This window comes from Deinococcus sp. HSC-46F16 (genome assembly GCF_024171495.1).
Classification (GTDB): domain Bacteria; phylum Deinococcota; class Deinococci; order Deinococcales; family Deinococcaceae; genus Deinococcus.
This window is the reverse complement of the sequence record NZ_JALJZW010000008.1, coordinates 1-55994: the sequence shown is the minus strand read 5'-3', so window position 1 is coordinate 55994 and position 55994 is coordinate 1. Positions and strand designations below refer to the sequence as shown.

56 protein-coding genes and 1 tRNA gene (1 of these 57 running past the window's edge) are annotated in these 55994 nt (G+C 70.5%); 19 read left to right on the top strand and 38 right to left on the bottom strand.

All coding sequences use genetic code 11. The features are described 5' to 3' along the window. From L1280_RS14450 to L1280_RS14410, 9 genes are all read right to left on the bottom strand, one after another. Positions 1–439, bottom strand: partial view of a carbohydrate ABC transporter permease gene (locus L1280_RS14450; RefSeq protein WP_253583001.1) — the 5' portion only. It extends 431 nt beyond the left edge of the window; 439 of the gene's 870 nt are visible here — the first part of the coding sequence; its start codon is at positions 437–439; its stop codon lies off the left edge, out of view. Next, positions 436–1560 (bottom strand): carbohydrate ABC transporter permease, encoded by a 1125-nt coding sequence (locus L1280_RS14445; RefSeq protein ID WP_253583000.1) that lies wholly within the window; start codon positions 1558–1560, stop codon positions 436–438. Before L1280_RS14445 ends, L1280_RS14450 begins: the two co-directional genes overlap by 4 nt. A gap of 195 nt (positions 1561–1755) precedes the next feature. After that, a complete protein-coding gene (locus L1280_RS14440) occupies positions 1756–3006 on the bottom strand; it encodes an ABC transporter substrate-binding protein (RefSeq protein ID WP_253582999.1) in 1251 nt (416 codons plus the stop codon). After that, complete coding sequence (locus L1280_RS14435; protein ID WP_371922922.1) at positions 3003–4307, bottom strand: ROK family transcriptional regulator; 1305 nt, start codon at positions 4305–4307, stop codon at positions 3003–3005. The genes L1280_RS14440 and L1280_RS14435 overlap by 4 nt, the downstream gene beginning before the upstream one ends. 182 nt (positions 4308–4489) lie before the next feature. After that, complete coding sequence (gene lysS, locus L1280_RS14430; protein ID WP_253582998.1) at positions 4490–6046, bottom strand: lysine--tRNA ligase; 1557 nt, start codon at positions 6044–6046, stop codon at positions 4490–4492. A gap of 97 nt (positions 6047–6143) precedes the next feature. Beyond that, the gene (locus L1280_RS14425) at positions 6144–6632 is read right to left on the bottom strand and encodes a GreA/GreB family elongation factor (RefSeq protein WP_253582997.1); all 489 of its coding nucleotides are present in this window, start codon (positions 6630–6632) and stop codon (positions 6144–6146) included. Between the two features lie 115 nt (positions 6633–6747). Continuing rightward, on the bottom strand, positions 6748–7875 hold the full coding sequence (locus tag L1280_RS14420; RefSeq protein ID WP_253582995.1) for a sugar MFS transporter: 1128 nt from the start codon (positions 7873–7875) through the stop codon (positions 6748–6750). A 39-nt stretch (positions 7876–7914) separates the two neighbouring features. Beyond that, positions 7915–8862, bottom strand: coding sequence for a hypothetical protein (locus L1280_RS14415; protein WP_253582994.1), 948 nt, complete (start codon positions 8860–8862; stop codon positions 7915–7917). A gap of 51 nt (positions 8863–8913) precedes the next feature. Next, positions 8914–11202 (bottom strand): endonuclease MutS2, encoded by a 2289-nt coding sequence (locus L1280_RS14410; RefSeq protein ID WP_253582991.1) that lies wholly within the window; start codon positions 11200–11202, stop codon positions 8914–8916. Between the two features lie 104 nt (positions 11203–11306). On the opposite strand from L1280_RS14410, the gene L1280_RS14405 reads away from it, so the two are divergent. After that, positions 11307–11747, top strand: a complete 441-nt coding sequence (locus L1280_RS14405) for a thioredoxin family protein (protein WP_253582990.1) — start codon at positions 11307–11309, stop codon at positions 11745–11747. Here L1280_RS14405 and L1280_RS14400 read toward each other — a convergent pair. Continuing rightward, positions 11744–12703, bottom strand: coding sequence for a hypothetical protein (locus L1280_RS14400; RefSeq protein ID WP_253582989.1), 960 nt, complete (start codon positions 12701–12703; stop codon positions 11744–11746). The genes L1280_RS14405 and L1280_RS14400 overlap by 4 nt on opposite strands. A gap of 76 nt (positions 12704–12779) precedes the next feature. On the opposite strand from L1280_RS14400, the gene L1280_RS14395 reads away from it, so the two are divergent. Together L1280_RS14395 and L1280_RS14390 are read left to right on the top strand one after the other, a co-directional pair. Then, positions 12780–13358 (top strand): NAD(P)H-dependent oxidoreductase, encoded by a 579-nt coding sequence (locus tag L1280_RS14395; RefSeq protein ID WP_253582988.1) that lies wholly within the window; start codon positions 12780–12782, stop codon positions 13356–13358. A 2-nt stretch (positions 13359–13360) separates the two neighbouring features. Then, complete coding sequence (locus L1280_RS14390; protein ID WP_253582987.1) at positions 13361–14113, top strand: pseudouridine synthase; 753 nt, start codon at positions 13361–13363, stop codon at positions 14111–14113. 9 nt (positions 14114–14122) lie between these two features. On the opposite strand, the gene L1280_RS14385 is transcribed toward L1280_RS14390, so the two are convergent. The 4 genes from L1280_RS14385 to L1280_RS14370 are packed head-to-tail and all read right to left on the bottom strand — an operon-like array spanning position 14123 to position 18557. Next, a complete protein-coding gene (locus L1280_RS14385; RefSeq protein ID WP_253582986.1) occupies positions 14123–15820 on the bottom strand; it encodes a VanW family protein in 1698 nt (565 codons plus the stop codon). A 53-nt stretch (positions 15821–15873) separates the two neighbouring features. Next, on the bottom strand, positions 15874–16959 hold the full coding sequence (locus tag L1280_RS14380; RefSeq protein ID WP_253583059.1) for a phosphohydrolase: 1086 nt from the start codon (positions 16957–16959) through the stop codon (positions 15874–15876). A gap of 43 nt (positions 16960–17002) precedes the next feature. After that, the gene (locus L1280_RS14375) at positions 17003–17800 is read right to left on the bottom strand and encodes an enoyl-CoA hydratase-related protein (RefSeq protein WP_253582984.1); all 798 of its coding nucleotides are present in this window, start codon (positions 17798–17800) and stop codon (positions 17003–17005) included. 31 nt (positions 17801–17831) lie between these two features. Then, positions 17832–18557: a purine-nucleoside phosphorylase gene (locus tag L1280_RS14370; protein ID WP_253582983.1), complete on the bottom strand. Its 726-nt coding sequence runs from the start codon at positions 18555–18557 to the stop codon at positions 17832–17834. 285 nt (positions 18558–18842) lie between these two features. Between L1280_RS14370 and L1280_RS14365 the strand changes: the two genes are divergently transcribed. From L1280_RS14365 to L1280_RS14355, 3 genes are all read left to right on the top strand, one after another. Continuing rightward, positions 18843–20120, top strand: coding sequence for an S-layer homology domain-containing protein (locus L1280_RS14365; RefSeq protein WP_253582981.1), 1278 nt, complete (start codon positions 18843–18845; stop codon positions 20118–20120). Positions 20121–20206: 86 nt separating this feature from the next. After that, positions 20207–20536: a hypothetical protein gene (locus L1280_RS14360; protein WP_253582980.1), complete on the top strand. Its 330-nt coding sequence runs from the start codon at positions 20207–20209 to the stop codon at positions 20534–20536. Between the two features lie 77 nt (positions 20537–20613). Then, positions 20614–22650, top strand: a complete 2037-nt coding sequence (locus L1280_RS14355) for a DHH family phosphoesterase (protein WP_256488378.1) — start codon at positions 20614–20616, stop codon at positions 22648–22650. A 50-nt stretch (positions 22651–22700) separates the two neighbouring features. Here L1280_RS14355 and L1280_RS14350 read toward each other — a convergent pair whose 3' ends face one another. Continuing rightward, a complete protein-coding gene (locus tag L1280_RS14350; RefSeq protein WP_253582978.1) occupies positions 22701–23693 on the bottom strand; it encodes an SIS domain-containing protein in 993 nt (330 codons plus the stop codon). A gap of 212 nt (positions 23694–23905) precedes the next feature. Beyond that, a tRNA-Arg gene (locus L1280_RS14345) sits at positions 23906–23982 on the bottom strand. Between the two features lie 40 nt (positions 23983–24022). Between L1280_RS14345 and L1280_RS14340 the strand changes: the two genes are divergently transcribed. From L1280_RS14340 to L1280_RS14330, 3 genes are all read left to right on the top strand, one after another. Next, complete coding sequence (locus L1280_RS14340) at positions 24023–25978, top strand: peptidyl-prolyl cis-trans isomerase (protein WP_253582977.1); 1956 nt, start codon at positions 24023–24025, stop codon at positions 25976–25978. A 116-nt stretch (positions 25979–26094) separates the two neighbouring features. Further along, positions 26095–27096: a tryptophan--tRNA ligase gene (gene trpS / locus L1280_RS14335; RefSeq protein WP_253582976.1), complete on the top strand. Its 1002-nt coding sequence runs from the start codon at positions 26095–26097 to the stop codon at positions 27094–27096. Between the two features lie 4 nt (positions 27097–27100). After that, positions 27101–27832, top strand: coding sequence for a segregation/condensation protein A (locus L1280_RS14330; protein WP_253582975.1), 732 nt, complete (start codon positions 27101–27103; stop codon positions 27830–27832). 3 nt (positions 27833–27835) lie between these two features. On the opposite strand, the gene argC is transcribed toward L1280_RS14330, so the two are convergent. The 3 genes from argC to argF are packed head-to-tail and all read right to left on the bottom strand — an operon-like array spanning position 27836 to position 30298. Next, on the bottom strand, positions 27836–28798 hold the full coding sequence (argC, locus tag L1280_RS14325) for an N-acetyl-gamma-glutamyl-phosphate reductase (RefSeq protein ID WP_253582974.1): 963 nt from the start codon (positions 28796–28798) through the stop codon (positions 27836–27838). Beyond that, positions 28795–29307 carry an NUDIX domain-containing protein gene (locus tag L1280_RS14320; RefSeq protein ID WP_256488367.1) on the bottom strand — a complete coding sequence of 171 codons (513 nt, stop codon included), beginning with the start codon at positions 29305–29307 and terminating at the stop codon, positions 28795–28797. Before L1280_RS14320 ends, argC begins: the two co-directional genes overlap by 4 nt. A 13-nt stretch (positions 29308–29320) precedes the next feature. Beyond that, positions 29321–30298, bottom strand: a complete 978-nt coding sequence (gene argF, locus L1280_RS14315; protein ID WP_253582973.1) for an ornithine carbamoyltransferase — start codon at positions 30296–30298, stop codon at positions 29321–29323. 102 nt (positions 30299–30400) lie between these two features. On the opposite strand from argF, the gene L1280_RS14310 reads away from it, so the two are divergent. Genes L1280_RS14310 through L1280_RS14300 form a run of 3 tightly spaced genes read left to right on the top strand, consistent with a single transcriptional unit; the run spans position 30401 to position 33828 of the window. After that, the gene (locus tag L1280_RS14310) at positions 30401–31309 is read left to right on the top strand and encodes an EamA family transporter (protein WP_253582970.1); all 909 of its coding nucleotides are present in this window, start codon (positions 30401–30403) and stop codon (positions 31307–31309) included. Between the two features lie 34 nt (positions 31310–31343). Beyond that, a complete protein-coding gene (locus L1280_RS14305) occupies positions 31344–32135 on the top strand; it encodes a histidinol-phosphatase HisJ family protein (protein WP_253582969.1) in 792 nt (263 codons plus the stop codon). After that, a complete protein-coding gene (locus L1280_RS14300) occupies positions 32128–33828 on the top strand; it encodes a helix-hairpin-helix domain-containing protein (RefSeq protein ID WP_253582968.1) in 1701 nt (566 codons plus the stop codon). Before L1280_RS14305 ends, L1280_RS14300 begins: the two co-directional genes overlap by 8 nt. A 56-nt stretch (positions 33829–33884) precedes the next feature. Here the strand turns inward: L1280_RS14300 and L1280_RS14295 are convergent, their stop codons facing one another. From L1280_RS14295 to L1280_RS14285, 3 genes are read right to left on the bottom strand one after another with little or no spacing between them, the layout of a single operon-like run. Further along, positions 33885–34733 carry a cytochrome c oxidase assembly protein gene (locus tag L1280_RS14295; RefSeq protein WP_253582967.1) on the bottom strand — a complete coding sequence of 283 codons (849 nt, stop codon included), beginning with the start codon at positions 34731–34733 and terminating at the stop codon, positions 33885–33887. Beyond that, positions 34730–35392, bottom strand: a complete 663-nt coding sequence (locus L1280_RS14290; protein WP_253582966.1) for an SCO family protein — start codon at positions 35390–35392, stop codon at positions 34730–34732. The genes L1280_RS14295 and L1280_RS14290 overlap by 4 nt, the downstream gene beginning before the upstream one ends. Before the next feature lie 19 nt (positions 35393–35411). Continuing rightward, entirely contained in the window at positions 35412–35936 is a 525-nt protein-coding gene (locus L1280_RS14285; protein WP_253582964.1) for a copper chaperone PCu(A)C, read from the bottom strand. A gap of 132 nt (positions 35937–36068) precedes the next feature. On the opposite strand from L1280_RS14285, the gene L1280_RS14280 reads away from it, so the two are divergent. Then, positions 36069–37079 carry a LacI family DNA-binding transcriptional regulator gene (locus L1280_RS14280; protein WP_253582962.1) on the top strand — a complete coding sequence of 337 codons (1011 nt, stop codon included), beginning with the start codon at positions 36069–36071 and terminating at the stop codon, positions 37077–37079. Positions 37080–37106: 27 nt separating this feature from the next. Here the strand turns inward: L1280_RS14280 and L1280_RS14275 are convergent, their stop codons facing one another. Continuing rightward, a complete protein-coding gene (locus L1280_RS14275; RefSeq protein WP_253582961.1) occupies positions 37107–38201 on the bottom strand; it encodes a GGDEF domain-containing protein in 1095 nt (364 codons plus the stop codon). Between the two features lie 144 nt (positions 38202–38345). Then, positions 38346–38999 (bottom strand): thymidine kinase, encoded by a 654-nt coding sequence (locus tag L1280_RS14270; protein WP_253582960.1) that lies wholly within the window; start codon positions 38997–38999, stop codon positions 38346–38348. Between the two features lie 80 nt (positions 39000–39079). On the opposite strand from L1280_RS14270, the gene L1280_RS14265 reads away from it, so the two are divergent. Then, on the top strand, positions 39080–39925 hold the full coding sequence (locus tag L1280_RS14265) for a hypothetical protein (RefSeq protein ID WP_253582959.1): 846 nt from the start codon (positions 39080–39082) through the stop codon (positions 39923–39925). Between the two features lie 123 nt (positions 39926–40048). Here L1280_RS14265 and rpmE read toward each other — a convergent pair whose 3' ends face one another. The 11 genes from rpmE to L1280_RS14210 all read right to left on the bottom strand — a co-directional run bounded on the left by rpmE (position 40049) and on the right by L1280_RS14210 (position 48616). Further along, the gene (gene rpmE, locus L1280_RS14260) at positions 40049–40267 is read right to left on the bottom strand and encodes a 50S ribosomal protein L31 (RefSeq protein ID WP_253582958.1); all 219 of its coding nucleotides are present in this window, start codon (positions 40265–40267) and stop codon (positions 40049–40051) included. 58 nt (positions 40268–40325) lie between these two features. Further along, positions 40326–41495 (bottom strand): amidohydrolase family protein, encoded by a 1170-nt coding sequence (locus L1280_RS14255; RefSeq protein WP_253582957.1) that lies wholly within the window; start codon positions 41493–41495, stop codon positions 40326–40328. Positions 41496–41515: 20 nt separating this feature from the next. Beyond that, entirely contained in the window at positions 41516–42253 is a 738-nt protein-coding gene (locus L1280_RS14250) for a sporulation protein (RefSeq protein WP_253582956.1), read from the bottom strand. 24 nt (positions 42254–42277) lie between these two features. Continuing rightward, complete coding sequence (gene ppgK / locus L1280_RS14245; RefSeq protein ID WP_253582955.1) at positions 42278–43051, bottom strand: polyphosphate--glucose phosphotransferase; 774 nt, start codon at positions 43049–43051, stop codon at positions 42278–42280. Between the two features lie 38 nt (positions 43052–43089). After that, a complete protein-coding gene (locus tag L1280_RS14240) occupies positions 43090–43923 on the bottom strand; it encodes a GNAT family N-acetyltransferase (protein ID WP_253582953.1) in 834 nt (277 codons plus the stop codon). 117 nt (positions 43924–44040) lie between these two features. Next, positions 44041–44400: a 50S ribosomal protein L20 gene (rplT, locus tag L1280_RS14235; RefSeq protein WP_253582951.1), complete on the bottom strand. Its 360-nt coding sequence runs from the start codon at positions 44398–44400 to the stop codon at positions 44041–44043. Between the two features lie 5 nt (positions 44401–44405). Continuing rightward, positions 44406–44609, bottom strand: coding sequence for a 50S ribosomal protein L35 (gene rpmI, locus L1280_RS14230; RefSeq protein ID WP_253582950.1), 204 nt, complete (start codon positions 44607–44609; stop codon positions 44406–44408). A 144-nt stretch (positions 44610–44753) separates the two neighbouring features. Next, a complete protein-coding gene (locus tag L1280_RS14225) occupies positions 44754–45554 on the bottom strand; it encodes a GNAT family N-acetyltransferase (protein ID WP_253582948.1) in 801 nt (266 codons plus the stop codon). A 560-nt stretch (positions 45555–46114) separates the two neighbouring features. Continuing rightward, complete coding sequence (locus L1280_RS14220; protein ID WP_253582947.1) at positions 46115–46306, bottom strand: hypothetical protein; 192 nt, start codon at positions 46304–46306, stop codon at positions 46115–46117. 25 nt (positions 46307–46331) lie between these two features. Further along, positions 46332–48251 (bottom strand): alpha-amylase family glycosyl hydrolase, encoded by a 1920-nt coding sequence (locus L1280_RS14215; protein ID WP_253582946.1) that lies wholly within the window; start codon positions 48249–48251, stop codon positions 46332–46334. A 101-nt stretch (positions 48252–48352) separates the two neighbouring features. Then, on the bottom strand, positions 48353–48616 hold the full coding sequence (locus tag L1280_RS14210; protein ID WP_253582944.1) for a DUF2171 domain-containing protein: 264 nt from the start codon (positions 48614–48616) through the stop codon (positions 48353–48355). A gap of 108 nt (positions 48617–48724) precedes the next feature. Between L1280_RS14210 and L1280_RS14205 the strand changes: the two genes are divergently transcribed. The 5 genes from L1280_RS14205 to L1280_RS14185 all read left to right on the top strand — a co-directional run bounded on the left by L1280_RS14205 (position 48725) and on the right by L1280_RS14185 (position 54166). Further along, positions 48725–49180, top strand: a complete 456-nt coding sequence (locus L1280_RS14205; protein ID WP_253582943.1) for an NUDIX hydrolase — start codon at positions 48725–48727, stop codon at positions 49178–49180. A 50-nt stretch (positions 49181–49230) separates the two neighbouring features. Beyond that, positions 49231–50715: a proline--tRNA ligase gene (gene proS, locus L1280_RS14200; protein WP_253582942.1), complete on the top strand. Its 1485-nt coding sequence runs from the start codon at positions 49231–49233 to the stop codon at positions 50713–50715. A gap of 87 nt (positions 50716–50802) precedes the next feature. Beyond that, complete coding sequence (locus tag L1280_RS14195) at positions 50803–51273, top strand: GNAT family N-acetyltransferase (protein WP_253582941.1); 471 nt, start codon at positions 50803–50805, stop codon at positions 51271–51273. 126 nt (positions 51274–51399) lie between these two features. Further along, entirely contained in the window at positions 51400–53874 is a 2475-nt protein-coding gene (gene leuS, locus L1280_RS14190) for a leucine--tRNA ligase (protein ID WP_253582940.1), read from the top strand. 124 nt (positions 53875–53998) lie between these two features. After that, positions 53999–54166 (top strand): hypothetical protein, encoded by a 168-nt coding sequence (locus L1280_RS14185; protein ID WP_253582939.1) that lies wholly within the window; start codon positions 53999–54001, stop codon positions 54164–54166. Positions 54167–54233: 67 nt separating this feature from the next. Here L1280_RS14185 and L1280_RS14180 read toward each other — a convergent pair whose 3' ends face one another. The 3 genes from L1280_RS14180 to L1280_RS14170 all read right to left on the bottom strand — a co-directional run bounded on the left by L1280_RS14180 (position 54234) and on the right by L1280_RS14170 (position 55751). After that, a complete protein-coding gene (locus tag L1280_RS14180) occupies positions 54234–54479 on the bottom strand; it encodes a hypothetical protein (protein WP_253582938.1) in 246 nt (81 codons plus the stop codon). 77 nt (positions 54480–54556) lie between these two features. After that, positions 54557–54712, bottom strand: a complete 156-nt coding sequence (locus L1280_RS14175) for a hypothetical protein (protein WP_253582937.1) — start codon at positions 54710–54712, stop codon at positions 54557–54559. A 49-nt stretch (positions 54713–54761) separates the two neighbouring features. Beyond that, positions 54762–55751: an alpha/beta fold hydrolase gene (locus tag L1280_RS14170; protein WP_253582936.1), complete on the bottom strand. Its 990-nt coding sequence runs from the start codon at positions 55749–55751 to the stop codon at positions 54762–54764. Between the last annotated feature and the right edge of the window lie 243 nt (positions 55752–55994).

The window sequence follows — 55994 nt, the reverse complement described above, 5'->3', positions numbered from 1 at the left end:
CCAGCCCCTTGATGAACTGGAAGAGGGGAATCAGGATCGCCTGATAGGGAATGAACATCCCGAAGAGCATCAGCGCGAAGAGGGTATTCGCTCCCCGGAAGCTCCATTTGGACAGCGCGTACCCGTTCAGCGACCCCAGCACCGCCGACAGCGCAGTCGCGCTGACGGCGAGCAGCAGGCTGTTGCCGACGTTGCCGCCCACCTTGGCCCAGGCCTCGCGGAAGCTGGCCCAGTTCAGCTCACGCGGCCACTGCCAGGTGGTCGCCAGCGAGATCGCCTCGGGCGTCTTGAAGGCCGTGGCGAGCAGCAGGTAGACGGGCAGCAGGAAAAAGAGGGTCGCCAGCGCCAGGAGCAGGTACAGCGCGGCGCGGCCGAGGCGCGGACGGGGCGGCACGGCGGCAGGCGGCGCCGTCGTCACGGGAGGCGCGGTGGTGGTCATGCGTGGCCCTCCTCGCGGCGAAAGGCACTCGCCAGATACGGCACGATCACGAACGCCACCAGAATCAGGAGGATGGTCCCGATGGCCGCCCCCAGCGCGAACTGGTTTTGCCGGAAGGACGTGAGGTACATGTTCAGCGCGGGCACCGAGGTGTAGGTGTTGTCGGGTCCCGTCATCGCGTACACGAGGTCGAAGATCTTGAGGCTGATGTGCCCCAGGATGATCATCGCGCTGAGCGTGATGGGCGAGAGCAGCGGAAAGACGACGTGGCGGTAGAGGCCGACCTCGTTTGCGCCGTCCACCCGCGCGGCCTCGCGCAGTTCTTCGGGAATGCCGCGCAGCCCGGCGAGGTAGAGGGCCATCGTGTACCCGCTCATCTGCCACACGGCGGCGAGGATGATGCCGATCAGGGCGAGGTTGAAGCCGTGGATTTCCGGCGCGGGCAAGAGCTGCACGTTCGGCCCCACGAAGACGGCCCAGCCCAGCAGCACGAGGGCACAGGCCCCCGCGACCAACGCCCGCGTGCGGTTGCCCGCGCGGGCGGCCCGCCACGCCACCACGCCCAGCGCGAGCGCGACGACCGCCGCCGTGAGCAGCGGCACCCGGTTCCAGTCCAGCCCCCAGAGCGACGCGGTGCTGCTCAGCCACTCGAAGCGGCCCGGTGGCAGCCCCAACACGGCCGGAAACTGGTTGAGGCCCCCCTGCGGCTGAAGCATCCAGCGCCAGATGGTGCCCGTCACGATGAAGCTCAGGCTCATGGGAAAGAGGAAGATGGTGCGCCACAGCCCCTCGCCGCGCGGGTTGCGGTCGAGCAGCAGCGCGAGGGCGAGCCCCAGCCCCAGCGTCCCCGCGATGAAGAACACCGTGAAAAACAGCGTGTTGACGAGTTCCTGCCGGAAGCGGACCTGCAGGAAGCCGGTAAAGAGGTCCTGATAGTTCGCCAGCCCCACCGGGCGGATCACCGGGTTCAGGGCCAGCGCCTGCGCGGGGTCGTTGCCCCAGTCGGTCAGGCTCACGGCGACAGTGCGCCCGATAAAGCCGTACACGAACACCGCCAGCAGCAGCACGCTGGGCAGCAGCACGAGGACCGACCACAACCGGTCACGGGAGAGGCCTTTCAAGGGATGGTCACCTCCAGATGGGACGGTGCCCAGCAAGGTGACGGACACCTTCCTGGGCCGAACGAAGTGAGAACCCGAGATAAGGGCGGCGCGGAGTGAAGTTGACGCCCAGGACACGCGGCAACGTCATGGAGCGCCGCCCCAGGGGGCAGGCCGGGGACGAGTGGCCCAGACCTGCGCCCCGCGCCCTGCGGGTCAGCGCCCGATGCCCGAGCGGGTGGCGAGCTGCTGCGCGGCGTTGGCAGCGGCCTGCGCGTTGCGGCTGGCGACGAACTGGTCCACGACGGCCCCGAACGCGCTGGTAAAGCTCTCGGGCGCGACGGCCCCATGCACCATGCTGCCCACGATGCGGTTCTTGCGCCAGTCGGCGGCTGCGCTCTTGGAGTAGGTGCTGTACTTGCTCAGGTCGCTGTCGGTGCGGGCGGCGATGGACCCCTTGAGGGGGTTAAAGGCGTCCTGGCCGGCCTTGGAGCCCAGCACCCGCAGCCAGTTCAGGGCCTCGGCGCGGTTCTTGGCCCCCTTGGGCAGCCCGAAGGAGTCGGCCAGCATCACGAAGGTGCCCGAGGTGCCGGGGCTGGCGGTCCAACCGAAGCCGGTGCTGGGGCGCAGCTTCTTGGTGGTGGTGAAGTATCCGGCGGCCCAGTCGCCCATAATGTTAAAGGCGCTCGTGCCGTCCACGATGCGGTCGGAGGCCTGCTGCCAGGAGAGGCCGCTGGCGTCCTTGTTGGCGCAGTCGAGGACCTTGCCGAAGGTGGTGAAGGCCTGCACGACCTTGGGGTCGGTGAACTTCGTCTTGCCCGACCACAGGTCCTGCCAGCCCTGGGCGCCCAGGCTGCCCACCATCACGCTCTCCCAGAGGTGCTGCTGGGTCCAGTTCTCGCCCATCACCAGCGGCGCGGCCACGCCCTTGCGCTTGAGGGCCGCGCAGGTCGTCAGGAACTCGTTCCAGGTCTTGGGCGGGGTGACCCCCCAGGCCTTGAGCTTGGCGGGGTTGTACCACATCACGTTGGAGCGGTGGACATTGACAGGCACGCTCCAGATTCCGCCCTTGGACGAGAGCAGCGTCACGAGGTCCTTGGGGTAGACCTTGCTCCAGCCCTCGGTGCGGAACAGGCCGCTGAGGTCCTCCATGCGGTTGGCGACCACCCAGGTGCCGATCAGTTCCTGCCCGGCGTGCACCTGGAAGGAGTCGGGGGGCGTGCCGCCCAGCATGCGGGTCTTGAGCACCGCCTTGGCGTTGGTGCCCGCGCCGCCCGAGACGGTCGCGTTGTCCACCGTCACCGAGGGGTACTTCTGGCGGTAGAGCTTGATCAGGGCCTCGAGGGCGGGGCCTTCGTCGCCCGACCACCACGAGAAGATTTCGAGCTTTCCGGCGGCGGAGGCACTGGACGTGACGGCGAGGGCGGCGGCGAGCAGCGCGGTTTTCTTGGCAAGGGACAGATTCATGGGAAGCCTCCAGGGGCAGGGAATGCGAGGGACGAGGGCAGCAGCGGCGCGGCGGGCGGTCCCCGGCCCCACGCGGCGACCCGGTAGAGGTGACGCAGCCCCGCCGGGGTCAGGAGCTGGTCGAGCAGCATCGCCCCGGCGCCCAGCACTCCGGTGCGGTCTCCCAGGGTGCCCAGGTCGATGCAGGTGGGGTCGGCATTGACGGGCATGGTGCGGCGCAGGGCACTCTCGCGCACGGCCCGCAGCAGCACGTCGCCCGCCTGCGAGAGCCGCCCGCCCAGCACGACCGCCGCCGGGTTGAAGAGGTTCAGCGCCGTGCTGATCGCCACCCCGAGGTGGTGCCCCGCCCCGGTCCAGACCTCGCGGGCGAGGGGGTCGCCGTTCGCCGCCGCGATCAGGGCGGCCAGGGTGAGGGGCTGGGGCAGGGTGGTCACGGCCCCCGCCGCCCGGCGGGCCTCGGCGGTGTCCAGCAGCACCCGCGCCGCCGCGTAGCTTTCCAGGCTGCCGGGGTTGCCGCTGCGGCCCACCGGTCCCTGCTCGTTGATGCTGATGTGGCCGATCTCGCCCGCGCCGCCGCGCACGCCCCGGTGCAGCCGCCCGCCCAGCAGCACCCCCGCCCCGATGCCGGTCGCCACCTTGACGTAGATCAGGTCGCGGGCTCCCCGGTGCCGCCCGAAGCGCGTCTCGGCCAGGGCGCCGAGGTTGGCGTCGTTGTCCACCCAGGCGGGCAGGCCCAGCGCCCGCTCCAGTCCGGCGCGAACGTCCTCGCCGTCCCAGCCGGGCATGTTGGGCGGGGCCACCACCCGCCCGGTCGCGTGGTCGACCGGTCCCGGCACCCCTGCGCCCACCCCGGCCACCCGCTCGCGCGGCATCCCGGCCTCGCGCAGCACCTCGGCGGCGAGGTCAGCCAGCCGCGCGTAGGTCGCTCCTGGCCCCGCCAGCACGTCGTGGGCGACCTCGCGGCCCGCCAGCGGCTCGCAGCGCAGGTCCAGCAGCTCCACCCGCAGGTGGCTGGCGCCAAGGTCCACCGCGAGCAGCCCCGCCGCCCGCGCCCGCAGCGCGAGCAGGGTGGCCCGGCGGCCCACCTGCCCGCCCCCGCGCTGCCCGGCTTCCTCGACCAGCCCGGCCTCGATCAGTTCCGCCACGATGGAGCTGATTGCGCTGCGCGACAGCCCCAGCTCCCGCGCGAGGTCCACCCGCGCCCGGTCCCCCTCCCACAGCCTTCCCAGCAGCAGCAGCGTGTGCCGCGCCCGGATGGCCGCCAGATCGAGAGGCGTGAAGGAATGACTGGACAACGGCACGGCGCCTCCCGGCGAGGATGAGGGGGAACGGTGCCCCACGCATGGGCACCCCAAGCGGACTGTCTGAGAAGCACATGGTGCGCGTGGGCAATTTTGTTTGTCAAATGAACCAATTAACTCGGGAGGGCACTCAGCAGAAAGGAAACTGGGCCGGGGGGCCACAGTTCCCTCCAAAACTGGGTTCAGGTCGCTGAGCCCTGCGGGGCCGTGTCCTCCCCGTCCACCTTCGCTCCCCCGGTGCCCTCCGGCCGCAGCAGCGGAAACAGCAGCACGTCGCGGATGGAGTCCGAGTCGGTGAGCAGCATGGCGAGGCGGTCCATGCCCATCCCCATTCCGGCGGCGGGGGGCATCCCGTATTCCAGCGCGAGCAGGAAATCCTCGTCCTGCTCGTGGGCTTCGTCGTCCCCGGCATCCCGCCTCTGCGACTGCGCCTCGAAGCGGGCACGCTGCTCGAGGGGATCGTTGAGTTCGGAGTAGATCGGCGCGAGTTCGAAGCCCGCCACGAACAGGTCCGCCCGTTCCGCGAGGCCGGGGCGCGAGCGGTGCGCCTTGACGAGCGGGCTGATCGCCAGCGGCACGTCGGTCACGAAGGTGGGGTTGGTCAGCGTGTGCTCGACGTATTCCCCGAACAGCTTGTCGAGCAGCTTGTAGTCGGGGACCTTGCGCAGCTCGGGATGCCGGGCGTCGGTCCACTCGCGCAGGCGGGCGAGGTCGGTGGGGTCGAAGTCCATCCCGGCCGCCTGCCGAAGCGCCGTCACGAAATCCAGCCGCCGGAAGGGCAGGCTGAAGTCGATCTCTTGGCCCCCGTAGGTCAGGCGGGGTTCGCCCCTGACCTCGGTGACGAGGGCATGCAGCATCTCCTCGACCAGCCGCATCATGTCCGTGTAGTCCCCGTAGGCGAAATACGCCTCCAGCATGGTGAATTCGGGGTTGTGGGTGCGGTCGATGCCCTCGTTGCGGTAGTTGCGCCCGATCTCGTAGACCCGCTCGAACCCGCCGACCAGCAGCCGCTTGAGGTACAGCTCCAGGCTGATGCGCAGGCTGAAATCGTGCGAGAGCGCGTTGTGGTGGGTGCGGAAGGGCCGGGCCTCGGTGCCGCCGGGGACGACCTGAAGGGTGGGGCCTTCGACCTCCATGAAGTCCCGCGCGTCCAGAAACTGCCGGATGAAACGGATCGCCCGCGAGCGCACCCGGAAGGCCTCCCGCCGCTCGGGGTTCACGATCAGGTCGAGGTAGCGCCGCCGCGCCCGCAGTTCCTCGTCTTGCAGGCCGTGGAACTTGCTGGGGAGGGGGTGCAGGCTCTTGACGAGGGGCTGCCAGGAGGTCACGCGCAGGGTGAGCTGCCCGGTCTTCGTGACGAAGGGAAAGCCCGTGACGCCGATGATGTCCCCGAGGTCAATCTTCTTCGTCGCGTCGAAGGTCCCGGTGTCGGCCTTGGAAAAATGCAGTTGCAAGCGCCCGAACTCGTCTTGCAGGTCCGCGAAGGCCGCCTTGCCCATATGGCGCAGCAGGGTCACGCGGCCTGCCAGCACGTACGTCTCCTCCGGCCACTCCTGCCCCGGTTCCAGCGCCTGGGCAGGGTGCGCGGCCAGCACGTCGCGGGTGTGGTGGGTGCGGGGGTAGCTGTAGGGGTGGGCCTCGAAGCCCGCCTCTTGCAGGGCCTGGAGGTTGTTCAGGCGGCTGACGGTCTGTTCGTGCAGGCCCTGGCGGGGGTCCGGGGTGGGGGCGGGGTCCGACATGGGGGCGAGAGTAGCAGAGGGCCGCTGGGCGCGGGGCGGGGCAACAAGGGAGGCCGGGGACCTGCCCCAGCCTCCGACGTTCCGGGTCTGACTGCCCTCAGTATTCGATGTTCTGCACCCGGTACTTGACCTGCTTGCCGTTTTCGAGGTTGACCACAAAGGCTTCCCCCTTCTTGCGGCCCATCAGCTCCTTGCCGACCGGGCTGTCTTCCGAGATGCGGGGCAGGCCGCCCCCCAGCACGGTGGCCTCGGGAGCGCTGACGACCTGCACGCGCATGTCCTTTTTGGTCGTCTCGTTGGCGAGGGTCACGACCGCGCCGAGTTCGACCCGGCCGTCATTTTCGTGGTCCTCGATGATGGACGCGCGGGCGAGGGTTTCCTCGAGTTCCTCGATGCGGGCCTCGATGCCCATCTTCTCGCGCTTGGCGTCCTCGAGGCCGGTGTCCTCGGTGTCGGCGCTCGTCTCCATCTGTTCTTGCAGGATGCGGGTGGCCTCGGCGAGCCGGGCCTGTTCCTGGGCGAGGGTGCGCTGAAGGCGCTCGTAGCCTTCGCGGGTGAGTTTGACCTGCCGGGGTGCCTGAACCACTGGGGACCTCCGCTGTGTGGGGGTGGGTGATGTCGGGGACGGGATTTTCCGAGAATCGCCCGGCATTGTGTCACAGGCCCGCCGGAGCGGCAACGCGGAACGCTGGGGGTGCCCGTCAGGCCGGGAGCAACCGCGCCGACACCCGCGCCGTGAGGGCCACCACCCCGGTGAGGCCCACCCCCAGCGCGGCGAGCGCGAGCGGCACAGCCTCCGCACCGAAGGCGGCGACGAGCGCCCCCAGGCCCGCCGGGGCCAGCACCCCGCCCGCCGACCCCGCCACCAGCAGGTAGGGCACCTGCCGGGCGGGCAGGCGCGAGGCCGTCCACGCCAGCGTGGTGCCGAACACCGGCCCCAGGCTGAGGCCCGCGAGCACGTAGGCGGCGGGGGCCAGGGCCGGAATGGTGGCCGCCAACGCTGCCAGGGTCGCCAGCGCGGCCGCCGCCAGCACCAGCCTCGCCGGAGCGACCCGCCCCCCCACCAGCCCGGTCAGCACCCGCCCCAGCGTCAGCCCCCCCCAGTACCCGCTGAGGATAAGCGCGGGGGCGGCAAAGCCCACGCTGCCCAGATGCCGCGCCAGCCACGCCCCGAAGCCCACCTCCAGCCCCACGTACAGCCCCAGCACCAGCGCGAAGAGGACCAGCAGCGGCCCCGGCCGGGCGGCCTGGGTTCCGGCAGCAGGGGGCCGCAGCCCCGGCACGCCCCAGATCCGGGTCGCCAGGATGGTGAGCAGGCTCAGCCCCGCCACCACCACGAAGGGCCACGCCAGCGAAACGCCGCCCAGCCCCAGCACCAGCAGCGGCGCGAGGATGCTCCCCACCCCGAAGACCGCGTTGACGAGGTTCGCCGCGCGGGTGCCGATACTCGCGTAGGCGGCATTGATCGCCGCACTGACGGTGCCCAGCCCCAGTCCCCCCACCAGCGCCGCCGCGACGACCAGCGACCAGGTGGGCGCCACCGCCACCCCCAGGACCCCCAGGGCCAGGATCAGCGCCCCCGCCACCGTCACCGCCCGCACGCTCACGCGGCCCAGTGCCAGCCCGACCAGCGGCGGGGCGGTCGCCGACCCCAGGAAGTGGGCGCTCGCCACCCAGCCCACCACCCCTGCGCCCACCCCGTAGCGTTCCTGAAAGAGCGGGAAAGCCGCCCCGTACATCGCCTGAAGCACACCCAGGGTCAGAAAGGCGACCGCCCCCGGCGCGAGCAGGGAGGCGGTCAGGCGGGGCGGGACGGGCGCGGCGCTCATCGGTGGGGGAGCGTAGCACGTGCCCCGCCCCCGCAGGGGTCACTTCGGCAACGTCACCAGGCTGACCAGCCAGCGCCCCTGCCCGTCCGGCGTCCACTGGTAGCCCACCGAGGGACCGACCAGGCTGGGCAGCACGCTCAGGCGCAGCAGCAGGTCACCCCGCAGGGTGGTCACGTCGCTCTGCCAGACGTGCGAGAGGCGGGTGCGCACGGCGCCGACGCCAAAGGCCCCTCCGCCAAGGGCAGAGTCCCCCGGCAGGCGGTAGGTCACCCCCGCGTTCGTCTCGTTGTAGCGGCCCAGGCCGAAGGCGGGCACGGCGACCTCGCCGGTCACGAAGCGTTCGAAGTGGGTCGCGTCCAGGGTCAGGCCCGGCAGCGGCGTGGTGTTCAGAACGACCACCGCGTCCACACTCCCCTGCGCCTCCTGCTGCACCGGGAAGGCGAAGAGCCGCGCCGTGCTGCCCACATAGGTGTTGAGTTTGCCGAAGCTGCGGCCATACCCCGCCGACGCCTCCGTCTGGGCATAGGGCACGCCGTCCCCCCCCACAAAGGCCACGCCCACATTGCCCAGCAGCCGCGCCCGGTTTTCCCACAGCAGGTGCGCGTACCCGGCCGAGAACTTGGTCAGGTTGCCCCCACCCTGAAGCAGCCCGCCGTATTGCAGCCCCTTCGAGGGGTCGTGCGTGACCTCCAGCCGGGGCACGTTGTAAAAGACGCCCGCCGCGAGCGTGGTGTCGTTCACGCGGGTGCTGACGTTGTAATCCCAGTAGGTCGGGGCCTTGACCACCGAGACGCGGATGTCCTGCGACATCAGCAGCGGAAAGGCCCGCACCCCGTACCCCGCCTCGGTGGAGATCACGAGTTCGGTGCTGGCGAAGCGCGAGAGGTAATTGGGCGGAATCTGAAAGCCCATGAAGGAGGACTGCGCACCCGCCATTCCAGCGGCAAGGAGGCAGAGGGCGGCGAGGCGGGAGCGGAGTGACTTCACCCCGCCATTCTGCCCGGTCCCGGCTGGCGGAAGTCTGACTGCTCCCGTCCCTCAGCGCTTGATGTTCACGACCGTGACCCCGTGCCCGCCCTGGTTGGCCTCCGCGTCGTGAAAGGATTCGACCCGTTTGTCGGTCTTGAGGTAGTCGCGCAGGAGCCTGCGCAGCACGCCCTGCCCCTTGCCGTGAACGACCCGCAGCGGGCTTTCCTTGAGCGCGTGGGCTTCCCCGATGGCGGCCCGCAGCTCCTCCACCGCCTCCTCGACCCCCAGGCCGCGCAGTTGCAGCTCGTTCTCGAAGCGGCTGGGGGCGGTTCCGGCGAAGGTGGGGCGCGGGGCCTTGACCTGGGGCTCGGCCTTGAGGCGCACGTCGCGGCGTTTCACCCCCACCTTCATCACGCCGAGCTGCACCACGAGGTCGTCGCCGCGCATCTCCAGCACCTGCCCCTGCGCCCCGTAGGCGGGCACGTCTACCCGGCTGCCCACCCGGATCGGGTCGCCCCGGTCCTCGCGGGGGGCGGGCGGGGCCGGGCGGGCCTTTTGCGCCGCCGTGCGCAGTTCGCGCAGCTCCTGCATCACGCGGGGGCGGGCGCTGTCCTCCTGGGCACGGGCACGCAGGCTGCGGACGCGCTCGATGGCGTCGGCGTAGAGCGTCTCGGCCTTCTGGGCGGCCTCCGCGATCATCTCGTTCCGCCGCTGCTCCAGCGTCTCGCGTTCCTGCCGCACGCGGCCGAGTTCGGCCTCCGCCTCGCGGCGGGCGCTCGTGGCCCGCTCCAGCTCGCCCGCGAGGTCCGCGCGTTCGCGCTCCAGCCCCTCCAGCATCCGCTCCATCAGCCCCGCGTCCGGCCCCAGCAGGTCCTCGGCCCGCGCCAGCACGTCTCCCGGCAGGCCCATCCGCCGCGCGATGGCGAGGGCGTAGGAGCGGCCCGGCTGGCCCACCTGAAGCTGATAGGTCGGGGCCAGCGCTTCCAGATCGAAGCCCATCGAGGCGTTTTTCAGGCCCGGCGTCTCCAGCGCGAACAGCTTGAGGGGCGAGAGGTGCGAGGTGATGATGCCCCGCGCGTCCTGGGCGAGCAGCGTCTCGATCAGCGACTGCGCCAGCGCCGCGCCCTCGGCGGGGTCAGTGCCGCTGCCGAGCTCGTCGATCAGGACCAGCGTGTCGGGGGCCGCGTGCCGCAGCACGAATCGGAGGTGCTTGAGGTGCGAGGCGAAGGTGGACAGGCTGGCCTCGATGCTCTGCTCGTCCCCGATGTCGACGAGCACGTCACGCACCACGGGCAGCCGCGCCGAGGCCGCCGCCACGTACAGGCCGCACTGGTGCATCAGCACGGCGAGGCCCAGCGTCTTGAGGGTGGCCGTCTTGCCGCCCATGTTCGGCCCGGTGATCAGCAGCATCTTGGTGTCGCCCAGGCTGATGTCGTTGGGGACCGGGTTCTCGATCAGGGGATGTCGTGCTTCCCGCAGATCGTAGGTATGGTCGACCACCTGCTCGGGGCGGTTGAGGTGCCAGTCGCGGGCCAGCCGCGCCTTGGCCGCGATCAGGTCGAGTTCGCCCACCGTGGCGAGGGTCATGGGGACGTCGTCATCGTTCGCCAGCAGGCCCGACAGCTCGGTGAGGATGCGGCGGACCTCGGCTTCCTCGTCCAGAATCAGGCGGGCGAGTTCGTTGTTCAGCGGCGTGATGGTGGCGGGTTCGACGAAATAGGTCTGCCCCGAGGCCGAGGCGTCCACGATGATGCCCTGCACCTGCCCCACCCGGCTGGCCTGCACGGGCAGCACGTAGCGGTCGCGGCGGATGGTGACGATGTGCTCCTGCAAGACCTCCGCCCACTTCTCCAGGGTGGCGGTCACCCGCTCGCGGATGCGGCCACGCAGCGGCTCGATGCGGCTGCGCAGGTCGCGCAGCCGGGGCGAGGCGTCGTCGCGCACGCCGCCGTCGCGGTCGAGGGACGAGAGGAACCGGCGCACGAGTTCGGAGTGTTCGCCCAGCCCCAGCGCCACGTCGCGCAGGGGACCACGCGAGTTCGTATTGATCGCCCGCTTGACCGTCATCGCGCCGTCGAGCGAGTAGGCGGCGCTCAGCAGCTCCTGTCCCGCCAGCACGCGCCCCTCCCCCGCCCGCGCGTGCAGCTCGCGGATGTCCTGAATCCCGCCCAGGCTGAGGCTCACGCCGAAGAGGGCATCTTCCACCTCGTCGAGTTCGCGGGCGATGCGCTCCGCGTCGTCCGAGGGCATCATGGCCCGCGCCCGCTCCACCCCCAGCGACGTGGCGCTGCGCTCCGAGAGGGCGTCGCGGATACGCGGGAAATCGAGGGCAGTCAGGGCGCGGGAGTCGAACGGCATGTCGGGGAGGAGCATAACAACGCTCGCCCGGCCCGAACGTGGGCCTTGTGGCTTAGGAAGGGTTGGGGAACCCCGGCCCCGCCCGGCCCGTACTCCCCGGCACCATGTCCACTCCCCCCCGGCAGATTCGGCTGCGGCTTCCCCCGTTCCTGGGCCGCGCCCTCGGCCACCTGCTGACCCGCTCCACCGCGAAGGCCGGGCAGACGGTCCCGCCGCCGCCCGCGCTGGGGCTGACCCGGCGATCGCTGCTGTACTTCAAGAGCGAGGGGTGCGCCCCGTGCGACGGCATCGACCTCTTTATCGGTCGGCTGGCGGCGGCAAGCGGCCTCGACCTGCGGGTGGTGGACGCCCGGCGGGGCGAGGTGCCCGAACAGGTCTACGGCGGCTCGCTGCTGCTCGACCGGGAGGGATCGCTGCGCCGGGCCTACGGGGTGCGGGTCTTCCCCACCCTGCTGGTGACGGATCCCGGTGGGCAGGTCGAGCGCGTGCTGGTCGGGGCCGACGCGAACGAGGAGCAGGTTCGGGCGGGGCTGGGGCTGGCCTAACGGTTCAGCGCCCTCAGGAACGCGGCTGGGTCGTCCAGATGCAGGGTTACTTGCCGCACCTCGCGCTCGGTGAGGTAAACGCCGTAGAGCCGCACGGGTTCCGTGAAGCGGAGGGTCACGTTCGGCCGCACGTCGATGGCGATGCAGAGCGCGTCCGCATCCTCTCCGGCACCGTAGGGCGCGGCCTCCTCCAGATTTGCCAACGCCGTGCTTCCCGTCCAGTGCAGGCCGGAGCGAAGGTAGAGGCGTCGCCGTCCCACCGTGACAGGCCGGGTCGCCAGCGCACGCCCGTAGGCGAGCAGCCACAGCAAGCCCGCCACGTTCAGTCCAGTCCAGACCCACGCGGCCGTGGGATTCCACCGCTCCAGCAGGACGTGCGCGAGTAACCCCTCTACCGCGCTCCCAAAGACCAGCAGGGTCAAGGTGGCCCCGGTCGTCGCCCCGCGCCGGGTGCCGAAGTGCTGGCCTTCCGGCAGACGCGGGCGCACGAACAGGTGCCGGAACAGCAGCAGGTCGTAGAGGGGAAGGCGGGTGAGTCTGGGGGTGCGGCTCAGCCGACCACACAAGGCGTAGAGGCGCTCTAAGTCATCGAGTTCGCTGTACCCCTCCGGCAACGGCAGCCGCCACCCGCGCCCCACCAGCACGCCCCCCACTGCGAGGCCCATCAGGTCCAGCCACAGGTACGCCCGCACTTCTGGAAAGACGAGCGCCGTGAGCGCGACGCCCCGCAGGCCCACGCCGAGGAAAGCATGCCAGTTCCGCTGAGCGACGGGCGTGAGCAAAAGGACGACCAGCGCCGTGCTGAGCGTGGCGTCCACGAGGGCAAGGTGCGCGAAGCGGGCGCGTGGTTCGTCCGGTGACGTAACGGCCAGGGCCAGCGCGGCCAGCACAAAGGCCAGCGGCAACAGCCACGACAGGCGGACGTGAACGGGCACGGCGCGAAGACGGGACACCATCAGGGGGACCTCCAGCCCGCAGCGTACCCGACCCGCTTCCCCGCGAGGCTCCCGCCCCTCTGCTAGCCTGCCGGGCGTGAAGTTCGCGGTCCTCTCCACCAGCCTCGACCCCCAGAGCCGCAGCCGCTGGATGGCGGGGCTGGCGGCGGAGCAGCTCCGGGCGGAGGGGCACGAGGTGACCCTGCTCGACCTGCGCGAGACGCCGCTGCCCCCCTTCGACAACGACACCTGCTACGCCCACCCCCATGCCGAGGTCTACCACCGCGCCATTCGGGAGGCGGACGGTGTTTTCCTGGCCGTCCCCGTCTACAACTGGGGGCTGGGGTCGGGCGCCAAGGCATTGGTCGAACTGACGGGCAGCACCGACCCCGAGCGGGGGCTGCACGGGGCGTGGTTCGACCAACCCGTGACCTTTCTGGTGTCGGGCGGCCTCGCGCATGGATACCTCAGCCACGGGGCCTTCGCGTTCGGGCTGATGACCGATTTTCGCTGCGTGGTCAATCCGCACTTCGTGTACACGACTGGGGCCGACTGGGCAGAGGACGGCGTACCGGGCGAGTGGCTCGTGGAGCGGCTGACCCGCACGGTGGAGCGGGCGGTGGACCTGTCTCAGCGGCTGCGCGGGCGGCCCTACCGCTCGGTGTGGGAGGTCTGACCGTGAACGGCCCGGCGGTCCGCGCCCCCCTCCTCCCCCCCACCGAGAAGCCGCGCGTGTTGGTCGAGCACCCCGACTTCTACGTCATCCATAAGCCCGCGCTGTGGCTGACCCATCCGGTGCGGGCGCGGGTGGATGTGCCCGACGTGCTGGGCTTCATGCGGGCCGAGACGGGCGAGCCGGACCTCGCGCCCCCGCACCGCCTCGACCGCGAGACCAGCGGCACCCAACTGCTCTCGCGGGACGCGGACGCGGCGCGGCGCTTTTTCACCCTGTTCAAGGAACATCTGGTCGGCAAGACGTACCAGACCATCGTCCACGGCACGCCGGAGTGGGAGCGGACCACGCTCGATGCCCCGCTGGGGGACCTGGGGCTGGGGGGCGCCAACCGCATCGTGATCCGGCAGGCGGTCGTGCCCGGTGGCAAGCCCGCCATGACCGATTTCCGGGTGATGGAGCGCCGGGGCGGCTTTACGCTGCTGGAGGCATACCCGCGCTCCGGGCGGCTACACCAGATTCGTGCCCACCTCGCGCACCTCGGGCTGCCAATGGTGGGCGACAAGATCTATGGGCGCGACCCGCAGGCGTTCCTCGACTTCATGGAGCAGGGACAGACGCCCGAGCTGACCGGGCGGCTGCTGCTGCCTCGGCAGGCGCTGCACGCGGCCCGCATCGCCTTTCCTTGGGGCGGCACGCAGTTCGCGGCAGAGGCGCCACTCGCGCCGGACCTGCGAGCGTTCTGGGAAGGGCTGTAGGGGCCTCCCCTACCTCGGCCCCACCTCGTACACCGCCCGCCACGGCTTGTAGCTCGTCTTGGTCTGGTCGGTGCGGGTGCCCTTTTTCTCCTTGATGGTCCGGGTGATGGAGAGGTCGTAGCCGTCCTTGGCCCAGTCCACCTGCCGCACGGCACCGGGGCCGAGGGCAGGGTTGACCACGTACTGCGCGGGCGGGTGCGGCGTGTAGCGGTGGATGACGGCGGGGCGGACCGTGACCGTGCGCTCCGGCTTGATGCCCCACACCTGCACCTCCAGGCGGCTCTTGGCGTCGTCGTTGACCGTCTTGATGAAGAGGGGACCGCCCGTGTCGTTTTTCAGCCGCAGGTCGAGGCCGGGGTCGTACACGGCGGCCTCGAAGCCCACCTCCGGCTCGTAGTAACCCACCCGGTAGGAGTGCTGGTGCCGCTCCAAGACGGGCAGGCCCGCCTGATACAGCGCCCGGAAGGCGGTCGTGGACACCTGGCACACGCCCCCGCCCAGGCCCTCCACCGTGCGGCCCCCGCTGATGATCAGGCCGCCGACAAAGCCGTTGTCCGGCGTGATGCTGCCCAGCGCCGACAGGAAGCTGAACTCGCCCCCCTTCGGGACCACGTACCCGTGGATGTTCGCGGCGGCCACCGCCACATTGGTCCGGCGCTCGGCGCTGCTGCCGTGGTAGGTGCTGGTCCCCGAGGCGATCAGTTCGAGCTGATCGGGAATGGGCAGCTCGGCCAGCTTCAGGCTGGGGCGGCTGGCCTTGGACGCGAACACCACCGACGCCTGAGCCGGGTCGAGCACAGCCTTTCGGAAGGCAGCGAGCGCGGCCTGCCGGTCGGTGACGCGGCCCGCTTCCTCCTTCACCTTCACCAGCTTGCCGCCCTCCAGCCGGAAACGGGCGTTCTGCGCGGGGCGGTCCACCGCGTCCGTCAGGCGGTCGAAGGCGGCGCGAATGGTCTTCTCGTCGGGTTCGATGCCGCTGACGCGCACCCAGTAGAGGTCCGCGACCTGGAGGGCCGTCAGCACCCCGGTGCGGTCGGTCCCCTGCAACTTCACGGTCAGCGGCCGCATCAGGCGGTTGCCGCGCTCGACGTGGGGGCGCAATTCGGCGGCCGTGTGCTCGGCGGGCCACTCGGTGACCGGCAGCGAGAGGCGCGTCTGGGAGGGCTCGGCGGCAAACGAGCGGGCCGCCGCCGCCGCGTTGGGACGGCGCCCCGACTGGTCGGGCCTCAGGGCGTAGCGGCGGGTGGTTTTGTCAAAGAAGATCGCCGCGTTCTTCGGAGTGGTGGCGAGGTCGCGGGTCAGGGCTTCCAGGGCCGCCCGCGCCCTGGCCTCGTCCACCCGCGTCACCAGAGGAAGCGTCTGGGTGGCCGCCTGGCCGACCATCCCGCGCACCTTCTGCCACAGGTCGCGGTCCTGGGACGCCCGCACCGCCGCCGCCACGCTCGCCGCCGGGTCCGCCTGCCAGCCCAGGCGGGTGGCGGGAACGGTCCAGGTCTTCTTCCCGGCCTGCACGGTCACCTGCGGGACGGCCAGCGGCTGCCCGGTCAGCCGGGCGCGCGCCTCGGCGGGGGTCAGGCCACCGACGGGCACACTGCCCACGACCAGCCCCGGCGCGAGGCGGCCGGTGTCCCCGGCGGCGAGGCCCACAGCGAGTGCGCCGCCCAGCAAGGCGGCGGCAGAAACGGCGATGGCGTAACCCCTCGTCACGCGGTCAGTGTAGCGGCGGGGACCGGGCCGGGAATGTGGGGGCGGGGAAACGGTTAAGGTCCCCGCGTGCCCGCGTCCAGCACCTCGGCCACCGCCTGCGCCACCTGTCCCCGGCGGTCCACCACCGGGGTGACCACCTGCTCACCGCCCTCCAGGTCCATCACGAAGTGGTCGCCGTCGAGCCGTACCCGGCGCAGAATCTGCTCGTCGCCCTCCGCGCGGGTGGTCGCCCGCAGCTCCACGTAACGGCTCATGGGGGTGCGGATCACCTTGGGCGCCAGCACCTCCTCGACCTGAAAGATGCCGCCGGAGTTGTTCATGGTCACGTTGATGAGCACCGGCTTGTCGCGCCCGCGCTCGATCACGACCTGGTCCACCGCCAGCGCACTGATGGAGTGGATGTCCACGCTGCCCAGCGCAAAGGCCTTGCGCCCGCGCCCCTTGGTGATGTCGGTGCCGTCCGCGACCGCCGTGATGCCGCCCTCCAACGTCAAGGGCACCGGGTTGAGGTCGTGGCAGTTGATGGCCCCCAGGATAAAGGAGCGCACCTTGGTCCGCTTGAAGGGGTCGGGGTAGATCGGTCCCAGGATGCGGTCGAGGATGGGCAGCGCGAGCGCGACCCCGTGCGCCTCGTGGCCGACCCGGTGAATCTGGTTGCCGATGTCGTGGAGCATGGTGCCCAGAATCACCGCCAGAAACACGTCGTCGGCGTCACCCACGCCCGACTCCATGATGTCCGGGCGCACCCCGGCTTCCAGCAGCAGCTCGGTCAAGGCCATGCTGGCCGCGCCCGTGATAAAGGAATGGACCCGCCCGTGGTCGTTGTAGCCCAGCTTGCGCATGGTGACGTAGTTCGCCATGTCCCAGTGGGCCAGCGCCTCGGGGTCGCCGCGCAGGGCCTCGTAGGCGGCCAGGGCACGGGGGTACGCCTGGAGGTCGGCGTGGATCGCCCCGTGCGCCTCCGCGATCAGCTTGGCGCGGGGGGTGGTGAACTCGACGACGCGCCCGTCGGCCGGAACGTCGGCGGGTGGGGGGGGCGGGACGTCCGGCGTCCCCTCGCTGTGGCGGCCCTCCACGTCCTGAAGGTGCCCACCCGCCACGCTGAGGGTGAACTTGGAGTCGCCCGTGCCATGCCCCAGCCGCTCCTGGCCGGAGCGTTCCGGTTCAGGCGGCGTCCGGGGCTCACTCACCCTGGAACTCCGGCTTGCGCTTGGCCAGGAAGGCGGACGTGCCCTCGCGGAAGTCCTTGGTCGCCACCAGCATTCCGAAGAGGTCGGCCTCGATCTCCAGCCCCGCCTCCAGCGAGGTGTCCAGCCCCCGGCGCACCGCTTCCTTGACGAGCGAGAGCGCGATGGGCGCGTGCCGCACCATCTGCTCGGCGACCTCGCGGGCCTTTTGCAGGGGATCGTCCGCGACGTAGTTCACCAGCCCCAGGCGCAGGGCCTCCTCCGCGGCCATCTGCCGCCCGGTCAGCATCAGGTCGAGGGCCGGACCCGCCCCGACAAGACGGGCGAGGCGCTGGGTGCCCCCGAAGCCGGGAATCAGGCCCAGCGACACTTCGGGCAGGCCCAACTTCGCACCCGGCGAGGCCACCCGCACGTCGCAGGCCAGCGCGAGTTCCAGCCCCCCGCCCAGCGCGAAGCCGTTCACGGCGGCGATGGTCGGGATGGGCAGGTTCGCCACCGTCTGCATCACGTCCTGCCCGGCGAGGGCCAGTTCGCGGCCCTGGTACACGTCCTCCAGTTCGGCCAGCTCGCTGATGTCGGCCCCCGCCACGAACGCCCGGTCGCCGCCCCCGGTCACGATCAGGGCGCCGATCTCGGGCACGTCCACCACCGCGTCGAGGGCGGCGCTGATCTCGGCCAGGGTATCGGCGTTCAGCGCGTTGAGCGCCTTCGGGCGGTTGACGGTCAGCACCGCGAGCGGGCCGTGCTGGTCGAGCTGGATATGGTTGAACTCAATCTCGTCGAGCATCGTCATGGGTTCATCCTGCCACGCCCGGCGGCCGGGGTCAGCGGCCTTCGGCCCCGGCCAGCCGCACCACCGCGTCCAGCGCCACCCGCACCATCCGGTCAACCCCCTGCGCCAGCACCTCGTCGGGCACGAGCTGCGGGTCCCCGATGTCGTTGCTGCACGCGGTCAGGCAGCCCGCCCGCAGGCCATGCTGCGCCGCGACCAGAAAGACCGCGCTCGCCTCCATCTCGAAGCCCAGCACCCCGCGCGAGGCCCACAACCGGGCGTGTTCGGGCGTGCTGGCGTAAAAGGCGTCCTCCGTCATGATCAGCCCCGCGTGGTGCGGCACCCCCAGGGCACGGGCCGAGGCGACCGCCGCCTCCACGACCTCGAAGCTGGCGGCGGGGGCGTAGGGCGACCCGCCCAGCATCTGCCGGGTGGTGCCGTCGTTGGGCACGGCCGCCGTGGCGACCACCAGATCGGCGGGCTGCACGCGCGGGGTCGCGCCGCCCAGGGTGCCGACCCGGATCAGCGTCTTGGCCCCCAGCCGCGCGAGTTCCTCCGCGACGATGGCCGCGCTGGGGCAGCCCATCCCGGTCGTCTGCACGCTGACGCGCACGCCCCGGTAGGTGCCGGTGAAGCCCAGCAGTTGGCGGTGCTCGGTGTACAGGCGGGCGCCTTCCAGATACGTCTCGGCGATGCGCCGTGCCCGGCCCGGATCGCCGGGGAGCAGCACGTACTCCGCCACGTCGCCCGGCTCTGCCCGCAGGTGAATCTGACTCATGCGCGGCAGTATAGGGAGCCTCCCGGCGGGACAGGGGCGTGGGGCCAGCGGGGCGAGGTGGCCGGGCAGCGTCGTCTCTGAGAGGCGCGTCAGATTCCTCATCGGGGGGGCTGCGCCTCTCACACGCCATTTAGGGAAGGCCCCGGCTTGAGCTTTCTGAGAAGAAACCGTCATGTGATGCATGGCGGGAGGGGTTACAGTTCATGGCGTCCTCACGGCGTCTTCCTACGGTGAGGCCGTGCAGCGGGGCGGACCAGCCGCTTTCCCGCGTTTCAAAGGAGAACTATGCGCAAGTCCCTGACCCTCGCTTCGACCCTGGCCCTGGCCCTGGGTGCCGCCAACGCCCAGACGACCACCACGCAGACCCAGACGACGCAGACCACCCAGACCCCGGCGACGACCACGGCCACCCCGGCCCAGGTCACGACCTTTACCGACGTGCCCGCCGGGCACTGGGCCAAGGACGCGGTGGACCTGCTCGTGCAGCGTGGGCTGCTTCAGGGCTACCCGGACGGGACCTTCCGCGGCAACCAGAACATCACCCGCTACGAAGCGGCGCTGATCTTCTACCGCCTGCTCCAGACCGGCGCCCTGAGCAACGCCACCCTCAGCCAGAGTGACCTCGCCACCATCACGGCCGGGATGCAGGAGGTCGCCACCGAACTGGCCGCCATCAGCACCCGCGTGACGGACCTCGAGCGCCTCAACGCTGAGCAGCAGGCCCGCATCGCCGCGCTGGAAGAGCGCATCAATGCGCTGGGCACCGCCGGGACCGCTGGCGCCGACACGGCGGCCCTGACCGCCCGCATTGACGCGCTGGAAACGGCGATCCGCAACATCCCCGCCGGTCCCCAGGGTCCGGCTGGTCCGGCAGGCCCCGCTGGCCCTGCGGGCGCGGCGGCCAACACGGCGGCGCTCGAAGCCCGCATCGCGGCCCTGGAAGCCCGCGCGGCCACCACGACCACCACTCCTCCCACCACCGGCGGCACCACGACCATCGTGACGCCCCCCAGCACCGTCATCATCGGCGAGACGCCGAGCGGCACCACCAACGGCGTCACGCGCGGCGACCTGTACGCGGGCGTCTTCGTGGGCGCGAGCACGGCGGGCCAGACGCCCTGCTACGTCCCCAACGCGGAGGGCAATCCCGTCAACTACTGCGCCAGCTTCGGCGGCGTGGTGGGCACCACCTCGCTGATCGGTCCCTTCGGCGCCCGCGTCTCGGCCGACTACAAGCCCGGTCGCAACGCCATCTCGGCGGACGTGAACGCCACGGTCGGCCTGAACACGGGCACCAACATCCAGCCCTACGCGGGCGTGGGTCTGGGCCTGACGAGCAGCACCGCGCGTGGCAACACCAACACCAACGCGACCGACACCTACGTCAACGGAATCGTCGGCGTGGACTTCCAGGTAACCGATTCCATCGCCGCCTTTGTGGAAGGCAATGGCCGCTACTACCTGAGCAGCAACGGCACCGGCTCGGTGCAGAACAACAACGCGGCGACCGACCAGCGCGGCTTCGTGCCCGCCGTCCGCGCCGGTCTGAAGTTCTACTTCTGAAGCCAGCGTCCGCTCACGGGGTCCCCTGCGGGGGACCTCTTTTCGTTCCTGCTGTGTGGCACGGCGGCGCGGTAGACTTTGGGGGTATGCGACTCATGCAGTTGGTTCAGGTGCTGCTGCTGCTCGCGCTGGGAGGGTACCTGCTGCTCGTCGCGCTGGAAAATCCGGTGCCGGTGCGATTGCCGCTGCCACTGGGCCGCGGCGAGGCGCTGCTGCCCCTGGGGAGTGCGGTCGTGCTGTTTGCGGCGCTGGGCGCGGGCTATATGGCCCTGCTGCTGCTCCCCCCGCTGTGGCAGGCAGGCTGGCGACTGCGGCGGGGACGGCGCGAGCGGGCACTGCTCGAACACCGCCTGACGGCCGCCCTGCAAGCCCGGCTGGGCACGGCGCCCCCGGTCGCCGTCCCGGAGGACGCGTGAGCCGCCCGGCCCCGGCCCCGCCCGAGGCCCGCTGGCTGCTGGCCCCACCCCCGAGCCGGGGCGCCCTGCTGGAGACCATGCGCACCTGGGGTGTGTCACCCCCCCTCGCGCAGGTGCTGTACGGGCGCGGCCTGACCCCGGCCCGGCTGGACCCGGCGCTGGCACTGACCCCTAACCCGGCCCTGCGCGAGGCCGCGCGGCGGCTGATCGCGGCGGTGCGGGCCAAGAAGCGCATTCGCATCCACGGCGATTACGACGCCGACGGCGTGACCGCCACCGCCATCCTGGTGCGCGGCCTGCGGGCGCTGGGAGCAGAGGTCCACGGCTTTATCCCGCACCGCCTCAACGAGGGCTACGGCATTCACCCGGACCGGGTGGAGGAACACGCTGCCGCCTGCGACCTGCTGGTCACGGTGGACTGCGGGGTCACCAATCTGGAGGAGGTGCGGGCGCTGCTCGCGCTGGGCGTGGAGGTCATCGTGACCGACCACCACGCGCCCGGCGAGGATTACCCCGCCACCTTGGTCGTCCACCCGCACGAGACGGCGGACTACGACCCGGAGGTTCACAACCTGACCGGGGCGGGCGTGGCCTACCACCTGCTGTGGGCGGTGCAGGAGGCACTGGGCCTCCCCGCGCCCACCCCCCTCGCGGCGCTGGCGGCCCTGGGGACGGTGGCGGACGTGGCCCCCCTCGTCGGGGAAAACCGGGCGCTGGTGCGGCGCGGCCTGGAGGAACTGGCGCACACGGTGCTGCCGGGGCTGCGGGCCATGCTTCAGGCCAAGAAGGTCGAGCGGCCCAGTGCCCGCGACGTGGCCTTTTTGCTCGCGCCGCTGCTGAACGCGGCGGGGCGGCTGGGGGAAGCGGACCTCGCGCTGGAATTGCTGACCACCGAGAGCGAGCACCAGGCGCAGACGCTGGCGACCTATCTGGAGTCGCGCAACGGCGAGCGCCGGGTGCTGCAAGACCGGATGTACGCCGAGGCCCTCGCGCTCGCCGACCCCGCCGACCCCGCGCTGGTGCTCACGCACCCCGGCTGGCACGCGGGCGTGATGGGCATCGTGGCGAGCAAACTGGTGGAAGCCTTTTACCGCCCGGTGTACATCGTCGCGCAGGGCAAGGGCTCGGTGCGGTCCACACCGGGGATCAGCGCGGTGGAGGGCCTGCGGCGCAGCCGGGACCTGCTGAGGCGCTTCGGGGGGCACCCCGGCGCGGCGGGGTTCTCGCTGGACGAGACGAACTTCGCGGCGCTGCGCGACCGGGTACACGGCTACGTGCGCCAGTTTCCCCGTCCGGTCCCCGCGTGGCGGCTGGACGCGCCGTTGCCCCCCCTGGCCGCGACCCCGGAACTCGCGCAGCAGGCGGCGGCCCTCGAACCCTTCGGGACCGGGCACACGCCGCCCTTGTGGCACGTGCGCTCGCCCCTGTCGGGCACGCGGCTGGTGGGTGGGCGCGGCACCAGCCTGCAATTCCAGGCGGGAGGCCTGCGCGGCATCAAGCACGGGGAGACGCGGGCGGCCGACGGCGAACACGACCTCGCCACGCACCTCTCGCAAGACGAGTGGCGCGGGCGCACCCGGCTGGAGTGGCAGGGACAGGCGCTGCGGACCCCCACACGGCTGGGGCTTGACGGCGGTCCCGGCGTTGCCCCAGTGCCCCGCCTGGACCCCCGCGAGGCGATGAACCACTTACGCACCGGGGCGAGTGCCTACGCGGACGGCCCGGTCGCGGCCTACCTCGCGGGTCAGGTGCCGGGGTTGACGCTGGTGCGGGCTGGCGAGGGGCATCCCGGCGGCGAGCTGATCCTTTACGCCCTTCCCGACGAGGCCAGCCTGCGGACGTGGCTGACCGGAGGCCGGGTCGCCTTCGCCCTTGGCCCCAAGACGCTGGGCGAGCTGGAGGGCAGCCTCACCGCCCGGCACCTCCAACCCGCCACGGACGAGGCGCGAATGGCCGAGGCCGCCGACGCCTACCGCCGCTGGCAGTGGGCACACCTCTACCGGGTGCTGGATGACGAAGGGTGGAGCGCCGCTGTACACCACCTGCTGGGCCTGACCGGGCCGTCGTCGGCGGCGGCCCCTGCTCCAGCGGAACTCGCCGCCGCCGACGACTGACCAGGGGACGAGGCTTCTCCAGTGCCCCGTCCCTCTGTCTGCTCACGCTGTTACTCCTCGTCCAGCTCATCCTCGTCGCCGAACCCGTCCGCAAAGTCCTCGTCGTCCTCCACGTGGGTGCGGCGCACCTCCTCCGGGCGACCCAGCGAGAGGGCCGTGGGGTCTTCCTCCCCGGCCAGCACCGACTGGGCGCGGGCGAGGACGGGCGGGTCGGCGGGCTGGACGCCGTAGCGCTCGGCGAGGTAGGCCGACACCCAGGCCCCGAAGTACCACAGGGCGAGGCTGCCCGCGTACCCGCTGGGCGGAGCACCGCCCTCACCCTGTGGAAAGGGCACGTGCAGCACCTCGTCAATGCGCGACTCCAGCACCTCGCGCACGATGTGCAGGGTCGGATCCGGGTCGCCCAGAATCAGGGCCACCTTGGCGTCGCCCTTCTCATGCTGGGCCTCGAAAGCCCCGGTCGCCACCGCGAGGGGATCGCCCAGCACGGGCACGGCGAGCGTCTTGCCCACCCGCGCGAGCAGCGACTGCCAGGCGTGCGGCAGCGCCTCAGCGTCGGGGGCGGCGAGCAGCAGGGGCGTGCGGCCCCACAGCGACCACGCGAGGTCGCGGGCGGGATTGCCCTCCGTGACCTCCGGGGCGCACTGGTCGCGCAGCGTGGCGAGCAGGGCCTCCGCCTCGGCGGCCTCCTGCGCGTGGCCGGAGGCGTGGGCGAGGTACTGGGCCGCGTGGTAGGTCGCGGGCAGGCCGCCCGGCACGAGCACGTCCACATCGTCGGGGACGCCCCCGGTGCTGACCCGGCGCACCCCGGCCCCCGCCACCTCCGCGAGGTCGGCGTAGTCGCGGGCGGCATCGGCGGCGTCGGCGCTGGACACGACAAACTGCGTGCCCGCGCGGGTCAGGCTGCCGGGAATCAGGCCAGCCGCGAGGTGCGCGGCGAGGGCGCCCTCCCCCACCCCGATCAGGCCGTGGGGGCCGGGCTCGGGCTGGGTGGGTCCGGCGTAGGCGCCGGGCAGGCGGGTCAGCAGAGAAAGCAGGTCCATGTCCCCAGGGTACACCGGGCATGAGAGGCAGCGGAAAAACGTCGCCCACACCGACGTTTTCGGCTTCATGCGACCTTAGTCAAACATGCTAGACTCGCCCGCGTGCGTTTCCGGACCTCCGCCTTCTCCCGCCGGATTAACCGGGCCGGGTTACAACAAAAACACCACCCCGCGGGGTGGCGTCTGGGTGCCCGCAGGGTGCTGGGCAGGGGTGGCGCACTCGACAGGACTCGAACCTGTGGCCTTTGGCTCCGGAGGCCAACGCTCTATCCACCTGAGCTACGAGTGCATAGCCCAGGTAACCTAGCACCTTCCCACAAGGAGATCAAGTGAAGAACAAAAAGGCCCTCAACATCTTTCTGGGCGTGCTCGCGCTGCTGCTGGTGATCGGCATGGCCTACCAGTTCACGCCCAACCTGGGCTCGCTGTTCGGCGGCGGCGATAAGGGAACCCCGGCCATGACCGTCAACGGCCAGACGGTGACCGTGCAGGAGCTCGAGGCGCTGCGCCAGAGCAACCCGGTGCTGTCGAGTGCCCAGAGCGGGGTGCTGGCCGACGACTTCAAGACCTACGTGGTCGCGCAGCAGGCCCGGCAGGTCGCGCTGCGGCAGGCCGCCGGGGACATCGACGTGAGCCGCGCGGACGTGAACGCCGAGGTGGACAAGATCCGCGAATCCAACGGCCTGACCGACAACAAGGCCTGGACTGACGCCCTGCAACAGGCCGGGCTGACCGACTCGCAGTTCCGGGCACAGATGCGCGACCAGCTTGCCGTGAACCGCAAGGTCGAGGAGATCAAGGGGGCGGCCCCCGCTCCTTCGGACGCCGAGGTGCGGCTGCACTACGACCTGAACCCGGAGAGCTACCAGACCGACGCCCGCATCGTGGGCCGCCAGATCGTGGTGAACGACAAGGCCAAGGCCGAGGACCTGCTGCGCCAGATTCGCGGGGGGGCCGACTTCGACGCGCTGGCGAGCAAGAACAGCACCCAGTTCGCGGACCGGGGCGGCGCCCTGGGTCCCCTCGAGAACGGCCAGCCCCGCCCGGTCGCGCAGGTCGCGCTGCCCAGCGAGGTCGGTGCGGCGGCCTTCGCTCTCACCGAAGGCGGCGTGACCGACGTGGTGGAGAGCGGCGGCAAGTTCTACCTCGTGCAGGTCGAGGAGTACCTCGCGCCCACTGTCAAGCCCTTCGAGCAGGCCAAGGCCGACGCCCAGAAGACGGTGGCCGAGCAGAAGAAGAACCGCGCCGTCGAGGAGTGGTTCAGCGGCATCGAGAAGAACATCAAGGTGGACGTCAGCGACCCCAACTGGAAGACCGAGAACCCCACGGTCGCGGCTGTGGCCGGGCAGGAGATTCCTTACTCGGCGGTCGTGGAACAGGTCGTGCAGAACGAGCAGTTCACCTCGCTGCTGGGACAGGTTCCCGCCGAGCAGGCCGGGCAACTCGTCAACAGCCTGCTCAAGCCGCAGATCACCGAGCAATTGATTCAGGCCTACGCCGCCCCGCAGGTCGCACAGAGCCTGAAGCTCCCCATGACGGGCACCCGTCAGGAGCAGGCCGCCGGGCTGGTCGCCTACGGCGGGCGCGACGTGAAGGTCACGGACGCCGAGATTCAGGCGTACTACACCCAGAACCGCTCGCAGTTCGAGACCCCGGCAAGCGCTGCCGTCGCGGAAGTCAGCTTCCCCGATCAGGCCAAGGCCACCGCCTTCCGCCAGAGCTTCGCGGGCGGCGACCCCGTTCAGGCGGCGGCCCGTGCGGGCGGCACCGTCTCCGAGCGCGGCGAGGTCAGCGCGGGCAGCGGCACCCTGGGCGAGGAAGTCGAGGCCGCCGTCTTCGGGGCCGAGAACCTCAAGGCTGCCGGGGAAGGCCGCGTCAGCGACGTGGTCAAGGTGGGTGACCGCTACGTGGTCGCCTACGCGACCGGCCTGAAGCCCGCCGTCGTGCAGCCGCTGGCCGAGGTCCGCGACCAGATTCGCGAGCAGGTGCTGGCGACCAAGCGCTCGGAGGCCGGGCAGAAGTTCCTGAGCGAGGAGGTCGCCAAGCTGAAGCCCAAGAACAACCTCCAGGCCGTGCTGGACGCGCAGGAGAAGCGTGTGGCCGCCGCCGCGCCCGCCCCGGGTCAGGCGCCCGCCGGGCAGGCTGCGGGGAGCGAGGAAGGGGCCGCTCAGGGCGAGGACGCCGGGGCGGAGGACGCGGCTGCACCTGCCGACAACGCCGCCGAAGCTGGGGGCGAAGCGCAGACGGACGCCCCCGCCGAGAGTGGGGCACCGGCCACCGAGTAATTCCTCGCACCCACAGCAACCGGGGCGGCTTCCGAACAGGGGGCCGCCCCTTTCCTCATGGTCCGCCAGACAGCGCAGGCGGCTCCCGGTGTCTGCCCGCTAGAATCCCTCCCGATATGCCGCGCGTGTTTTCAGGAATCCAGCCGACCGGGGACCCCCACATCGGCAACTACTTCGGGGCCATGAAGAACTATGTGCGGCTGGGCGAGGAGTACGGCAAGAACTCCATCTACTGCGTGGTGGACCTGCACGCCATCACCAACCCCGCCGCCTACGACCCCGCCCGGCTCGCCGAGCGCACCTTCGAGATGGCGGTCGCCACCTTCGCGGCGGGCCTCGACCCAGCCAAGGTCACCTTTTTCGTGCAGTCGCAGGTGCCCGAGCACCACGAGCTGAGCTGGGTCTTCACGGCGCTGACCCCGGTGGGCGAGCTGGAGCGCATGACCCAGTACAAGGACAAGTCCGAGCAACTGGAGAGCGTTCCGGCGGGCCTGCTGATGTACCCGGTGCTGATGGCCGCCGACATCCTGCTGTACAAGGCCGACACCGTGCCGGTGGGCGAGGACCAGACCCAGCACATCGAGCTGACCCGCGAGATCGCCCGCAAGTTCAACCACGCCTACGGCGAGACGTTCCCCGAGCCCAAGGCCGTGTACGCCAAGGACGCTCTGCGGATTCCGGGTGTGGACGGCCACGGCAAGATGGGCAAGAGCAAGGGCGAGACGAGTACCCTGGGCATTCTCGAACCCCTCGATTCCATCTGGCAGAAGGTGCGGGTGGCCCCCACCGACCCCGCCCGCGTGCGGCGCACCGACCCCGGCGACCCCGACAAGTGCCTGATCGGGGACTACCACAAGCTCTTTTCCGACCTGCCCACTATCGAGACGGTGTACGCAGGCTGCCGCACCGCCGGAATCGGCTGCGTGGACTGCAAGAAGATGCTAATGGAGGGGATGCGGCGCGAGCTGGAGCCGCTGCAAGCGCGGGCCGCCGACCTCCGCGCCGACCCCGACCTCGTGCGCGACGCGCTGGAGCAGGGAGCGAAAGAAGCCCGCGCCATCGCACAGCCCGTTATGGAGGAAGTGCGCGAGAAGGTCGGCTTCCTGAAGTCTCGGTAGGAACGTGACTACCCTCGCTCCGCCCTTTCCCGCCAGCTTCGTGGTGCGGCTCCCAAGTTTTGAGGGCAGCCTAGCGGAGCTGGCTTCGGCCTTGCGAACGGGCCGGGTCGAGCCGGGCGAGGTGGGCCTCTTGCACCTCACCCGCGAGGTGCTGGGCTGGGCGCGGGCACAGGGGGTCGAGGGACACCCGGAGGCACTCCCCGCGCTGGCGGGCGTGATCGCGCTCAAGGCGCGGCTGTTGCTGCCTGCCCCCGAGCCGGACCCCTCCCCCGAGGGCGAGTGGGACACGGACCCGCTGGACGATCTCGTGGAAGGGGTCGAGGCGCTGGCGGAACTCGACGCGCTGGTGGGCTTTCTGGCGGCCCGCCGCCGCGAGCGCGAGGGGCTGATTCCGGCCCGCCCGGTGCCCCTCAACCTGCCCCGCCGCGAGCGTCCCGCGCAGCCTGCCCGCAGCCTCGCCCGGCTGGTGAAGGCCGCGCAGAACGCCGTGCGGCAGGTCGAGGTGCCGCTGCTCTCGCGTGAGCGCCTCACGCTGGCGGACGCGCTGGGGGCACTGCGGGCCTTCGGGGTGCGGCTGCGGACCTTCACCTTCCGGGGCATTCCGGCCCAGGACTGGGGCGAGCGCACGACCTACTTCGCCGCGCTGCTGGAGGGCGTGAAGGAGGGGGCCTTCAGCGTGGAGCAGGAGGCGAGCTACGGGGAGATTCAGGTCACGTCACATCTGGCGGAGGACTGATGGTCAGACCCCCTCCGGTACCCCGTAACTGTGCCCCGCCCCCTCCAATCCCAGCATCACGTCGAGGTTCTGCACCGCCGCGCCGCTCGCGCCTTTGCCGAGGTTGTCCAGCCGCGAGACGAGCAGGGCATGGTCCCCCCCGGGGCTGGCGTAGACGAACAATTCCAGCTCGTTCGTGCCGTTGAGCACCTGGGGATCGAGGATGGCTTCAGCGGGCTGGCCGTGCTCAAAGGGCATCACCCGGACGAAACGTTCACCGGCGTAGTGGTCGGTCAGCGCCTCGTGAAGCTGCGCCGCCGTCACACCCAGCGGTCTCAGGTGCAGCGGAATCTGGACCAGCATCCCCTGCCGCCAGCCGCCGACGTGGGGGGTGAAGAGGGGCGGCTGGGTCAGGCCACCGTGCCGCGCCATCTCGGGCTGGTGCTTGTGGGTCAGCGAGAGGGCGTAGCTCTTGAATGGCCCGGCCATCGGATGCTCGCCGCGCCCCTCGTGCGCGTCCACCAGCGCCCGGCCCCCGCCCGAGTATCCGGAGAAGCCCTGCACGCTGAGGGGCAAGTCGGGCGGCAGCAGGCCCGCGTCCGCCAGCGGGCGCAGCAGCGCGATCGCTCCCGTTGCGTAGCAGCCGGGGTTGCTGACCAAGCGGGCGGCGCGAATCTCCTCGCGGCTCTGCCTGGTCAGTTCGGGAAAGCCGTAGGCCCACCCCTCCGCCGTGCGGTGGGCGCTGCTGGCGTCCAGCACGCGCGTGGCCGGATTCTCGATCATCGTCACGGCTTCCCGCGCCACGTCATCGTGCAGGCACAGAATGGCGACATCGGCGCTGTTCAGCAGTTCGCGCCGGGCTTCGGGGTCCTTGCGGCGGGCGGGGTCGATCCTCAGGAGGTCGAGGTCCTCGCGGCCCTCCAGCCGGGCGCGGATTTGCAGGCCGGTGGTTCCGGCCTCGCCGTCGATAAAGATGCGGGGGGTCATATCAGTCGGTCTCCATAACAAAGCCGCACCAGCGGCGCGAGGTCGCTCTTGGCCGGGTCACCTGCGGCGATGCGGGCGAGCAGGGCAGCGGGCGTCAGCCACTCGGCCCCGCTAAAGTCGTGCGGATTGTAGGCGGGGGCCGCATCGGTGCGGAGTTCGTAGACCCGCATGAAGATGTTCAGGCCTGCGTCCTGCGGGGTAAAGGCGCCGATCTCCCGCCAGGCCACCGCGTTCACGTCCAGATTCAGCTCCTCCTGGGTTTCGCGTCGAAAAGCGGCCTCATAGCTCTCGCCACGCTCCACATGGCCGCCGACACTCATGTCGAGGCAGCCAGGGAACACCCGCTTGGTCAGCGTCCGGCGCGGAATCCACAGCTCGCCGTGCGAGTTGACGAGAAAGGCGTTGACGCCCCGCACGGGGAGGCGCCGCGCCCACGCCTCGTCGCGGGTCACGCTCCCGATCACCTCGTCGCGCTCGTTCACGAGGTCGAGCCATTCCACGTCGTTCATGCGCCCGATTCTCTCACCAGCGCGGCTTCATCTCGCCCATGACGTGGTAGAGCAGCGCCTTTTGCGCGTGCAGGCGGTTCTCGGCCTGGTCAAAGACGCGGCTCTTGGGATGCTCGGTCGCCTCGGGTACCGTCTCCTCGCCGTAGTGGGCGGGAAGGCAGTGTAGGAAGATGCCGTGCGGGGCGATGGTCTCCAGCATCGCGGGCGTGACCTGGTAGCCCCGGAAGGCGCGGCGGCGGATATCGGCCTCCGCCTCCTGGCCCATGCTGATCCACACGTCGGTGTACAGCACATCGGCGCCCTCGATGGCGGCGAGGTCGTTCGTCAGGGTGACCTGCACGCCCGCCTTGACCGCGTCCATCAACACGCCCGCGTTCGGCTCGTAGCCCACCGGGGTCACGATGGTGACGTCCGTACCCGTCAGGACACCGAGGTGGATGTGGCTGTTGGCGAGGTTGTTGCCGTCGCCGATATACACCACCCGCCGCCCGCGCAGGTCGGTGCCGAACTCCTGCTCGATGGTCTGGTAGTCGGCCAGCAGTTGCGCAGGGTGCAGCATGTCACTGAGGCCGTTGATAACGGGGATGGCCGCGTGGTCGGCGAGTTCCTGAAGCGTCTGCTGGAGGTACACCCGCCCCATCACCCCGTCCACCCACCGTTCGAGGTTGCGGGCCACGTCGCTCACGCGTTCGCGGGTGCCCAGGCCGATCTCCTGGTTGCTGAGGGTGATCGCGTGCCCGCCGAGCTGGTACATGCCCACGTCGAAGGTGGTACGGGTGCGCAGACTGGCCTTTTCGAAGATCAGCGCGAGGCTGAGGCCCGCGAGCGGCTTCACGTCCCGCCACTCGCCCCGGCGCATGGAGTGGGCGGTGTCCAGCACCGCACGCAGTTCCCCCGGCGTCATATCCAGATTGCTCAGAAAGTCGCGCCCGGCCATCACCGGGGTGGGCAACGTGGCGGGGATCAGGCGGGCAGGGGCGTCCAGCGTCATGGCGAGTAAGTATACGCGTTTATGCAAGAAGATGCAGAACCGGGGACAAGATTGGCGAGATTCGGCGTCCCCGGTTTCCCCGCGCCGTACACTCCGGAGCCGATGCCCCCTGCCCCCTCTCCCCTACCCGCCCGCAGCCTGCTCCTGGCCCTGCTGATCACCTTCATCTGGGGAGTGAACTTCGTGGTGATCAAGTGGTCGGTCTCGGACGCGTCGCCGCTGCTGGTCGCCGCGCTGCGCTTCGCGGTGGCGGCGTTTCCGGCGGTGCTGTTCGTGCCGCGCCCGCGCCTCTCTGCGCGAATTCTGTGGGGCTACGGCCTCGCGGTGGGGGTGGTGCAGTTTGGGCTGCTGTATCTCGCCGTGCAACTCGGCATGAGCGCGGGGGTGGCGTCGCTCTTGATGCAGACGCAGGCGTTTTTCACGGCTCTCCTTGCCGACCGCTTTCTGGGCGAACGCATCACGCCGCCGCAGATGCTGGGGATGGTGCTGGCCTTTGGGGGAATGGCGGTCATCGGGACGGCCTCGGGCGGGGACGTGACGCTGATCGGGCTGGGGCTCACGCTGGTGGCGGCGCTGGGATGGGCGATCAGCAACCTGCTGGTACGGGCGTCGGGCGGGGCCAACGTGTTCGCGCTGGTGGTCTGGAGCAGCCTGATCGCGCCGCTGCCGCTCGCGGGGCTGGCCGTGCTGACCGAAGGCTGGGACGCGGTGGTGGGCACGCTGACGGGTTCGGGGATCACGTTTTGGGCCGCCGTCCTGTTTATGGGGCTGGGCAATACCGTGCTGGGCTTCGGGGTCTGGAGCTGGCTGATTCAGCGGCATGGGGCAGCCCGAATCGCGCCCCTCTCGCTGCTGGTGCCCGTGTTCGGGATGCTGGCGAGCGCCGTCTTCTACCGGGAAGCCTTCCCCGCGCTCAAGCTGCTGGGAGCCGGGCTGGTCCTGGCGGGGCTGGTGCTGCATGTGCTGGGGGGCCGGGTGGGGACGCGGCTGGCGGTGCGCGGGGCGCAGTAGGACCGCCGCCTGCCGACCGCGTACCCTGTCCCCCATGAGCCTCCCCTCTGGCCTCTACGACTCGCACATGCACACGCCGCTGTGCGGGCACGCGACCGGGCACCCGCGCGAGTACGCGCAGGCGGCGCTGGACGCGGGCCTCGCCGGGCTGTGCTTCACCGACCACATGCCGATGCCCACGTGGTACGACGCGGGGTGGCGGATGCGGCTGGAACAACTGGCGGGGTACGTGGACACCGTGCGGGAGGTGCAGGCCGAATTCGCCGGGCGGCTGGACGTGCGGCTGGGGCTGGAGGCCGACTTTCACCCCGGCACCGAGCGCTTCGTGGAGCGGGTCCTTGCCGCGCACGACTGGGACTACGTGATCGGCAGCGTGCATTACCTGGGCGCGTGGGGCTTTGACAACCCGGAGTTCGTGGCCGAGTACGAGGACCGCGACCTGGGCCAGCTCTACCGCCACTACGCGGCGCTGGTGGAGGGGGCGGCGCGGACGGGCCTCTTTGACGCGCTTGGGCACCTCGACCTGCCCAAGAAGTTCGGGCACCGCGCCCCCGACGACTCGGCGCTGCTGCGCGTGCTGGACGTGGTGGCGGGGCTGGGGCTGGCCCTGGACTTCAATACGGCGGGGTGGCGCAAGCCGGTCGCGGAGGCCTACCCGTCACCGGAGTTGACCCGCGAGGCCGCCGCGCGGGGTATCCCCTTCGTGCTGGGGTCGGATGCCCACGCGCCCGCCGAGGTGGGCTTCCGCTTCGGGGACGCGCTGGCGCAGATCACGGAGGCGGGCGGCCGCATCGTCACCTTCCAGGGGAGGCAGGCCCGTGGCTGAGGTCACCCGCAAGGCGCTGGTGTCGGCCCTGAAAAGCACCGCCGACCTTCTCGACGTGCTGGGCGAGGACCCGTTCCGGGCACAGGCCTACCGGAGCGCGGCCCGCAGCCTGGAGGCACTCGACACCGATGTGCCCACGCTGCTGGCTTCCGGCTTCGCGGGGGTGCCCAAGGTGGGCAAGGGCATCGCCGCCGAGCTGCTCGCCTACGCCGAGGGCGGGAGCTTCGGGCCGCTGGAGGACGCCGCGAGCCAGGTGCCAGCTGGGGTGCTGGGCCTCTTCCGCGTGCGGGGGCTGGGGCCGAAGAAAATCCGGGCGCTGTGGGACGCCGGAATCGATTCGCTGGAGGGGCTGCGCGAGGCCGCCCGCGATGGCCGGGTCGCGGCCCTGAAGGGCTTTGGGGCCAAGAGTGCCGGAACCATTCTGGAGGCGGTGGAGTTCGCGCTGGGGGCACAGGACCGCCAGCACCTCTCTACCGGGCAGGCCGTAGTGGAAGGCTTGATCGCCCGTCTGGACGGCCTCGACCCCCGCCCTGCCGGGGACGTGCGCCGGGGGCTGGAGACGGTGCGGACGGCACGGGTGACGATCACAGGGACGGCGGAAGATGTGCGGGCACGATTGGAGCACGCCGTAGAGGACCTGGCCCCGCTGGAGGGCAAGCCACTGCTCGCAGGCCGGGTGGATGGCGTCCCGGTCGAGGTGGGCTACGCCTCCGCCGAGGTGCGCGGCGCCCTCGACCTGATGCTGGGCGGCAGCACGGCCTACCGCGAATCCTTGCGGGCCGAGGCCAAAGCGAAGGGCTTGGACCTCAGCGGGCGGGGGTTGCGGCGCGGCGACACCCTCCTTCCTACCCCGACCGAGGCCGACGTGACCCGCGAACTGGGCCTGCCCCTGCGCCCTGCCGAATACCGCGAGCCAGAGCACGACGCGGTGTGGGAGTCGCTGCCCTCGCCTGAAAAACTCGTGACGGTGACCGACATCCGGGGCATGCTGCACACCCACTCGGTCTGGTCGGACGGGGCCGCGACCCTGCCGGAGATGGTGGCGGCGGCGCGGGCGCTGGGGCACGCCTACCTGGGCACCGGGGACCACTCGCGGGCGGCGAGCTACGCGAACGGCCTGAGCCTGGAGCGGCTGCGGGCCTACGTCTCGGAGATTCGTGCCTTGCAGGGCGCGGGCCTGCCCATCCTCGCCGGGGCAGAGGTGGACATCCTGCCCGACGGCTCGCTGGACTACCCCGACGAGGACCTGCTGACCCTGGACTACGTGGTGGCGAGCGTCCACAGCCACTTCACCCTGGACCCCGCCCGGCAGACCGAGCGGCTGGTGCGGGCGGCCTCGCACCCCCTGGTGACCATCCTGGGCCACCCCACCGGACGGCTGCGGCTGCGGCGCCCCGGCTACGCGCTGGACCTCGACGCGGTGCTGGAGGCATGCGCGGCGAACGGCACGGTCGTCGAGATCAACGCCAACCCCTACCGCCTGGACCTGGACTGGCGGGACGTGCTGCGGTGGCGCGAGCGGCTGACCTTCGCGGTGAACACCGACGCCCACGTGCCTGGCGGCCTGGGCGACACCCGCTACGGGGTGGCGATGGCGCGGAAGGCGGGGCTGACTCCGGCGGGGGTGGTGAATACGCTGTCGCAGGAGGAATTCCTAGCGTTCGTGGAGCGGCAGCGGGGGGCGCGGGGGTAAGGCGCAGGCCGCACCAGCAAAAAGCCCCAGCTTGAACCGGGGCTTTTGCTGGCAGTTCAGTCCCCCACCGCGGGCGGCGTCCCCCCCTGCTCCCCGTCGGCCAGCTTGATCAGCCACATCATCAGCTGCACCAACGCCAGGGCCATCGCGGGCAGTCCGGCCACCATCATGATCCAGCCGCTGATCTGCTGGTTTTGCAGGGGGCTGAGGTCCCACAGGCACAGCGCCCCCACGTAGGGCGTGTACAGCACCTGCCGCGAGTACAGCCACACGCTGGCGACCGCCATCATGGGCAGGGCGGCAAGCAGGCCGAACCACCCGCGCGAGCCGATGTGCGCGGGCTGCACGGTGGGCAGGGGCCGCAGCACCACGCTCCAGACCATCAGGCTGCTCAGCAGGTACAGGGCGGGCAGCAGGGCGGCGGCCGTGTTCGTCACCACTGAGGCGTTGAAGCCCGCCGGGACGTTCCAGAAGATGATGACCGCACTCCACACCGCCAGCGCCACCCAGGGGTCGAGTAGCACGCCCAGCAATCGCCCGAAGGGACGGCGCGGGTCAATTTGAATCCCGCGCGGCAGCCCCAGCACCAGCAGTGGGGGCACCACCTCCGCGAGCACCATCAGCCGGGCCATGTACAGGGCCATGCTGTTCACCGTCAGGTTCGTCGCCGCCGACTGGGTGGAAAGAATCAGCAGCACCACGCCGAGGCCGAAGAGCACGGTCTTCCACACCGGCCAGTTCGCGCGGCCCTCCGGGGTGCGGCGGGCGCGGGCGTAGTGCCAGAAGTACAGCGCCGTCACCGCCAGCACAGGCAACCACACCAGCGGATCGAAGCGCAGGGCGAGCAGTTCGGCCAGGCCGGGGTTCAGGTCGGCGGGGGCCAGGGTCATGGGGAGGAAGGTCATGGCAGCGGGTTCTCCAGAACGTGGGTAAGGTCGCGCGTGACCCGCTCCACGTCGGTGAGCTGGGTGTAGTCCCACAGCACGCGGAGCTTGCCGCCCGCGTCAATCAGGTAGGTGGCGGTGGTGTGGTTGATCTGGTAGTCGTCCGGCCCCTCCACGTCCGCCTTCTGGTAGCCCACCCCATAGGCGCGGGCGACCTCCGGCAGCGCGGACGCGGGCACGCGCACCCCGGTGGCTTTCCCGAAGTATTCGACGTAGGCCTTGAGGCGCTCCGGCGTATCGCGCTGCGGGTCCACGCTGACCAGCACCACGTCCACCTTGTCGCGCTGCTCGGCGGGCAGCGCCTGCCGCGCCCGTTCGAGGTACGCCAGCGTCAGTGGGCAGATGTTGGGGCAGTGGGTGAAGCCGAAAAAGAGCGCGGTCGCCCGGCCCGACCCACCGGGCGTGAAGGTCCAGGGCTGGCCGTTCTGGTCGGTGCCCCGGAAAGGCGCCGCCGCCACCGGGGGCGTGTAGGCCGTGCCGTAGTAGGGAAAGGGACTCTGCACGCGGGCGTACACCCACGCGCCGCCCAGCACGAGCGTCACCGCCACCGCCGCCAGCAGCGCCGAGAGGTACCAGGGACGCGGGCGGGGGGCGGAGGGCAGCGGGGTGGGCTCAGTCATGGGCAGGGTCCTCGGGGGGTCAGGGCAGGCGGACGGTGGCGGAGACGGTCAGGGTGCGGCCGTCCCGCGCGACGAGCACCAGCGGAACACGCTCGCCGGGCTTGAGCGGCCGCATCAGGTCCATCAGCATCAGGTGGTCTCCGCCCGGCTTCAGGATGAGTTGCCCGCCCGCCGGAACGGTCAGGCTTTTCACCCCGCTCATGCCGACCCGCCCCTGGGCGTCGCGCCGGGTGGTCATCAGCATGACGTGTCCGGCGGCAGAGCTGCGGGCCGACGTGAGCACCACCGGGGTCTTGCCAGGATTGCGCAGGGTCATGCCCGCGCTCGTCTCGGTCGCGCCAGGCGGCACCGCGACCACGCTGGCCCCCTGCACGGTGAGGGGCAGGCGCTGGGCCGAGGTGGCAGAGGAGGACGGGGCGGGCACCGCGTGGGTGGAATGGGCCACCGGAGCAGAGGGTTGCCCCGCCTGGCTGCGAATCGCGGCGGCGGGAATCACGACGGCGGCGAGCGCCAAGGAGAGGAGCAGGGGGGTGGGTCTGGACATGAGGAGTGGGAGCCTCCGAACAGGGGCGCGGGAGGAAGCGGGGGGCCAGCAATGCCCGCAGTCTAGGGTGGGGGGGTCGGCCCTTTGTCCCCGGCTCCGTGGGTGGGCAGGGAGGGAGCGGCACGCTGCGCTATGGTGGAAGGTGACGTGACGCGCAAACCCACGATTCAGGATGTGGCCCGGCGGGCCGGGGTGGGGGTCGGCACCGTGTCGCGCGTGCTGAACAACCACCCGTCGGTGCGCGGCGCCACGCGCGAGGGCGTGCTGCGGGCCATCGCCGACCTCGACTACACCCCCAATCCGCACGCCCGCCGCATCGCAGGGGGCAAAAGCTACACCATCAGCGTGCTGCTGCCCGTCGTGACCACCGAGTTCTACGTGCGGCTGCTTGACGGGCTGGAGAGTGCCTTTCAGGCCGCCCGCTACGACGTGGCGATCTTTCCGCTGCTCGACCGCTCGCGGCTGGAGCGCTACCTGGGCTCGCACACGCTGGCCTATCAGGCCGACGGGCTGGTGATGGCCACCTACAACCTCACCTCGCTGCTCGCCGAACGGCGGGTCCGCACCGGGCAGCCCACGGTGCTGGTCGACGCCTACGCCGAGGGGGTGGACTGCGCCTACATGGACAACGTAACGGGCGGGCGCCTCGCCGGGGAGTACGCGGCGACCCTGCCGGGGGACCTGTATGCGGTCTGGGTGGAGACCGAACTCGACCAGCTCTTCACCACCCGCGTCTTCGAGGACCGGCGCAGCGGATTTGTGGCGGCCCTCACGGCGGCGGGGCGGCCCCTGCGCGGCGAATTCACCGCGAGCTTCGACCCCCTCGCGGCCCGGACGGTCGCCGCTGGCCTGCTTGACGCGGCGGCGCTGCCCTGCACGGTCTTCGCCTCCGCCGACCTGCTGGCGGGCGCCCTGCTGGACGAGGTCCACGCACGGGGCTTGACCATCGGCGAGGACGTGCGGGTGATCGGCTTCGACGACCAGCCGTGGGCGGCGGCCCGCGCCCTGACCACCCTGCACCAGCCCGTCGAGGCGATGGGGTTTGAGGCGGCGGGCCTGCTGCTCGGGCGGCTGGGCGGCTACCGGGGTCCGGCCCGCGCCCGGCGTTTCGACCCCCGGCTGGTCGTGCGCGGCTCGGCGTAGCGCGGCCCCTCCAGAAGGGCGCCGGGCTCAGCGCTCCCGGTCCGGGCGGCTGTGGCCCACGGGCGACCGTTCCGCGTGCTGCACGCCGTCGCGGCCACGCGCCTTGGCCGCGTACATGGCCTCGTCGGCGCGGGCCACCACCCGCTCGGGCGGCTCGCCGGGCGCGGAGACGGCCACGCCGAACGACGCCGTGATGCCCCTCACCCCGTCCACCCGTTCCTGGGCCAACCGCGCCCGCAGGGCGGCCAGCAGGGTCCGCAGCGTGCCCGGCTCCAGCGGCGGCAGGATCAGCATGAACTCTTCCCCGCCCCAGCGGGTCGCTACGCCGCCGGGGGGCAGCAGCTCGCGCGAGAGACGGGCCGTCATCTGCAAGACCCGGTCACCCACCGCGTGCCCGTAGGTGTCGTTGACCGCCTTGAAGTGGTCGAGGTCGAACACCACCAGGATGAAGGGGCGCCCGGCGTGCGCGAGTTCGGCCAGCCGCTCCTCCCCGGCCCGGCGGTTGGCGAGGCCGGTCAGCGCGTCCTGCCGGGCCGCCTGCCGCGCCGCCAGAAGTTGCCCGCGCTGCGCCCCGAAGGTCGCCTGCATCAGGATCATGATCAGGCCGACGATCTGAAACTGCATCACCGAGGCCGCGAGGTCCACGCTGCGGGCCTCCGGACCCCAGAAGACGCGGTAGAGGCACACCGCCAGCGCCAGCAGGTACGTCACCGCCGACCATTGCAGCGCCTCGCGCGGGGCGAACAGCAGGAAAGCTCCGGCGTACAGCACCGGAAACCAGTAGGTGCTTTCGCTGAGCAGCGAGAGGTGCCCGCCGCCGCTGCCCGGCCAGGGCCACAGCCCCACCAGAAAGTAGACCGTGAGCCCCAGCAGCGCCGCCCGCGCCGCCGGAATCAGGCCGATCCAGCGCCGCCGCACGCACAGCAGCAGCCCCAGCAGCAGCAGCGTGAGCAGCGGCAGCGCGATCAGGTCGCGCGGCGTGGGCGTCGGCCACTGGATCGCCAGCGTCCCCAGGCAGGCCAGCGTTCCCACCCAGGCCAGTTGCCCGAACATCCGCCGCTGGGTCCGCGCCGTGTAGTCCCAGGCCAGCGGGTCGGCGGAGTCGGAACCGGGTTGGGTCATACAGGCCCTCCAGAAAACCGGTGGCGGAGACAGGCGGGCAACGTGTCCGGTGGCTCCATTGTGCGGGTTCTCGCGGGTCCTGTGCGCTGAGAGGCGACCGAAGACTTTAGTGAAACTTGGCCCAGAGGCGGGACTTTCTCAACTTCAGCGCACCTGCGCCTCATGGGCCGGAGCCGGGTTGGCGGCGGCAGGCCGCACCGTGTGGTGAACCCGGCAGCGGGCCTCGTAGGTTTCCTGGGCACCGACGAGCACCACGGGGTCGTCGTAGCGGGCAGGCTGCCCCGCGATCAGGCGCTGCGAGCGGGTCGCCGGGGCGCCGCACACCGTGCAGATGGCGGTCAGCTTCTCCACACTCTCAGCCCGCGCGAGCAGGTCGGGCATGCAGCCGAACGGCTCGGCCCGGAAGTCGAGGTCCAGCCCCGCCAGAATCACCCGCACCCCGGAGGCCGCGAGGTCCAGCACCAGCGGCCCGAGTTCCGGCCCGAAAAACTGCGCCTCGTCGATGCCCACCACGTCGGGCAGGGTCAGGGAGGGGTCGGAGAGCAGCTTGCCCTCGCCCAGCAGGTGCGCCCGAATCGCCGCCGCGCCCGGCACCGCCACCGCTTCCAGGCTGCGGCCCGCGTGGCTGGCGACGTGCGCCGCGTGGTAGCGGTCATCGAGCGCGGGCTTGAACACCGCCACCCGCTGCCGGGCGATCACCGCCCGCGTCACCCGCCGGATCAGTTCCTCGCTTTTGCCGCTGAACATCGGCCCGACGATGACTTCGAGGTGGCCGCCGTGGTAGGGGGACTTCAGCACGGGGGGAAGTATGCCACCCAGCGGAGCTGGGGAGGTCGGAGCGTCACGCGCGGGTCAGGGGGGCGGGGTAGCCTCGGCCCATGAAGCGCCACGCCCTGGCCCTCACGTCCGTTCTCCTGGCTGGCATGGCGCATGCCCAAACCGGGCTGGACGAGCTGGCCCCAGACGAGTGGCCGCACCTGCTGCGGGCGGCGCGGGCGGTTCCCGGTTTCGCGGGACTGGCGTTCGTGCCGGTCGAGGGGACCAGGGTGCTGGTGCCTGCCCTGACAACTCCGGGCCGGGAGGAGCAGGCCCGGCGGTGGCTCCAGTCGGACCCCTTCTGGAACAAGGTCGCGGCGGGGAAGCCGGGCGTCACGCGCGGTTCCCAGCCCGTGAAGTACAGCGGCGTGCAACTCGTTCAGGCGGCGCAGGCTCTGAAGAAGCGCAGCCCCAACTTGACCGTGCGGGTGAACACGACCCTGAACCGCGTCACCGTGTACGCCCCGGCGGGCGTGTTCCGCCCCGTTGCGAGGGCAGCGGGCGTGGAGAGGTTCGTCGAATCCGCTTACGAGTACGAGCGAGCGCCCCGGGTGCGGTTCAGCGTGCAGCCGCGCACGGTGAGCCTCGCGGCGATCCGGGCTGCGAAAAGTCCCTCTCAGGTCGTGCCGCGCCTCCAGGTCCGCGTCACGAATCCCACCGGAGCCCCGCTCCTTTTCACCTACAGTTGCGGCGGCAGCCTCCCGGTTCAGGTGGCCGACCGCATGGGCCGCGTGGTTCCCGAACAAAGCGGCGCAGCCTGCACCGAGGAACTGAACTCGGCCCTGATCCAGCCGGGGCAGACGCTGACCTTCCCCAGCTTCCCCTTCACAAAGATGAGCCACCTCCAGCCTGGGCCGTACCAGTGGCTGATCGGGGGACAGCTCCTCCCCTTCACCCTGAGGCCCTGAGGCGAACCGCGAGAAACACCCCACCCCGTCAGGCGGGGCGGACCAGCCAACAGCAAAACCCCCAGGGCGGCCCGGGGGTTCATTCGCTTCGCGCTTCGCTCGGCCCCTGGGGGGCGGCGAGAATTACTTCTTCTTCGTGCGGTAGCTGTCGCCGAAGCGCTTGTTGAACTTGTCCACACGGCCCTCGGTGTCGACGAAGCGCTCCTCGCCGGTCCAGAAGGGGTGAACGCCGCTCCACACGTCCACGTGAATCTCGGGACGGGTGCTGAGGGTTTCCATGACAACCTTGCCCTGGTAGATGATCTTGGTGGGAACGGCCTTGGGGTGAACGTCTTTCTTCATGTTGAACCTCCTCCGTCACGTCGTTGTGCGTGACGGGCAACCGCAGCAGCATATCACGTCACCAGACGAAGCGGTCATCCCAGGCGTCCCCACGCCGCAGCAGCGGTGGGCGCGTGCCGGTGACCCGGTGTCCCCCCTTGACGGCGGCCCGGACGATCACGCGGGGGTCCAGGGTGGGATACCGGGTGCGGGCAAAGGTCACCTCGTCGCGCACGTCGAGGCTGCCGCCGCTGGCGACCGAGTCGGTGCCCAGCGCGACCTCCACTCCCCCTGCGGCGAAGGCCGCCCAGGGAAAGGTCCCGCAGTCGAGGTGCGCGTTGGACCGGGGGCAGCTCACGACCGCGCACCCGGCGGCAGCCACCCGCGCGATGTCCTCCGGGGTCACGTTCACCATGTGGATCAGGGTGGGCCGTGCCCGCAACACGCCGAGTTCGTCGAGGTAGCGCACCGGGGTCAGGTCCGGCTCTGGCTCCCGCCCGATCACCTCCGCGAAGGTGCCCGGATACAGGGCCGGGAGGCGGTGCTCCCACAGGGGACCGCCCCCGGTGCGGAAGAGTTCGGGCTCGGCGGGATGCTCGGCCACATGAATCTGGAGCGGCAGGCCCTCACCCACCGCGTACTCGGTCACCCGCTGCATCAGGCGGTGGCTGACGGTGAAGGGTGTGTGCGGCGTGAGGCCCACCCGCAACCCACCGGGCCGCTCCAGGCGCCGCCAGCGCTCCACCCGCCCCCGCACCTCCGCGAAGATCAGGTCGGCCCGCTCGGGAAAGGTGCCCAGCACCTCGAAGTACAGCACCCCGGTCAGGTCCTCGCGCGGGAGGAGCGCGTCCATCACGTCGGCGGCCCACACGATGTCACCCACCGCGCCCGTGCCCAGCCGGGCAAGTTCGGCGGCCCCCGCGAGCGCCCCCGCCACCCCGCGCCGGTGCCGCTGCGCAATCACGACCTCCGGCAGCCAGCGGAAGTAGGGCAGCGCCTGAAAGTCGTAGGCGCTCATGTCGAGGTGGGTGTGCGCGTTGACCGGCGGCGGCGCAATCACGGCCCCGGCCCGGCGCTCGCGGGCGTGCGGAAAGTTGGCCCGCAGGGTGGCCGGGTCTCCTGTCGCCGCGATTACCCCCCCGGACACCACCACCCCGCCCGGCGCGTGCCCACCCCCGACGCCCGTGTACAGCACGTCGGCGGTGAGCAGCTCGGGGAGGTGGGGGTCGGCGGCAGACATGGGGCGCATTCTGCCGCGCCCTTCCCCGCTTACGCCAGCGCCTGTACCCGCGCCCCCAGCTCGCGGGCCACCGCGTCCGGCCCCCCGGCGAGCAGCGAGGCGGGCACGTGCCAGCGGCCCCGCTGCTCGAACTCGGAGGTGAACAGGCTGGCGAGGCCGGTCGCGCGGCGGTCCACCTCCAAGATCACGTCGAGGCCGCCGCCGGGGGCCGGAAGCATCATCATTTCCAGTTCCTGAATGCGGTACTGCCCGTAGGGGGGCCGGAAACTCAGCTCCTGCACGATGCGCCCGTGGTGGTACTCGACCTCGCTGCCCGCCAGCGAGAAGCCCAGACGCTCGGCAGCGCCGATTACGGCTTCCATCTCCCGGCTGGGAAGAATCTGGAGCTGGTCGGTGTCGCCGGGGTCGGCGGCCCCCGCGATGTCTGCGTCGGTGACGAGCCATACCGCTGTGCCGCGCAGGGTCAGCGGTGTGCCCGCGGGAACCGGAAGCTGAAAGGGGTACTCCTTGCGCTCGCCGGGCTGGAGGGTGAAGCCCGGCACCACCGGCTGCGAGAAGAGGGTGTGCGTGACGTAGTTGTCGTCGCTCTTGTAGCGGGTCGCCAGGCCGAGGTTCAGGCGCTCGATCTTTTGCTCGGTGCTGCCTCCCTCCACCAAGATCACGCCGGAGACACTCTCGCCCACCCGCACCGCTGGGTTGTGTACCCGCGCGTCCACCCGTGCCCCGCCGACGCCGACCGCCGCCATCATCCGTTTCAGAAATCCCATACAGATCACCGTACGGGGTGGCGGTCAGGGAAGTTCCTGGGTCAGCTCCCCTGGCTGGCGGGCGGCGGCCATCATCGCGGCACCGACGATGCCGGAGTCGTTCTGGAGGGCGGCGGGCACCACTTTCGTGCGGTCGGTCTGGAGGTGCGGCTGCCACTTCTCGGCCCGCTTGCTGACGCCCCCGCCGATCACGAACAGCTCCGGCGAGAAGAGGCGTTCGAGGTGCTGAAGGTAGGTGCTCACGCGCTTGGCCCAGCCCTTCCAGTTCAGGTCGTCGCGTTCGCGGGCGCGGTCGGACGCCCAGCTCTCGGCGTGCTTGTCGCCCTTGAGCCGCAGGTGCCCCAGTTCGGTGTTGGGCACCAGCACCCCGCCATGCATCAGCGCACTGCCGATCCCGGTGCCGAAGGTCAGCACGAGCACCACGCCGGGCACGTCCCGCGCGGCCCCGAACTGCGCTTCCGCAATTCCGGCGGCGTCCGCGTCGTTGACGAGGTACACGTCGCGCCCGGTGGCCTCGGTGAACAGGGCGTCGGCGTCCAGCCCGATCCAGGCCTCGTCCACGTTGGCCGCACTCAGGGTCTTGCCGTGCTGCACGATGCCGGGAAAGGTCACGCCCACCGGCCCCCCGTGCCCGAAGTGCCGCACGAGTTCGGCCACGACCACCTTCACGTCGTCGGGGCGGGCGCCCGCAGGGGTGGGAATGCGCCAGCGCTCGGCCGTGAGCTGCCCCGTCCGCGTGTCCACGGGTGCACCCTTGATGCCGCTGCCGCCGATATCGATGCCCAGGATCACGCTCATGGGGTACAGGGTAAGGGAAGAAAGGAGGAAAGGGGCTTTCAGGACCGGGAGCGCGGCCGCGTGAACAGCCACACCTCCCGGCCCTGCGGCCGCTCCCGGAACCCGCAGTGCGTGTAGAGGCGACGGGCAGCAGCGTTGTCCTCCCGGACCTGCAACGTGAGGCGGGCCGTGCCGGGGGGCTGCCGCCGGAGCAGCGCGTCCACCAGCCGAGCTCCCTCCCCGGTTCCGCGTGCCTCTGCTGCCACCGCGAGGGCGACAATCTCCCGTTCTCCCCCGCCGCGACTCTGAAGATGTGCCGCGCCCACCACCGCGCCCTTCTGCCAGGTTACCGCGAGGTCGCCCCCGGCCCAGAGGTGCCGAAGTTCCTCCGGCGGATAGTCCTTGAGGACGCCCAGCACTTCCGCCGCCGCCTGAGCGTCCCGCAGGGAGAGAGGCTCGCTGGGAACATGGCCCGCCGAACGGACCTCGCGGTCCAGACGAAGGTACCTGTGTACATCGGTGACCTCCAGATGCTGCTCAATCAGGGCACGCCGGGCCACGTCGTTCGGGAAAAGGTCGAAGCGCAGGCGCTCCCCGGCCGCCAGAGCGGGCGATGAGGAGAAGGCCCGCAGCAAGGCCGCCAGAATCTCGGGCTGCTGCGGACCAGGCACGGCATAGAGTTCCGCGACCTGCACTCCCCCGCCCGCCGCGAAGAAGCGCAGGAAGCCGAGCGGAGTCCCCGCCGCGTCCCACGCGACCACCCAGCCGGGAGGCGCCGGGTCGGGAAAATAAGCCTGCTCGTCGGCCAGGTCGAAGTCCGCCCGCCCGAACGAGGCCGCGAGGAGGGGTTCGAGCGCGGTCAGGTCCGCACGGTGCCAGGGGCGAACGTCCATAGGCCCCCATCCTCGGCCCCGCGCCCAGCCCCTGCATCCGCCGAATGACCAGCCTGTCTCCCACACCACAAAAAACCGCCCCCACGCGGGAGGCGGCTGTTGGGTCGACCCTGGGGGTTACTGGTTCCGGGCACCCTTGGCCGCGTCCACGAGGGCGCGGAAGGCTTCGGGCTCGCGGGCAGCGATGTCCGCGAGGCTCTTGCGGTTGAGGTCCACCCCAGCCCGCTTCAGGCCGTTGATGAAGGTCGAGTAGTTCATGCCGTGCAGGCGGGCGCCCGCGTTGATGCGCTGAATCCACAGGCGGCGGAAGTCGCGCTTCTTGTTGCGGCGGTCGCGGTACTCGTAGGTCGCGGCGTTGAGCAGCGTCTGGAAGGCGTTGCGGTACTGCTTGGAGCGGCTGCCCCAGAAGCCCTTGGCCCGCTTGAGCACCTTCTTGTGGCGGCGGCGGCGAATCGTTCCGGTCTTGGCGCGTGGCATCTAAATCACTTCCTCCCGGTGACGAGCCCGAGCTTCATGCGGGCCCACTCGCTCTTGGCGAGCACGAAGCCCTTGCCCTTGCCGCGAATCTCGTCGCCGCTCTTGCCGGTGTTCTGGTGGCGCTTGCCACTCTTGAACGCCATGACCTTGCCGGTGGCCGTGACCTTCACCCGGCGGGTCATGCTCTTTTTGGTCTTCATCTTGGGCATGTGCTCTCCTTAGTCCGGTCGCGCCCACCTGGGCGGGGCTTCCGTCTGGGGTGCGGGCCGTTTCCTGTTCGGAAACCGTTGGTCGCCCTGCCCCACTTGACCAAGGAAGAACTATACGCGGGCGGCGGGGGCGGGGGCAAGAGGTCAGGCGGGCCGGAAATACATCTGGGTGGCGACGTGGCGGCTGCCGTTGCTGGCAAGGATGCGGCGCATGGCGTGGTTGTCGGCCCCGGTGCCGCCCGCGTGCATGGTGAACTGTTCGGCCGCGCGGGCGAGCAGGTGCGCGTGCAGGCGGGTGCCGAGGCCCTGGCCGCGTGCGCTGGGGTGGACGCCGATCTGATCGAGGCTGGCCCACTCCGGACGCCCACTGGGACCGAAGGCCCCCAGCGCGACCGGCTGACCGGAAGTGTCGGGCAGGACGACCAGATGCCACCCCTCCCGCAACTCGAACCCGGCGCGGCCCAACGCACCGAGGAGCACCCGAACGGCGGGATCGTCAGGAGTCACACTCCTGGCCTGTGGGTCTGGGACGAAGGTCCGGGCACGCAGGTCCGTCTCATACATCACGTGTTCCTCGTCCAGCACCCACCCGGCTCCCTCAACGGGAGCGGCCCTCAGTGGCGCGAGGTTGTCCTGAAGCAGCAGCTTCCGCTCCGGCTCGGCGCGGTCGCGCAGGGCAAGGGCCAGGGCGGTGACCCCCTCCGGCATCACGTCCGGGCGAAAGCGGGGAAAGACAGGCACCTGCGGGGCGGCCGAGATCAGGGCTGTTCCCTCTATGCCCCGCTCGGAGCGCAGAATCAGCAGGTTTTCCAGCCGGACCCGGCCCGCCGCGACATTCTGGCGCAGGATAGGGAGGCGTTTTGCCACGTCCTGTGGGTCAGGGTGCAGCGCGAAGAAGTCGGCGAGGGTGTCCAGCGTGGGCGTTTCAATCGTGTACGTGTTCAAGGGGTGACCTCGGTCGGCGGGTCACCGGGCAGGCGTCGGCGCTGAATCAGGGACGGCTCGCGGTGACCGGGAGGCGGGCGGACGGTCCGGCGTGATCGGCGGGGGTGGGTTGCGTCATGGAAACCTCCGGGGGTGCAGCAAGGCTGCGGGCAGCCTACGCGACGGCCCGTCCTCCGCCTCGCCGATCTGCTGCCCGCAGGCCAATCGGCTTAGCTCGGGCTGGACGACCCCGCACCTGGGCCACCTGGCCTCCGGACCGTCCAGCCCCACCGGCTACCTGTAAACGGAGCCGTAGTAAGAGGCCATCCCGTAAAGCGCGACCAGTCCCACCAAGGAAATAACGAGAAAAAATTGCCCGGCGATACGGGTGCTCACTTGCCTCGACCGTGCTCCCAAGGTCCAGAGCAGGCCCCCCAGCAAGGCCGTGCCAAGCAACACAAGCTCCATTGTCGTACCCTAACGCCCCGCTCGAATGCCAAAGGCGCGGAGGGTCGGCGCTGCCGGAAGTCCGCTCTCAGCAACAGGTTTTCGGAGAGGCCTGCGAGGACAGGCCAACGCCTTCAACCCGCCGACCCCGGCCCCGCGTTGCCGGACCCTGCGCGGCGGATGGCTCCCAGCAGCCGTCCCAGAGCTTCGGCCGTCGCCTGGGCTTCCCGACGAACGTCCGGGTCACGGGCGAGGTGTGCGAGACGCTCAGTCGCCCGGCGGGAGGCGTTCAGGGCCGCCTCGACGCCGCTGCGAGGAACCTTCATCCGCGTTTTCATGGTGTCCCCAACCCTATAAAGCCTGCGTCAGCCACAGCGTCCGGTATCCCTCCAGCCGCAGCGTGGGACGGTCAAGGTGCAGGCGGCTCCCCGTCAGCGCGTCCACCGCCTCCGCGCCCAGCGCCTCGCGCAGCTCCCAGGCGGGCAGCACGACCTCCGCCTCGCTGAAGTTGTAGACCTGCACCATCACCCCGAGGGGATGGTCGCGCCGCAGCAGCAGCACCCGCCCGTCGGGGCTGGGCATCGGCCAGCTTTCCACGCTGGCGTGCAGGTGGGGCAGGCTCCGCCGGGTGGCGATCAGGTGCCGCAGCCCGGCATTCACCCGGCCCGCCGGGGTGTCCGGCTCGCTCCCCACGCGCCCCGCCAGCTCCCAGTCCATGCGCGGGCGGTGCACCCAGCGGTTGTCGGCGGCGTGTTCGGGCACGTCGGCATAGCCGGAGTCGTTCAGGAGCGCGAGTTCGTCGCCCATGTACAGCAGCGGCACCCCGCCGAAGCCCAGGATGACCGCGTGGAGCAGCAGCACTCGGCGCACCGCGTCGTCCACCCGGCCCACGTCCCCGGCCTCCAGCGCCGCCTCCAGCCCGGCGAGGCTGGCCGCCGATCCGCTGATGCGGCGGTCCCCCGTCTGCGGGTTGTGCTGAAAGACCAGCCCCCGCGCAAAGGACCCCGGAAACTCGCCGCTGTAGAAGTCCGAGAGGAAGTGGCGGTGCGCCGGGCCACTCAGTCCCGCATGGGCCGCGTCCTCGTCAGAGATCGCCCAGCCGATGTCGTCATGGCAGCGCACATAGACGCCCCAGGTGGTGTTCGTCGGCTTGGGCGGAAAGGCCCGCAGCGCCTCGGCGAAGAGGCGGGTGTCCCGGCTCGCCAAGCTGCTCCAGAGCTGCACCATCAGGCTGTTGTGGTAGGCCATGTCCGACACCCGCCCGTGGTGCGCCCCGCGTCCCAGGTAGCCCATCAGCTCGGCGGGGGCGACGATGGCCTCGGCCTTGAACGCGACCGCCGGGGCCACGATCCGCGCCGCCGCCCGCAGCGCCCGCGTCAGGTGGTGTACCTCCGGCTCGTTCTGACAGGCCGTGCCCAGCCGCTTCCACAGGAAGGCGATGGCGTCCAGCCGGAAGACCTCCACCCCCTGGTTGGCGAGAAACAGGATCAGGTCCACGAACTCCAGCCACACGTCCGGATTGCCCCAGTTCAGGTCCCACTGGTACGCGTTGAAGGTGGTCCAGACCCAGCCTCCCGCCTCCGGGTCCCAGGTGAAGTTGCCCGGCGCAAAGTCGGGAAAGACCTCCGGCAGCGTGCGCTCGTAGAGGTCGGGCAGGGTGCGGTCGGGGTGAATGTGGAAATAGGCGCGGTATTTTTCCTCGCCCGCCCGCGCCCGCCCAGCCCACTCGTGCTCACGGGCGACGTGGTTGAGCACGAGGTCCAGCACCAGGCTGATGCCCCGGCCCCGCAGCCCCCGCGCCAGCTCGGCGAGGTCGTCCATCGTCCCCAGGTCGGGCCGCACCGCCCGGTAGTCGGCCACCGCGTAGCCGCCGTCGTTCTCGCCCTGGCGGGGCTTCAGCAGCGGCATCAGGTGGAAGTAGCGGACCCCCAGGCCCTCCAGATAGTCCAGCCGTCCGCCCACTCCCGCCAGCGTTCCGGCGAAGCGGTCGGCGTAGGCCACGTAGCCCACCATCTCCGGCCCTTGCAGCCAGTCGGGGCGCAGCAGCCGGGCCTCGTCCAGCCGCCGCAGGTCGGCGGGACGGTCCCGGAAGCCCCGCACCAGCACCTCCAGCAGCCGCGCCGGGAGGTCGCCCAGGTCATTGCCGTACACCGCCCGCAGGCTCGCCAGCAGATCGTCCCCATACCGTTCCAGCCGCAGCGCGAAGGTACCGGCGTCGCGCTCGTCGGGGAAGGCGGCGGGGGGCGATGCGGGAAAACCGGAGGCAGACACGTCTCTCAGGATAGAGCGCCACTGGAACCGATTCCAGCGGGGTAGGCAAAGAGGAAAAAGGGCGGTGAGGTTGCCCCCACTGCCCCAGATGACGGCTCCAGTTACTGCACGGCGTTGCGTTCGACGTTCAGGTACACCGCCACGTCGTCCATGCTCTCGACCTGCGAGAGGGGCACGTAGTGGTGCTGCCCGTCGGGACTGTCGGTGCGGGTCAGCTTGAGCTGGTCGCCCTCTACGTGGTCGACGGTGCCGACGTGCTCGCCATTCACGTCCTTGACCTGAAGGTGCTCGCCCTGGGCTTCCAGGCGCTCGCGCAGGTCCTGCTCGATGCGGCGGGTGATCTCTCCGGTGTCGTTCTGGGTCATGGGGTCAGCGTAGGCCGCCCCCCGCGTGCGGCAGATGACAGGACGGTGCAGGCCAGGGCACTGAACGTTGGGCGAACCGTCATCCAGCAGCCCCGGTATGCTCGGCCCATGAGTTCACCCCCGCCGCGACAATGCGCCGCCGTCCTCCTCATCAATGAGCGGGGCGAGGTGCTGCTGGTCCGTCAGGCCTACGGACGGCAGTTCTGGGGCCTGCCCGGTGGGATCGTGGACCCCGGCGAGACGCCGCTGGGGGCCGCCGTGAGGGAGGCGCGGGAGGAGGTAGGAGTGGAGGTCGCGCTGGAGGGAGTTGTGGGCGCCTACCTTCTTCAGGGTGGGGGCTGGCCGGACATCCAGGCGTATGTCTTCGCGGGGCGGGTTTTGGCGGGCGAACCCAGGCTGGCCGCACCCCAGGAACTCAGCGCCCTGGCGTGGTGCCCGCTAGGTGAATGGCCCTCTCCCCTGCTGCCGGACGCGCTCGCCGCGCTGGAAGACCTCCGGGCGGGCCGCACCGGGGTCGTGAGAACCGTTCAGCGCCACGTGTCTCTCCACGGGGTCCCGCTCTAGGCCACCTGGCCCTCTGCGGCATGCGCCCCGGCCGACTATGCTGTCGGGCGATGACGAAAGACGGCGGCAAGCAGGACAAGAAGGCGCAGCAATACGGCGTGACGCCCCAGAGCGCAGATTTCAACGACTGGTACAACGAGGTCGTCAAGAAGGCCGACCTAGCCGACAACAGCCCCGTTGCGGGTGCGATGGTCGTGCGCCCCTACGGCACGGCGCTGTGGGAGAACATCGTGCGCTGGCTCGACGACCGCTTCAAGGCGACCGGGCACGAGTCGCTGATCTTCCCCACCCTGATTCCGATGGGCTTCATCACCAAGGAAGCCGACCACGTCGAGGGCTTCGCGCCGGAGCTGTTCACCGTGAGCAAGATCGGCACCGAGGAACTGGCCGAGCCCTACGTCATGCGCCCCACGTCAGAAACGATCATCGGGCACATGTGGGCCGGGTGGCTGAACTCCTACCGCGACCTCCCCTTCCTGCATTACCAGTGGGGCAGCGTGTTCCGCGCCGAGCTGCGGACCAAGGCCTTCCTGCGCACCTCCGAATTCTTCTGGCACGAGGGCCACACCGCCCACGCGGATGAAACCGAGGCCCGCGCCGAAGTCCGCCAGCAGCTCGACCTCTACCACGAGTTCTGCCGCGATATGCTCGCGCTTCCCGTCGTGCGCGGCGAGAAGACGGCCTCCGAGCGCTTTGCCGGAGCGGTCGCCACCTACTCCATCGAGGGGATGATGCGCGACGGCAAGGCGCTGCAATCGGGCACCTCGCACTACCTGGGGCAAAACTTCAGTAGAGCTTTCGACGTGAAGTTCCAGACTCGCGAGCAGAAGGAGGAGTACGCCCATACGACGAGCTGGGCGATCTCCAGCCGCATCATCGGGGCGATCATCATGACGCACGGCGACGACTTCGGGCTGATCATGCCGCCCCGCATCGCGCCGGTTCAGGTCGTGGTGATTCCGGTGGGCCGCAAGGAGAACTTTGGCGAGATGGTGGAAGAAGGCGAGAAGTTGGCCGCCGAACTCCGCGCCCAGGGCCTGCGGGTCAAGGTGGACAAGCGCGACGGCGTGACCAACGGCTTCAAGTACAACGACTGGGAACTCAAAGGCGTGCCTGTGCGCATCGAGCTGGGGCCGCGCGACCTGGAGGCGGGCGTGGTCGTCGTCAAGAACCGCAACAGCGAGGAAAAGGAGACGCTGAGCCGCGCCGAGGCCGTCTTGGGCATGGCCGCCCGTCTGGACGCCATCCACGACTGGCTGCTGACCCGCGCGACCGACTTCATGCTCTTGCACACCGTGAAGGCCGACGATTACGGCACCTTCCGGCAGGCCATCGAGGACGGAAACTGGGTCCGGGCGCACCACTGCGGGCAGCCCGAGTGCGAGAAGGCGATCAAGGACGACACCAAGGCCACCGCCCGCAACGTGCCCCTGGACGACGCCGAGTTCTTCGCCGAAAAGGAAGAAGGCCCCTGCGTGCGCTGCGGGCAGCCGGGCGCGTATGACAAGCGGGTGATCTTCGGGCGGCAGTACTGAGGAAAGGAAGCCGTCAGCCGTCAGGGGCCGTTCACGGGGGGTGAGCGGTCCCTTTCGCGCGGCCGGACGGCGGCCTACGCTGCCGACATGCTCATCCGTCCCTTTGACCCCAAGGACCGCGACGCCTGCCTGGCCCTGTTCGACTCGAATCTGCCCGAGTACTTCGCGCCGCACGAGCGGGCCGAGTTCGGGACGTGGTTGCGGGACCCCGGCGAGTATTTCGTTCTGGAAGACGGCGGGCGGGTCGTGGCCTGCGGCGGCGTATGGCTCGACTCAGAGGACCCGGAACGCCCGGCAGGCTTGAGTTGGGGCATGGTCGCGCGGGGCGCCCACCGCCGGGGGTATGGCTCGGCACTCCTGCACTTCCGGCTGGAGCGGCTGCGGGAACTGGGGGCCGCCGAAATTCACCTCGACACGTCGCAGCACAGCGCCCCCTTCTTTGCCCGCTTCGGTTTCCGGGAGCTCCGGCGGGTGCCGGGCGGCTACGGGCCGGGGCTGGACCGGGTGGACATGGTGGCCGAGGCTGGCCTCCTGACCCCCGAATCCGTATTACACTGACGCCATGATCCGCTCTGCGCTTTCCAGCCGGGGACGCCGCGACTAGCCTAAAGCTTGCGCGTGTGTCCCCGGCTGTGTCTAAGCCGGGGCGATTTTTTGGCCTACCGCCGCCCAAGGAGCCTGCCCATGACCACCGAACCCACCCCGAAGCCCGCCATTCAGGAGCCCCGCGCCGAGCGCTACAACCCCCACGCCATCGAGCCCCGATGGCAGGAGCGGTGGGAGCAGGAGGGCCTGTACACCTTCCGCGAGGACCCGGCCAAGACCAAGCACTACGCGCTGACCATGTTCCCCTACCCCTCCGGGAACCTGCACATCGGGCACTGGTACGCCAACGTCGCGCCCGACGCCCGCGCCCGCTGGATGCGGATGCGCGGCTACAACGTGCTGTTTCCGATGGGCTTCGACGCCTTCGGGCTGCCTGCCGAGAACGCGGCGATCAAGCACGGGCGCGACCCGGCGCAGTGGACCTACTCGAACATCGAGCACATGACCGGGCAGTTCCGGCGCATGGGCACCATGATCGACTGGAGCCGCAGCTTTGCCACCTGCGACCCCGAGTACTACCGCTGGAACCAGTGGTTTTTCACCGAGTTCTTCCGCCGGGGCCTGGCCTACAAAAAGGGCGGGCTGGTGAACTGGTGCCCCAAGGATCAGACCGTGCTGGCCAACGAGCAGGTCGTCGGCGGCGCCTGCGAGCGCTGCGGCACCCCGGTCGAGCGGCGCAACCTGAGCCAGTGGTACCTGAAAATTACCGACTACGCCGAGGAACTGCTGGACTTCAGTGACACCGACATGCCCGAGCGCGTGCGGCTGATGCAAACCAACTGGATCGGCAAGTCGGTGGGCGCGGAGGTCACCTTCCCCACCCCCGCCGGGCCGGAAACGGTCTTCACCACCCGCCCCGACACCCTGATGGGCGCGACCTTTCTGGTGCTGGCCCCCGAGCACGCTAAGGTCGAAGCCCTGACCACCCCTGAGCAGGCCGACGCCGTGCGGACCTATGTCGAGGCGGCGGGCCGCAAGACCGACGTGGAGCGCCAGCAGGAGGGCGAGAAGACCGGCGTGTTCACCGGCAGCTACGCCACCCACCCGGTGAGTGGCGACCCGCTGCCGGTCTGGGTCGCCGACTACGTGCTGGTGACCTACGGCACGGGCTCGATCATGGCCGTGCCCGCCCACGACGAGCGCGACTTCGCCTTCGCGCGGAAGTTCGGGCTGCCCATCCGCGAGGTCATCCGGCCGGAGGGCGAGACGGGCATGGGCGAGAACCCGGAGGAGGCCTACGTCGGGGAGGGCGTGATCGTGAACTCCGGCGAGTTCGACGGGCTGCCGGGGGGCAAGGCGAGCATCGGCCAGATTATCGAGCGGCTGGAGGCGCGGGGCGTCGCGCAGGCCCGCACGACCTACCGCCTGCGCGACTGGCTGGTGTCGCGCCAGCGCTACTGGGGCACGCCCATCCCCATCGTGTACTGCGCCGAGCACGGGGCGCAGCCGGTCCCCGCTGACGAGTTGCCCGTCCGCCTGCCCGAAAACGTCGAGTTCACGCCCACCGGCCAGAGCCCGCTGAAGCTGGACCGCGAGTGGACGGCCACGACCTGCCCGGTGTGCGGCGGCCCCGCCGAGCGCGATACGGACACGATGGACACCTTCGTGGATTCGAGCTGGTACATGTACCGCTACCTGTCCCCGCGCGACGACGCGCACCCCTTCGACCCCGCCAGGGCCGACCTGCTGCCGGTGGACCTGTACACGGGCGGCATCGAGCACGCCATCCTGCACCTGCTGTACTCGCGCTTCTGGACCAAGGTGATGCGCGACATGGGCCTGACCACCCAGAATGAGCCGTTCAAGTGGCTGCGGAATCAGGGCATGATTCTGGGCGAGGACGGCGACAAGATGAGCAAGAGCCGGGGCAACGTGGTCGACCCCGACGACCTGGTGCGCGAGTACGGCGCCGACACGGTGCGCACGTACCTGATGTTCATCGCCCCGTGGGAACTGGGCGGCCCCTGGGACCCGCAGGGCATCAACGGCCCCGCCAAGTGGCTGAGCCGCATCTGGGCGCTGTACTTTGACGCGAAGGCGGTCGGCCCGGAGGAGGGCGTGACCGAAGCCGAGTTGCGCTACGCCATTCACTCCACCCTGAAGAAGGTCACGGGCGACTTCGACCGCCTGAGCTTCAACACCATCGTCGCCTCGTTAATGGAGCTGACGAACACGCTGGTCAAGGCCAAGCGCTCGCCCGTCTTCGGGACCCCCGCCTGGGAGGAGGCGCTGGACATCTTTAACCGGATGCTGGCCCCGGTCGTGCCCCACATCGCCGAGGAAATCTGGACCGAGCGCAGCGGTGCCGGAAGCGTCCACGTCCAGTCCTGGCCCGAGGTAGACGAGGCCGCCGCGACCCGTGACACCGTGACCATCGGCGTGCAGGTGGGCGGCAAAGTGCGCGGTCAGGTCGAGATTTCCAAGACCGCCACCCAGGAAGAGGCCCTGGCTGCCGCCCGCGCCAACCCGGACGTGGCCCGCTTCGTGGAAGGCAAAGCGACGGTGAAGGAGATCTACGTGCCGGGGCGGATCATCAATATCGTGGTGAAGTGAGCCTCTGAACAACGGCTCCACCCTTACATCTCGGGTGGAGCCGCTTCTTTATCCCCGTCGTCTGCTCAAGATTGCTTGGGCCGACCGCCGCCCCCGCCTTACCTGCCATTGCTGCAATGCCCGTATGGACACCCAGAACCAGGCGGCGCCCCAGACCACGGAAGACCTCGAAGTCAGGAAGGCCCGGCTGCGGCAGCTCATCGAGGAAGGGCGGAAGGACGAGCTTTCGGAGGAGGACTACCTCTTCGCAGTCAAGAACACCCTAATTCTGGATGGACAGACAGAAGCCTGACCCCAACGGGAAAGTCCCACCCATGCCGTCTGGCGGGGTGGGACCTTCTTTCGCAGGTTGTCTGAACTCAGGACTTGCCGGTGTTGGGGTCGATGTCCGGAATGTTGGGCGTGGCGCTCGCCGTGCCCTCGATGTGATCATCGACGTACTCGTCGGACGCCTGGGCACCGGGCTCCTGGCGTGCTCCCCGGCCGGGGTTGGCGTTCAGCTTGGCGGCCTCCTGATCGGTGAGGTCCGTGCCGGTATCGGGCTGGATGTCCCCGGTTGCGTTCTGCTTGGTGCCGCTCTCGTCGTTGCGCTCGTCTCGGGTCATGCTGGGGCCTCCTGGAGTGGATTTGCCCGGCAGCATACGGCCCCGGCGGGGGGCAGGCCCCGCCCCTAACGGGTTGCTTAAGGCGCGGCTTCCGGAGCGGGCAGCGGGACGTCTGCGGGAGCGGACTCCTCGGGCAAGGCGTCTTCGGAAGGGAGCGGGAGGTCCACCGCCAGAGCCTCGCGCAGCAGGAGGACCTGATCAGCGTTGGCCTGGGCGTGGGCGTCATCGGTCATGGGAGGCATGGTGACACGCCACCGGGGGGCTTGCGGGCGAACTTGCCGGTCAGCGGGTCGCCGCCCAGAAGGCGTCCAGCGCGGCCCGCACCTCGGGCAGCTTCTCGAAGTGCGGCAGGCCGTCGGTGCCCTCGATCCGCACGGCCGTCACGTTCGGCTGCGCGTCGAAGAGAGGCAGGCGCTCGAAGCTCACGAAGCCGTCGCGGTCGTACAGCACGGTCACGGGCACCTGGAGCTTGCTGTAGAGGTCGCGGTAAGCGTCCGGCGTGAACAGCACCCCGCTGATGAAGAAGAGGGGCGCATTCTTGGCCCCCGGCTGCCGGGCCGTTTCCAGGCTGTAGGCGATCAGCCCCTCGTTCACCGGCCCCCGGAAGGAGCGGCTCAGGAAGTATTCGATGCTGGGGCGGGTCCGCAGCACGGCGTAGAGGGGCGTGCCCACCGTATCCAGGGTGCGGTAGAGGCGGCTGCCGCCGTCCCGCTCGCTGGCCTGCTGGGTGCCGTTGCGTGGCTCGCCCAGCCCGCTGGGGCTGATCAGGGCCAGGGTGCGGATGCGCGGCTCTGCGAGGGCCGCCCGCGCCGCGAACTCGCTGCCCAGGCTCAGGCCCACCACGTCCACCTCCCCCCCGAGTTCGGCCACCAGCGCGGTCAGGGCCTGGGCCATCAGCTCGGGCGTATAGCGAATATCGGGGCGGTCGCTGCCCCCGAAGCCGGGCCACTCCAGCGCATACAGGGGGCGGGTGCCCGCGTAGGCGTCCCACAGCGGCTTCATCTCGTAGGCGCTCGCCGCCGCGTTGACGGAGTGGGTCAGGATCAGCGGGCGCCCCGTGCCGCGCGGGTCGGCGTAGTAGGCCACGCGCCCGAAGCCCGGCAGCGTCAGGAACCGCCGCTCACCGGAGAGGGCGGGGCTCAGCGTGGGGGCTGGGGCTGCCGTGACCTGAGCGGCTTGCGATGGGGCCGGATCGGTCTGGGCCACTGCGCCCCCAGCCAGCAGCGCAGCAGCGGCAAGAGCGGTAGTCAGCGAACAGATGAGGTCGCTCATGACTTCATCCTGATGGCTCGGGCGGGGGCGTCTGTCACCCCAAACGCCAAGATTTGCGTTGGCCTCACGTTCCCTCAAGGGGAAGTCACCCCCGCGTCAGTTTGGGAGGCGAGAGTGAGAGGTATGAAAAAGATGCTGTTAGGAGCGGCTAGTACAGCGTTCATTTAATACGAATGGCTTCGTAGTGCCGTCCTAGCGTCCGGCGGGCGACCTGGGTGGAGAACTGCCAGTTGAGGGTGACGC

Coding starts and splice junctions, on each gene's coding strand:
- ppgK (WP_253582955.1), bottom strand. CDS start 43,051: ATGAGCGTGATCCTGGGCATCGATATCGGCGGCAGCGGCATCAAGGGT.
- L1280_RS14210 (WP_253582944.1), bottom strand. CDS start 48,616: ATGACCCAGAACGACACCGGAGAGATCACCCGCCGCATCGAGCAGGAC.
- L1280_RS14350 (WP_253582978.1), bottom strand. CDS start 23,693: ATGGACCTGCTTTCTCTGCTGACCCGCCTGCCCGGCGCCTACGCCGGA.
- L1280_RS14400 (WP_253582989.1), bottom strand. CDS start 12,703: ATGGTGTCCCGTCTTCGCGCCGTGCCCGTTCACGTCCGCCTGTCGTGG.
- rpmE (WP_253582958.1), bottom strand. CDS start 40,267: ATGAAGAAAGACGTTCACCCCAAGGCCGTTCCCACCAAGATCATCTAC.
- L1280_RS14365 (WP_253582981.1), top strand. CDS start 18,843: ATGCGCAAGTCCCTGACCCTCGCTTCGACCCTGGCCCTGGCCCTGGGT.
- L1280_RS14355 (WP_256488378.1), top strand. CDS start 20,614: ATGCGCACCTGGGGTGTGTCACCCCCCCTCGCGCAGGTGCTGTACGGG.
- L1280_RS14180 (WP_253582938.1), bottom strand. CDS start 54,479: ATGACCCGAGACGAGCGCAACGACGAGAGCGGCACCAAGCAGAACGCA.
- L1280_RS14280 (WP_253582962.1), top strand. CDS start 36,069: ATGGTGGAAGGTGACGTGACGCGCAAACCCACGATTCAGGATGTGGCC.
- argF (WP_253582973.1), bottom strand. CDS start 30,298: ATGACGCTGGACGCCCCTGCCCGCCTGATCCCCGCCACGTTGCCCACC.
- L1280_RS14440 (WP_253582999.1), bottom strand. CDS start 3,006: ATGAATCTGTCCCTTGCCAAGAAAACCGCGCTGCTCGCCGCCGCCCTC.
- argC (WP_253582974.1), bottom strand. CDS start 28,798: ATGACCCCCCGCATCTTTATCGACGGCGAGGCCGGAACCACCGGCCTG.
- L1280_RS14405 (WP_253582990.1), top strand. CDS start 11,307: ATGTCCACTCCCCCCCGGCAGATTCGGCTGCGGCTTCCCCCGTTCCTG.
- L1280_RS14195 (WP_253582941.1), top strand. CDS start 50,803: ATGCTCATCCGTCCCTTTGACCCCAAGGACCGCGACGCCTGCCTGGCC.
- L1280_RS14320 (WP_256488367.1), bottom strand. CDS start 29,307: ATGAACGACGTGGAATGGCTCGACCTCGTGAACGAGCGCGACGAGGTG.
- L1280_RS14375 (WP_253582984.1), bottom strand. CDS start 17,800: ATGACGATGCTCGACGAGATTGAGTTCAACCATATCCAGCTCGACCAG.
- L1280_RS14240 (WP_253582953.1), bottom strand. CDS start 43,923: ATGGACGTTCGCCCCTGGCACCGTGCGGACCTGACCGCGCTCGAACCC.
- L1280_RS14205 (WP_253582943.1), top strand. CDS start 48,725: ATGAGTTCACCCCCGCCGCGACAATGCGCCGCCGTCCTCCTCATCAAT.
- rplT (WP_253582951.1), bottom strand. CDS start 44,400: ATGCCACGCGCCAAGACCGGAACGATTCGCCGCCGCCGCCACAAGAAG.
- L1280_RS14285 (WP_253582964.1), bottom strand. CDS start 35,936: ATGTCCAGACCCACCCCCCTGCTCCTCTCCTTGGCGCTCGCCGCCGTC.
- L1280_RS14295 (WP_253582967.1), bottom strand. CDS start 34,733: ATGACCTTCCTCCCCATGACCCTGGCCCCCGCCGACCTGAACCCCGGC.
- leuS (WP_253582940.1), top strand. CDS start 51,400: ATGACCACCGAACCCACCCCGAAGCCCGCCATTCAGGAGCCCCGCGCC.
- trpS (WP_253582976.1), top strand. CDS start 26,095: ATGCCGCGCGTGTTTTCAGGAATCCAGCCGACCGGGGACCCCCACATC.
- L1280_RS14220 (WP_253582947.1), bottom strand. CDS start 46,306: ATGAAGGTTCCTCGCAGCGGCGTCGAGGCGGCCCTGAACGCCTCCCGC.
- L1280_RS14370 (WP_253582983.1), bottom strand. CDS start 18,557: ATGAGTCAGATTCACCTGCGGGCAGAGCCGGGCGACGTGGCGGAGTAC.
- L1280_RS14410 (WP_253582991.1), bottom strand. CDS start 11,202: ATGCCGTTCGACTCCCGCGCCCTGACTGCCCTCGATTTCCCGCGTATC.
- L1280_RS14265 (WP_253582959.1), top strand. CDS start 39,080: ATGAAGCGCCACGCCCTGGCCCTCACGTCCGTTCTCCTGGCTGGCATG.
- L1280_RS14185 (WP_253582939.1), top strand. CDS start 53,999: ATGGACACCCAGAACCAGGCGGCGCCCCAGACCACGGAAGACCTCGAA.
- L1280_RS14275 (WP_253582961.1), bottom strand. CDS start 38,201: ATGACCCAACCCGGTTCCGACTCCGCCGACCCGCTGGCCTGGGACTAC.
- L1280_RS14255 (WP_253582957.1), bottom strand. CDS start 41,495: ATGCGCCCCATGTCTGCCGCCGACCCCCACCTCCCCGAGCTGCTCACC.
- L1280_RS14305 (WP_253582969.1), top strand. CDS start 31,344: ATGAGCCTCCCCTCTGGCCTCTACGACTCGCACATGCACACGCCGCTG.
- L1280_RS14290 (WP_253582966.1), bottom strand. CDS start 35,392: ATGACTGAGCCCACCCCGCTGCCCTCCGCCCCCCGCCCGCGTCCCTGG.
- L1280_RS14310 (WP_253582970.1), top strand. CDS start 30,401: ATGCCCCCTGCCCCCTCTCCCCTACCCGCCCGCAGCCTGCTCCTGGCC.
- L1280_RS14420 (WP_253582995.1), bottom strand. CDS start 7,875: ATGAGCGCCGCGCCCGTCCCGCCCCGCCTGACCGCCTCCCTGCTCGCG.
- L1280_RS14250 (WP_253582956.1), bottom strand. CDS start 42,253: ATGGGATTTCTGAAACGGATGATGGCGGCGGTCGGCGTCGGCGGGGCA.
- L1280_RS14175 (WP_253582937.1), bottom strand. CDS start 54,712: ATGACCGATGACGCCCACGCCCAGGCCAACGCTGATCAGGTCCTCCTG.
- proS (WP_253582942.1), top strand. CDS start 49,231: ATGACGAAAGACGGCGGCAAGCAGGACAAGAAGGCGCAGCAATACGGC.
- L1280_RS14360 (WP_253582980.1), top strand. CDS start 20,207: ATGCGACTCATGCAGTTGGTTCAGGTGCTGCTGCTGCTCGCGCTGGGA.
- lysS (WP_253582998.1), bottom strand. CDS start 6,046: ATGTCGGACCCCGCCCCCACCCCGGACCCCCGCCAGGGCCTGCACGAA.
- rpmI (WP_253582950.1), bottom strand. CDS start 44,609: ATGCCCAAGATGAAGACCAAAAAGAGCATGACCCGCCGGGTGAAGGTC.
- L1280_RS14170 (WP_253582936.1), bottom strand. CDS start 55,751: ATGAGCGACCTCATCTGTTCGCTGACTACCGCTCTTGCCGCTGCTGCG.